The organism is Pyxidicoccus trucidator, assembly GCF_010894435.1.
Lineage (GTDB): Bacteria > Myxococcota > Myxococcia > Myxococcales > Myxococcaceae > Myxococcus > Myxococcus trucidator.
In genome coordinates, this window is record NZ_JAAIXZ010000007.1 from 22,851 (window position 1) to 80,521 (window position 57,671).

43 protein-coding genes (1 of these 43 only partly in view) are annotated in these 57,671 nt (G+C 71.0%); 18 read left to right on the forward strand and 25 right to left on the reverse strand.

All coding sequences use genetic code 11. The features are described 5' to 3' along the window. Positions 1–124 precede the first annotated feature (124 nt). Positions 125–427, reverse strand: a complete 303-nt coding sequence (locus G4D85_RS48885; RefSeq protein WP_205525633.1) for a hypothetical protein — start codon at positions 425–427, stop codon at positions 125–127. A 403-nt stretch (positions 428–830) separates the two neighbouring features. Here G4D85_RS48885 and G4D85_RS20625 point away from each other — a divergent pair, with 403 nt between their 5' ends. Then, positions 831–2,099, forward strand: a complete 1,269-nt coding sequence (locus G4D85_RS20625; RefSeq protein ID WP_205525634.1) for a hypothetical protein — start codon at positions 831–833, stop codon at positions 2,097–2,099. Positions 2,100–2,297: 198 nt separating this feature from the next. On the opposite strand, the gene G4D85_RS20630 is transcribed toward G4D85_RS20625, so the two are convergent. From G4D85_RS20630 to G4D85_RS20640, 3 genes are all read right to left on the reverse strand, one after another. Continuing rightward, positions 2,298–3,560 (reverse strand): hypothetical protein, encoded by a 1,263-nt coding sequence (locus G4D85_RS20630; protein ID WP_164014543.1) that lies wholly within the window; start codon positions 3,558–3,560, stop codon positions 2,298–2,300. A 101-nt stretch (positions 3,561–3,661) separates the two neighbouring features. Next, positions 3,662–4,639, reverse strand: a complete 978-nt coding sequence (locus G4D85_RS49520; RefSeq protein ID WP_240359401.1) for a VWA domain-containing protein — start codon at positions 4,637–4,639, stop codon at positions 3,662–3,664. After that, positions 4,639–5,661 (reverse strand): protein kinase family protein, encoded by a 1,023-nt coding sequence (locus G4D85_RS20640; RefSeq protein WP_164014545.1) that lies wholly within the window; start codon positions 5,659–5,661, stop codon positions 4,639–4,641. The genes G4D85_RS49520 and G4D85_RS20640 overlap by 1 nt, the downstream gene beginning before the upstream one ends. Positions 5,662–5,714: 53 nt before the next feature. Between G4D85_RS20640 and G4D85_RS20645 the strand changes: the two genes are divergently transcribed. Next, the gene (locus tag G4D85_RS20645) at positions 5,715–6,197 is read left to right on the forward strand and encodes a putative toxin-antitoxin system toxin component, PIN family (protein ID WP_164014547.1); all 483 of its coding nucleotides are present in this window, start codon (positions 5,715–5,717) and stop codon (positions 6,195–6,197) included. Here G4D85_RS20645 and G4D85_RS20650 read toward each other — a convergent pair. Then, a complete protein-coding gene (locus G4D85_RS20650) occupies positions 6,173–7,714 on the reverse strand; it encodes an NADase-type glycan-binding domain-containing protein (protein WP_164014549.1) in 1,542 nt (513 codons plus the stop codon). The two genes, G4D85_RS20645 and G4D85_RS20650, sit on opposite strands and share 25 nt — an antisense overlap. Beyond that, positions 7,711–8,706 (reverse strand): cytochrome c family protein, encoded by a 996-nt coding sequence (locus G4D85_RS20655; protein WP_240359402.1) that lies wholly within the window; start codon positions 8,704–8,706, stop codon positions 7,711–7,713. The genes G4D85_RS20650 and G4D85_RS20655 overlap by 4 nt, the downstream gene beginning before the upstream one ends. Before the next feature lie 76 nt (positions 8,707–8,782). Here G4D85_RS20655 and G4D85_RS20660 point away from each other — a divergent pair, with 76 nt between their 5' ends. Together G4D85_RS20660 and G4D85_RS20665 are read left to right on the forward strand one after the other, a co-directional pair. Further along, entirely contained in the window at positions 8,783–9,796 is a 1,014-nt protein-coding gene (locus G4D85_RS20660; protein ID WP_164014553.1) for a zinc-dependent alcohol dehydrogenase family protein, read from the forward strand. 138 nt (positions 9,797–9,934) lie between these two features. Next, positions 9,935–11,044 carry an AAA family ATPase gene (locus G4D85_RS20665; protein WP_338052902.1) on the forward strand — a complete coding sequence of 370 codons (1,110 nt, stop codon included), beginning with the start codon at positions 9,935–9,937 and terminating at the stop codon, positions 11,042–11,044. 27 nt (positions 11,045–11,071) lie between these two features. Here the strand turns inward: G4D85_RS20665 and G4D85_RS20670 are convergent, their stop codons facing one another. The 3 genes from G4D85_RS20670 to G4D85_RS49525 form a co-directional block, all read right to left on the reverse strand. Next, positions 11,072–13,297: an RIO1 family regulatory kinase/ATPase domain-containing protein gene (locus G4D85_RS20670; protein ID WP_164014555.1), complete on the reverse strand. Its 2,226-nt coding sequence runs from the start codon at positions 13,295–13,297 to the stop codon at positions 11,072–11,074. Positions 13,298–13,580: 283 nt separating this feature from the next. After that, the gene (locus tag G4D85_RS20675) at positions 13,581–14,150 is read right to left on the reverse strand and encodes a DUF4833 domain-containing protein (protein ID WP_240359404.1); all 570 of its coding nucleotides are present in this window, start codon (positions 14,148–14,150) and stop codon (positions 13,581–13,583) included. A 257-nt stretch (positions 14,151–14,407) separates the two neighbouring features. Then, entirely contained in the window at positions 14,408–14,836 is a 429-nt protein-coding gene (locus tag G4D85_RS49525; protein WP_240359405.1) for a hypothetical protein, read from the reverse strand. 22 nt (positions 14,837–14,858) lie between these two features. On the opposite strand from G4D85_RS49525, the gene G4D85_RS49530 reads away from it, so the two are divergent. Next, a complete protein-coding gene (locus G4D85_RS49530; RefSeq protein ID WP_240359406.1) occupies positions 14,859–15,134 on the forward strand; it encodes an EF-hand domain-containing protein in 276 nt (91 codons plus the stop codon). On the opposite strand, the gene G4D85_RS20685 is transcribed toward G4D85_RS49530, so the two are convergent. Continuing rightward, on the reverse strand, positions 15,131–16,291 hold the full coding sequence (locus tag G4D85_RS20685) for a hypothetical protein (protein WP_164014559.1): 1,161 nt from the start codon (positions 16,289–16,291) through the stop codon (positions 15,131–15,133). The two genes, G4D85_RS49530 and G4D85_RS20685, sit on opposite strands and share 4 nt — an antisense overlap. A gap of 213 nt (positions 16,292–16,504) precedes the next feature. Here G4D85_RS20685 and G4D85_RS20690 point away from each other — a divergent pair, with 213 nt between their 5' ends. The 4 genes from G4D85_RS20690 (at position 16,505) to G4D85_RS20705 (ending at position 23,050) form a co-directional block, all read left to right on the forward strand. Then, positions 16,505–19,288, forward strand: a complete 2,784-nt coding sequence (locus G4D85_RS20690; RefSeq protein ID WP_164014561.1) for a response regulator — start codon at positions 16,505–16,507, stop codon at positions 19,286–19,288. Between the two features lie 120 nt (positions 19,289–19,408). After that, positions 19,409–20,824, forward strand: coding sequence for a glutathione-disulfide reductase (gor, locus tag G4D85_RS20695; protein WP_164014563.1), 1,416 nt, complete (start codon positions 19,409–19,411; stop codon positions 20,822–20,824). A 133-nt stretch (positions 20,825–20,957) separates the two neighbouring features. Then, complete coding sequence (locus G4D85_RS20700; RefSeq protein WP_164014565.1) at positions 20,958–22,256, forward strand: DNA polymerase beta superfamily protein; 1,299 nt, start codon at positions 20,958–20,960, stop codon at positions 22,254–22,256. Next, a complete protein-coding gene (locus G4D85_RS20705; RefSeq protein ID WP_164014567.1) occupies positions 22,253–23,050 on the forward strand; it encodes a nucleotidyltransferase domain-containing protein in 798 nt (265 codons plus the stop codon). Before G4D85_RS20700 ends, G4D85_RS20705 begins: the two co-directional genes overlap by 4 nt. Positions 23,051–23,140: 90 nt before the next feature. Here the strand turns inward: G4D85_RS20705 and G4D85_RS20710 are convergent, their stop codons facing one another. Then, on the reverse strand, positions 23,141–24,454 hold the full coding sequence (locus G4D85_RS20710; protein WP_164014569.1) for a chitosanase: 1,314 nt from the start codon (positions 24,452–24,454) through the stop codon (positions 23,141–23,143). Positions 24,455–24,537: 83 nt separating this feature from the next. After that, entirely contained in the window at positions 24,538–25,458 is a 921-nt protein-coding gene (locus G4D85_RS20715) for a hypothetical protein (protein ID WP_164014571.1), read from the reverse strand. Positions 25,459–25,565: 107 nt separating this feature from the next. Here G4D85_RS20715 and G4D85_RS20720 point away from each other — a divergent pair, with 107 nt between their 5' ends. After that, positions 25,566–26,894 carry a hypothetical protein gene (locus tag G4D85_RS20720; protein WP_205525635.1) on the forward strand — a complete coding sequence of 443 codons (1,329 nt, stop codon included), beginning with the start codon at positions 25,566–25,568 and terminating at the stop codon, positions 26,892–26,894. 179 nt (positions 26,895–27,073) lie between these two features. Here the strand turns inward: G4D85_RS20720 and G4D85_RS49535 are convergent, their stop codons facing one another. After that, a complete protein-coding gene (locus tag G4D85_RS49535; RefSeq protein WP_240359407.1) occupies positions 27,074–30,388 on the reverse strand; it encodes a poly(A) polymerase in 3,315 nt (1,104 codons plus the stop codon). A gap of 127 nt (positions 30,389–30,515) precedes the next feature. Next, entirely contained in the window at positions 30,516–31,871 is a 1,356-nt protein-coding gene (locus G4D85_RS20730) for a BamA/TamA family outer membrane protein (RefSeq protein WP_240359408.1), read from the reverse strand. A 122-nt stretch (positions 31,872–31,993) separates the two neighbouring features. Between G4D85_RS20730 and G4D85_RS20735 the strand changes: the two genes are divergently transcribed. Both G4D85_RS20735 and coaA read left to right on the forward strand, forming a co-directional pair. Further along, positions 31,994–32,725: a M90 family metallopeptidase gene (locus G4D85_RS20735; RefSeq protein WP_164014577.1), complete on the forward strand. Its 732-nt coding sequence runs from the start codon at positions 31,994–31,996 to the stop codon at positions 32,723–32,725. A gap of 74 nt (positions 32,726–32,799) precedes the next feature. Continuing rightward, a complete protein-coding gene (gene coaA, locus G4D85_RS20740; RefSeq protein ID WP_164014579.1) occupies positions 32,800–33,753 on the forward strand; it encodes a type I pantothenate kinase in 954 nt (317 codons plus the stop codon). A 7-nt stretch (positions 33,754–33,760) separates the two neighbouring features. Here the strand turns inward: coaA and G4D85_RS20745 are convergent, their stop codons facing one another. Together G4D85_RS20745 and G4D85_RS20750 are read right to left on the reverse strand one after the other, a co-directional pair. Further along, on the reverse strand, positions 33,761–35,335 hold the full coding sequence (locus G4D85_RS20745; protein WP_164014581.1) for a DUF1570 domain-containing protein: 1,575 nt from the start codon (positions 35,333–35,335) through the stop codon (positions 33,761–33,763). A 136-nt stretch (positions 35,336–35,471) separates the two neighbouring features. After that, on the reverse strand, positions 35,472–35,942 hold the full coding sequence (locus tag G4D85_RS20750) for a GNAT family N-acetyltransferase (RefSeq protein WP_164014583.1): 471 nt from the start codon (positions 35,940–35,942) through the stop codon (positions 35,472–35,474). Between the two features lie 94 nt (positions 35,943–36,036). On the opposite strand from G4D85_RS20750, the gene G4D85_RS20755 reads away from it, so the two are divergent. Continuing rightward, positions 36,037–37,098, forward strand: a complete 1,062-nt coding sequence (locus G4D85_RS20755; RefSeq protein WP_164014585.1) for an AbrB family transcriptional regulator — start codon at positions 36,037–36,039, stop codon at positions 37,096–37,098. A 30-nt stretch (positions 37,099–37,128) separates the two neighbouring features. On the opposite strand, the gene G4D85_RS20760 is transcribed toward G4D85_RS20755, so the two are convergent. After that, a complete protein-coding gene (locus tag G4D85_RS20760) occupies positions 37,129–39,372 on the reverse strand; it encodes a M48 family metalloprotease (protein WP_164014587.1) in 2,244 nt (747 codons plus the stop codon). 142 nt (positions 39,373–39,514) lie between these two features. Here G4D85_RS20760 and G4D85_RS20765 point away from each other — a divergent pair, with 142 nt between their 5' ends. Further along, positions 39,515–40,378 (forward strand): NAD-dependent protein deacetylase, encoded by an 864-nt coding sequence (locus G4D85_RS20765; RefSeq protein WP_164014589.1) that lies wholly within the window; start codon positions 39,515–39,517, stop codon positions 40,376–40,378. A gap of 30 nt (positions 40,379–40,408) precedes the next feature. Here G4D85_RS20765 and G4D85_RS20770 read toward each other — a convergent pair whose 3' ends face one another. Beyond that, a complete protein-coding gene (locus tag G4D85_RS20770) occupies positions 40,409–41,794 on the reverse strand; it encodes an aldehyde dehydrogenase family protein (protein ID WP_164014591.1) in 1,386 nt (461 codons plus the stop codon). A gap of 408 nt (positions 41,795–42,202) precedes the next feature. On the opposite strand from G4D85_RS20770, the gene G4D85_RS20775 reads away from it, so the two are divergent. Beyond that, positions 42,203–43,840 carry a transglycosylase SLT domain-containing protein gene (locus G4D85_RS20775; protein WP_164014593.1) on the forward strand — a complete coding sequence of 546 codons (1,638 nt, stop codon included), beginning with the start codon at positions 42,203–42,205 and terminating at the stop codon, positions 43,838–43,840. A 111-nt stretch (positions 43,841–43,951) separates the two neighbouring features. Further along, positions 43,952–44,596, forward strand: a complete 645-nt coding sequence (locus G4D85_RS20780) for a glutathione S-transferase family protein (protein ID WP_164014595.1) — start codon at positions 43,952–43,954, stop codon at positions 44,594–44,596. A gap of 148 nt (positions 44,597–44,744) precedes the next feature. Here the strand turns inward: G4D85_RS20780 and G4D85_RS20785 are convergent, their stop codons facing one another. Continuing rightward, positions 44,745–45,866 (reverse strand): hypothetical protein, encoded by a 1,122-nt coding sequence (locus tag G4D85_RS20785; RefSeq protein ID WP_164014597.1) that lies wholly within the window; start codon positions 45,864–45,866, stop codon positions 44,745–44,747. Positions 45,867–45,980: 114 nt separating this feature from the next. Here G4D85_RS20785 and G4D85_RS20790 point away from each other — a divergent pair, with 114 nt between their 5' ends. Together G4D85_RS20790 and G4D85_RS20795 are read left to right on the forward strand one after the other, a co-directional pair. After that, on the forward strand, positions 45,981–46,976 hold the full coding sequence (locus G4D85_RS20790) for a class I SAM-dependent methyltransferase (protein ID WP_164014599.1): 996 nt from the start codon (positions 45,981–45,983) through the stop codon (positions 46,974–46,976). 219 nt (positions 46,977–47,195) lie between these two features. After that, the gene (locus tag G4D85_RS20795) at positions 47,196–50,186 is read left to right on the forward strand and encodes an ELWxxDGT repeat protein (protein WP_164014601.1); all 2,991 of its coding nucleotides are present in this window, start codon (positions 47,196–47,198) and stop codon (positions 50,184–50,186) included. Positions 50,187–50,230: 44 nt separating this feature from the next. Here G4D85_RS20795 and cysI read toward each other — a convergent pair whose 3' ends face one another. The 6 genes in view from cysI to G4D85_RS20825 are tightly spaced (at most 24 nt apart) and all read right to left on the reverse strand, a layout consistent with a single transcriptional unit that may run on beyond the window. Then, positions 50,231–51,928, reverse strand: a complete 1,698-nt coding sequence (gene cysI / locus G4D85_RS20800) for an assimilatory sulfite reductase (NADPH) hemoprotein subunit (protein ID WP_164014604.1) — start codon at positions 51,926–51,928, stop codon at positions 50,231–50,233. Positions 51,929–51,952: 24 nt separating this feature from the next. Further along, positions 51,953–53,812 carry an assimilatory sulfite reductase (NADPH) flavoprotein subunit gene (locus G4D85_RS20805; protein WP_205525636.1) on the reverse strand — a complete coding sequence of 620 codons (1,860 nt, stop codon included), beginning with the start codon at positions 53,810–53,812 and terminating at the stop codon, positions 51,953–51,955. After that, entirely contained in the window at positions 53,809–55,545 is a 1,737-nt protein-coding gene (locus G4D85_RS20810; protein ID WP_164014606.1) for a GTP-binding protein, read from the reverse strand. The genes G4D85_RS20805 and G4D85_RS20810 overlap by 4 nt, the downstream gene beginning before the upstream one ends. Continuing rightward, a complete protein-coding gene (cysD, locus tag G4D85_RS20815; protein ID WP_164014608.1) occupies positions 55,545–56,462 on the reverse strand; it encodes a sulfate adenylyltransferase subunit CysD in 918 nt (305 codons plus the stop codon). Before cysD ends, G4D85_RS20810 begins: the two co-directional genes overlap by 1 nt. Beyond that, positions 56,455–57,255: a uroporphyrinogen-III C-methyltransferase gene (gene cobA, locus G4D85_RS20820; RefSeq protein ID WP_164014610.1), complete on the reverse strand. Its 801-nt coding sequence runs from the start codon at positions 57,253–57,255 to the stop codon at positions 56,455–56,457. Before cobA ends, cysD begins: the two co-directional genes overlap by 8 nt. After that, positions 57,252–57,671: the 3' portion of a precorrin-2 dehydrogenase/sirohydrochlorin ferrochelatase family protein gene (locus tag G4D85_RS20825; RefSeq protein WP_164014612.1), read on the reverse strand. Its footprint extends 231 nt past the window's final position; the window shows 420 of its 651 coding nt (coding positions 232–651); its start codon lies off the right edge, out of view; its stop codon occupies positions 57,252–57,254. The genes cobA and G4D85_RS20825 overlap by 4 nt, the downstream gene beginning before the upstream one ends.

A 57,671-nucleotide genomic window follows, 5' to 3' on the forward strand; every position in this document is an offset into this window, starting at 1 on the left:
TCCGTGTTCGAGGCCGGCGACCGCTACGGCTCGCCCTTCTGGGTCAGCCGCTCCTGGACGAGGGTGGCGTTCCCGGCGGACGCCTCCGACCGCTGGAGAAAGCCGTGGGCATCGTGCTCTGCGTTCATGGACATCGAGCCCATCCCCATCGTGGCGGCGCGCGGATGGAGTACCATCTTTGTCGGCCGGACACTTTGCTCGGAGGCATCCACATCGTGGCATCAAGCTTCTCGCCCTGGCCCTTCAGCAGCCCCTCGCGCAGCCGCGTGGCGCAGCCCACCTCCCCGATGTGCTCACCGTTCAGGCGCGCCTGCACGTCCTTGCCTCCCACCTGGCCCTCGACGCCGTAGCTCCCGTCCTCCTGCCGGCGCAGGCGCACGTTCGCTTCGACTGTTTTGTTGACCCGCTTCGCGTAGCTCTTCTTCACGAGCACACCGGCGCTGTCCGCCTGCCCCGTGATGTTGGTGTCCTGGAACTGGCGCTGGGCTGGAGCCCCGGGCGCACCATCGTGGTGCTGACTTCGAGGATGCTCCCACCTATCTTGGAGCCAAAGCGCGCGGTGTACTGGAACCCGAAGGCTAGGTTGCCCACCCGCAACACCTGCCCACCGCTGTAGTAGGGCGGCACCGGTTGCTCCGGTGCCGCGGAGATGCGGCCGCGGCCCGCCTGGGTGGGCGGAGCAGTTTTGGGACAGGGAGAAGTGGGACTGGCTTCGCATGCCCATACCCGGCTCAGCGCCCAGAGTGGGTGAGGCCCCCGTCAGCGGAGAGCAGAACTGTGGCTGAGCGTTTCGTGCAAGGGATGGGTGGGCCGGCCCACAACGACAGCCCATGTACGCGAAGGTAGATTGGATCTCAATTTCCCGCGCGTGTTTAATCGCGGTCATGGCCCTGACCCGGTTGCTCTACCTTTCCACGTCAATCGCGCTGTTGGCGGTGACGCGCGCCGATGCATACGAAGTCGTGCCACACGCCGCTGCCCAAGGGCTCGGCTTCGAGCCTGTCCATGAAGCGATGACCCTGGCGAGCCTTGCCTGTGCGAACCAGGCACTGGCCGGTGCATTCACGACGGGGCGGTCGACTCTGGACTGCTCGGGGTTCTCGAAGAACTTGGGAGAGTTGGGAAATGCGTACCTCGCGTATAGAGGCAAGAAGACGCGCGACCTGCGCTCGCCCAGCGGAAGCAGCTACGACCTGGATGAAGTCAGAGAAATCATCGATGGCGTGCTCTGGCCGGATGACCCCACCCGGCTGCACAGCAGCCCCACGCGCGAAGGCCGCGCCCTGGTGAACCACTTCCACGTCTGTACGAAGCTACAGAACGAATATCTGTCCTGTGCCAACAGGTATTGCATGTCTCATTTCGGGAATCTGCAGTTCCTCCACGCCATGATCCCCGCCGCTCCGTGGTGCGAGAAAGATAAAGGTCGCTCCGATAGCCCCACTTGTGAGCTCGCGCAAAAGCCCGTGAAAGAGGGCATGGAGCAATGGGTGAAATGGCTCGTCCCATTGGCCAAAGGCGAGACACACGCCACAGACCCTCTCTTTCCCGGTGAGGACGGGTTCACTCAGCGGGTCTTTGACCAGCGTTACTGCAACCGCGAAAGCGGCTTCTGGTTGTGGAAGACGCTGCCCATGTACCCGAACTCGATGAAGATAGAGGAGTTGCTCTACACGAGCTGCGACGAGGTGGGCGCCGGCAAGTGTAGAGTGGTCCTTCCGGTCGCCGACAAGGAGCGCAGGACGCAGCGGCTCGCGATGGGTGCACTCTTGCACCTGATCCAGGACTCCTATGCGCAGGGGCACACGCGCCGTCGCCCCATCGACAAGCGACTCGCCGGCTCGGCCTTCGTCGCCTGCTCACCTGTCGAGGATTTCCACGACTACCGGGTGCAGGTTCAGGACAAGAAGGCGCTCGATGCGCACAAGAGCGCGGATAAGTACCCGGCATGGGATTCGAGTTGCAGCGCAGCGGACCGGCAGGTGGATGACCCGGTCACTGCCGGCGCAAACTTGATCGTCATGCTGCGGAACCCGAACCAGACGGGCCAGCATGTCTGGGATTACCTGCGCCTGCGCGTCCTCGGGCCGAAAGAGTAGCCCACCGTCTCGTGGGGCGGCTGCCCTCCTCGTTTTCTTCTGCACCAGCCCACCACCCTTCACGCTGGCGCAGGAGGACCCGGCGAAGGGCAACGTCGTCTGCTCGCCGCCGGAGGAGGGCGTGGTGGTCGTCTAGGGCCGAAGGTCGGGTCGAACACGTAGAGGCGGCCCCCTCTCCGTGTTCGAGGCCGGCGACCGCTACGGCTCGCCCTTCTGGGTCAGCCGCTCCTGGACGAGGGTGGCGTTCCCGGCGGACGCCTCCGACCGCTGGAGAAAGCCGTGGGCATCGTGCTCTGCGTTCATGGACATCGAGCCCACCTGCACCGTGGCGGCGCGCGCTCCCGCGCCAGCACGCGGGCGGACCACCACCTTTGTCGGCGCGGACGGGTTGGCCGGGGGCACCCACAGCATGGCCTCAAGCGAATCGCCCTGGCCCTTCAGCAGCCCCTCGCGCAGCCGTGCGGCGAGTCCCACCTCTCCGATGAGCTCACCGCTCAGGCTCGCCTTCACGTCCTTGCCGCCCACCTGGCCCTCGACGCCGTAGCTCCCGTCCTCCTGCCGGCGCAGGCGCACGTTCGCTTCGACTGTCTGGTTGACCCGCTTCGCGTAGCTCTTGCTCACGAGCACACCGGCGGTGTCCGCCTGCTCCGTGATGTTGGTGTCCAGGAACTGGAGCCGCCCGGGCGCCCCGGGGCTCACCATCGTGCTGCTGACCTCGAGGATGCTCCCGCCCGTCTTGGCGCCGAAGTGCGCGGTGTACTGGAACCCGAAGGGCTGGCTGCCTACCCGCAACACGTGCACGTCGCTGTAGTAGGGCGCTACCGGCTGCTCCGGTGCCGTGGAGGTGAGGCCCATGGCGACGGACTCGGTGACGTCGAGGAAGGTCCGCGTGTAGCCCAGCTCGTCGTGGAAGCAGGCCTTGGGCAGGACGGGGTCGGCGTGCACCATCACCTTGATTTCGCCCACCTTCGTGGCGTCGCCGGTGCCTCGCGTGAACTCTCCCACGAGGTACAGCGCGGGGCTGCCCGCGATGGACTTCACGTCCGTGGTGCGCACCTGCTGCAGGGTGACGTCCTCCAGGAGCGACTCGAAGAGGCTCCTCGCCGCGGCACCCGCGTCGATGGGCTGTGGGTAGAAGAGACAGGTGATGGGCACGGAGGTGCCAATAGGCAGGGTGAGGAGGGTGCTGCCATTGGGGTGCTTCATCAGCTCCGGCGCGCCGGCCGCCGACGCCGTGCCCCGGAAGAGGACTCCCTCCGCCTCCACGGCCTTGCGCGGCAGCGGCTGCGCGACTTCCCGGGCGAGTGCCTCACGGATGGTGCGCGGCTCGCTCTTCGCGGCGGGCGCGGGGGCGGTTTCACTCGTGGGCGCGGTGGTGGGGCCGGTCCGGGTCTCGGGGGCGGTTGCCGCACAGCCCGTGAACAGGATGGCGGAGAGGAGGGTCAGTCTTGGCAGAGGCATGCGGCACCTGTCGCGGAAAAGGCGTACGTCCTGACGACGTATACGCCCCGGGGGCCCGAAGCTGGCTGTGCCCGGGTCCACGGCAGGTCCGCGGGGCCGCCTCAAGGGATGCGACGGTGGCCCGAGTTGTCGTCGTTCGTCGGGAGGTGCTCGTCCTCCAGGGGGGGCCGGGGGACGCCATCCCGTCCCAGCGTCGCCGCGAAGGGTGTGAGCGCGCGGATGACGGCGCCCAGCCGCTGCCGCGTCAGGCCCTGGCCCTTCAGGTGACGGGCGAGCGCGTCCAGGTCCGGGAAGGCGCCCTCGCAGAGCCCCACCAGCCCCGCCGCCACCTCCACGGTGTCGCTGGGGTCCTCCATGCAGATGACGCGGTCGCCGAGCAGCTCCCGCCAGTCGCGCTCGCAGAGGCGCCGCCGCGCGAGGTCCGGGATGAGGAAGAACGGCTCATAGGTGCGCTGCAGCTCATCCACCACCTGCTTCACCGGCAGGTCCTGGTCGAGCGTGTCACCGATGAACTGCGCCACCTGCAGGCGAGAGACGTAGCCGTAGGGCCGCTCGTCGCCCGTCATGAAGAAGTAGCCCCGGCGCTGGCGCTTGCGCCAGCAGTCCAGGTCCGTGTGGCGGGCGGCGAAGTACATGCCCAGCTCGTAGGACTCCGAGCCCACCGGTCCGCCGCCCCCTTCCAGGTAGCTCCACGTCAGCCACTGGTCCATCTGCCGCTCGGAGGACTCGAACTGGCCCACCTGGAGCGGCGCGTGGTCGCTGTCGGCATCACCCACGGCCATGAAGAGCACCTGCGGGTCGGGGATGCCCGCGTCCAGCAGCGCCTTCATGAAGGCCGGCAGCCGCTGGCGCGCCAGCATGTCGGGGATGTCCCCCATGGAGCCGGTGACATCCAGCGAGAAGATGATGCCCAGAGACTGGGGATGCGCCTCGCTGTCGCGGCTCTCGCGCCACTTCACGCCTTGCGGCTCCATCAGCGGATGGCAGCGGCGCTGACGGAAGACCTCCTGGCGCGGCAGCTCCGCCCGCGCCCGCGTCATCGTCTCGTGGGCTTCGTAGCTGTAGCTCCCGTGTCCCATCAGCGCCACCCCGGCATGGTGAAGTGAATGAACTTCGGCTCTCCAAAGGACTCGCGCGCCGCGAGGCTCACCCGCTCCTTGAGCTGCCACGCGTCGTAGGCCACCTCGCGGTGGTCCACGTCACACTGCTGCCTCAGCAGGTCGGCCAGCGCGGGCGGCACGCCTCCGGGCACGGCGCCGGACGCGGGGTCTCCTCCCAGCACCCAGGCGATGGAGCGCGCGGCCATCACCAGGTCCGTGGTGGGGTTGGGCGCGTCGCCGTTCCAGAGGGCCTCGGGGTAGAAGTCCCGGTGCCGCGCGCTGGTGCAGGGCAGGGGCTGGCGCGAGGCGAAGCGCATGGCGCTGGACCAGCCCACCAGCATGAGTCCGTGGTCTCTCGGGTGCACCAGCAGGTGCGGTGGCAGCACGGCGCCATGCACGTAGCCGCTGCGGTGCACGAAGCCCAGCACCTCCAGCAGGCGCTTCCACATCCACACCGCCGCGCGCGGGTCTACTCCGCTGGAGTAGACGTCGCGCACGTCGGTGAGCGAGTGCTGGAAGCCACTGCTCCAGCGGTACACCGCCGCCGCGCGGGGCGTGCCCTCCGGGTCCTTCACGGGCCCCCGGGCCACGGGCTGCGGCAGGAGTCGCGTGAAGTGCTCGGCACCCTGCGCGTCGCCGCGGTGCAGCTCTTCGAGCAGCTCGTACTCGCGCGCGACGAGGTCCGCGTCCGACAGGGCCCGGACGACCTTGAGCACCACCATTTCAGTGATACGCGCGTCGCGCCGTGCGAGGAACACGTCGCTGCTGTCGCCCCGGCCCAGCCGCCCGAGCAGCACGTAGCGCGTGCCCGCGACGGTGACGCGGGGACGGTCCGGCGCGAAGGGCGGGTCGTCCGCGGGGCGCGCGGGCCTGGGCCACACCGCGGAGCCCGACGCCGACACCATGGCGCCGCAGTACTCGCAGTCGAGGATGCCATTGGGCGCGGACGGTGGCGGGAGCTTCGCCCCGCAGCCAGGACACTTCAGGAGCTGTAATTCCATCCCACCCTCATGGTCTCCCGGGCGAGCATAGCGTACGCCTTCCGGAATCCCCCATGCCTCCAGCCGCCCCCGAGTCTCCGTCCCCGTCGCTGCCCGTGGTGCTCGACACCAACGTGGTGCTGGACCTCTTCGCCTTCGAGGGCGCGCACGTGCGGCCCCTCGCCAAGGCCCTGTACGCAGGGACGCTCACGGCCTGGGCAGACGCGGACACGCTGGCGGAGCTGGGGTACGTGCTCGCCTCTCGCAACTTCCGGCCGGGCTGGGACGCGGCGGCGCGACAGACCGCGCAGGAGCGCTATCGCGCCCTCGTGCGCGTGGTGCCGGCGGGGGAGGGGTTGCCCACGCCGGAGCTGCCCCGCTGCCGGGACAGGGACGACCAGATGTTCCTCCGCCTGGCCGCCCGGGCCGGCGCCGCGTGGCTGGTGAGCAAGGACAAGCGGGTGCTGTCCATGGCGGACCGCGCCGGACTGCCCTTCATCATCCTCACCGTCCGGCAGGCGGTGGAGCGGATTCAGGCGTTGGTGGCGGGCCGGTAGCGCACCACGCGCACCGAGTTGTGTCCGACGAGGAAGGAGGTGATGGAGGCCACGCGCGCCTTGCCTCCCGACTCGCTCCACTCGAGCACGTGGATGCGCAGGGGCTCGCTGTACTGGCGTTCCTCTTCCATCTCTTCCAACTGGGTGTGGACGAGCACCGCGCCGGCCTTGTCGCCCGCGTAGCTGACGAGCGTCTGGCGGAAGGTGAGAAAGACCTCCCGGTTCCCCGAGTCCTCCGTCATCCCGCGGAGGAACGCGGTGGGACGCGCCAGGGGGCCCATGGCGAACTCTCCTCCTTCCAACTGGTGCTTGAGCTTCTGGGTCTTCAGGCCGATGGTGCTCTCGTCGAAGCCCAGGCACCCCTCCTCACAGGTGAAGCCGTGGCCGTCCACCGGGGCAGGCGCCGTCTTCCGGTCCTCCTCGCACTGGCGCACGCAGGCGGCCAGGGCTCGGGCTTCCGTCTTCCGGGTCTTCTCGAGGTTGGCGCGCATCTGCGCCTGGTTGGCGTCGGCCTCGAAGAAGGAGGCCTCGGCCAGGTGCAGCAGTCCGGCGACGCGCACCACTCCGTCGTCATCCATGGCGGAGAGCGACGCCCTCGCCGCGGCCTTCTGGGGGCGGAGCTGGGCGGGCTTCACCCGCGTCCACTTCGCACGGGCCTCCGAGGCCTGGCCCTTGTGCTCCAGGTCCGCCCGGTCGAACAGGGCGGCCACCGCTCGCGCCTTGACGAGCGCCTCACGGTAGCTCGCGTTGTCGGGGACGTCCTGGAGGAAGCCGACGGCCCGGGTCACCTTGGGGTTGGCTTCCGGGTCCCAATCGCGCTCATGCGTCAGCAGCGTCTCCGCCTTGTAGCGCGGCGCCCACTCCAGCTTCGCCTGGGTGTCGTTGCGCGCGGCGGCCTGCTTCCGCTCGTAGGCGAAGGCACGCACCTGCTCGTAGGCGGCGGCTTCCGCCTCGGGCTTGTAGGGGTCCTCGCCCTCCACGTAGACGCGCAAATCACTGAGGCAGGTGTCGTCGTACGCGGTGCCCGGGAAGGTGGAGACGAGCGTGAGGCGGACGCCGTCCACCTTCGCGGGCACCGGCAGGCGCACCTCCTGCCAGCCCTGGACGTCCTTCAGTTCCGTCTCCAGCGCGGTGCCCGTCACCTGCGGGCCCGTCTCGCCCTGGACCAGCGGCTCCAGCTTCACCTTGCGCGGGCGCGCGTTGGCGCGGAAGAGCTTGTCGGACTTCTGGAAGCCGTTGCGCACGAAGACGCGGAAGGACTTCGCCCTGGTCAGCGCGGGGCCCCACCACTCCAGCGCCTCGCCCTCGCCGCGCCCCTTCGCGCCCTCCACCCACGCGGTGGCCGGGTCGTCGTCGGCCACGTACAGCGGCAGGTAGTTCTGCGCGTGCTTGTTCCAGCCGTTCTCCAGGAAGGAGGACGACGTCACCCTGCGCGGGTGCAGCCGTTTCGCTCCGCCCGCATCGGGTTCGAGCATCACCGGCGGCGCTGCGGCGAGGATGAGGGCGAGGAGAATCATGGCGTGTGCTCCTTCGACGGCGGGCGGGGTTGCAGCGGCGCGGCCCACAGCACCAGCCGCGACAGCCCCGCGGGATAGAGCCCCGAGTCCTCCTGCTCCCGGGACACGAGGTGATAGACGATGCGGGCGTAGCGGGCGCTCGCGGGCACGGGCACCCGGCGCGGCTTGCCGGGCAACAGGCGCGTGTCCTCCACCGCGCCCAGGTGCGGCAGCGGCTCGCCCGGCCAGGCGCGCATCTCCAGCCGGCGGCCGAAGGTGGCCACCGTGCGGGGGGACTCGAACAGGGGCTCGTTCGAGACTTCCACGCTGGCCCAGCGCATGACGTCACCCGTGGGCCAGGCGTGGCCCACGTCGCGCGTGGAGACGACGAGTGCGCCCCGCGCCTGCTCCACCACGAGCGAGGCCTTGAGCGACTCGGTGCGCCGCGTGCCCCCGAGGCCGTGGTCTCCGCGGGGCATGTGGCAGCTCACACAGTCACGGGTGTCTCCGGACTGCTCGCGCCAGCGCTTCCACTCGCCCACCGTGTCCTGCTGCCACTGGGTGGAGGACAGGCGCACCCGCTGGCCGCCTCCGTCCAGCACCGGGAAGCCGAACTGGTGGCAGCCCGCGCAGGGCATTCCGGGTGTGGCCCTGGCCTCACCGAGTGCCGCGTGGCAGCCCGCGCAGGTGACTCCGCGCTCCTCGGCGGGGCTGTCGGGCGGGAGGGGACCTCGCTCCAGGTTGCGCGCGAGCGGCGCGTGGCACTGGACGCACCAGGCGGGACGGTCCTCGGTGATGGCGACCTGGAAGACGTCGTCGGTGCGCGCGCTCGCGTGGCCGCTGTGGCGCCAGGACTCCACCTGGGCGGAGTGGCACTCCTCGCAGCGCTGGAGGTTCCAGTCGGGCAGCCCGTGCGGCGCGGGGCCCGGCTCCATCCTCGCGGTGCCCAGCGGGAAGCGCGGGTCGGGCGCGGTGGCCAGCAGCGAGCAGGTGAGGAGCAGGAGGGCGTGCACTGTTGGCGACAGAGTGTAGGCGCACGGACGGTGAAAGGGCGACCCTACCCCCTCGGGGCGCGCTAGAAGGGCGCCCATGAAGGCCTACGAGATTCGAGACGGATTCGGGCTGGACAAGCTGGTGTCCTGCGAGCGGCCAGACCCCACGCCGGGTCCCTTCCAGGTGCGGGTGCGGGTGAAGGCCACGAGCCTCAACCAGCGCGACCTGATGATGGTGGAGGGACGCTACAACCCCCGGCAGAAGCTGCCGCTCGTTCCCAACTCGGACGGAGCGGGTGTGGTGGACGCGGTGGGGCCGGGCGTCACCCGCGTGAAGCCCGGCGACCGGGTGATGGGCCTCTTCTCGCAGGCGTGGCTCGCCGGAGAGCCGAGCCGGGCCGCGCAGACGAGCACGCTCGGCGGGCCGCTGGATGGCGCGCTCGCGGATACGATGGTGCTCCACGAGGACGGCGTGGTGCCCACGCCCGCGCACCTGTCCGACGAGGAGGCCGCGACGCTGCCGTGCGCGGCCCTCACGGCGTGGAGCGCGCTCGTCACCTACGGGGCGCTCAAGGCGGGGGACACGGTGCTGGTGCAGGGCACTGGCGGTGTCTCCATCTTCGGCTTGCAGATAGCCCGGATGCTGGGGGCGCGCGTCATCCTCACGTCCAGCCGCGACGACAAGCTGGAGAAGGCCCGCGCGCTGGGAGCGCACGAGGTCATCAACTACGTGACGACGCCGGACTGGGACAAGGCGGCGCGCGCGCTGACGGGCGGCGTGGGGGTGGACCACGTCGTGGAGGTGGGTGGGGCGGGGACGTTCGAGAAGTCACTGCGCGCGGTGCGCGTCGGCGGCACGGTGTCCGTCATCGGCGTGCTCAGCGGCGGCGCGGGGAACATGCCGCTCACGCCCATCCTGATGCAGAACCTGCGGGTGCAGGGCATCCTGGTGGGGCACCGTCAGGGGTTCGAGGCGATGAACCGCGCGCTGACGCTGCATGGCGTCCGCCCCGTGGTGGACCGCGTGTTCCCCTTCGCCGAGGCGCGCGCCGCCTTCGAGTACCTCAAGAGCGGTGCGCACTTCGGGAAGGTGGTCATCCGGGTGGGGTGATGAGATTCCGGACTGCCTCTGTGTACCGGGGCAGGCGGGCGTGCAGGTCGCGGAGGACGCGCAACGGGAAGGTGTTACCCTCGCGATATGCCTCGCTGGTTCAACACCTCGGGTCCGTGTGTTGCGGCCGACCACTACATGCTGCCGGCTTTGCGCCGTCTCCCTGAGGTCTACCCGCTTATCGACCAGAGGAACTACTTCGTCTTGCATGCGCCAAGGCAGGTAGGCAAGACGACGGCACTTCGGTCTCTGGCTCAGCAGCTCACCGCGTCAGGCAGGTATGCCGCCCTTCACTTCTCGTGCGAAGCGGGTGAGGTGGCTGGCGATGATGTTGCCGAGGCTCAGCGAGCCCTCCTGGCCCATATCCGTCGCAGTGCTGAACTCTATCTTCCCACGGAGCTGCACCCGCCACCTTTCCCGGCGGAGGCCGATACGGTGCTTCTGGGGGCTGCTCTGTCCAGTTGGGCTCGCGTATGCCCCCGGCCCCTGGTGCTCTTCTTCGATGAAATCGACGCCCTGCGCGGACAGGGGCTGCTCACCGTGCTGCGTCAGCTCCGTGCGGGTTTCCACGACAGACCCGGTGGCTTTCCTTCCTCCGTCGTCCTGTGCGGCCTGCGTGACGTGCGGGACTACAAGATCGCCTCGGGGGACAGGGAGCACCTGGGCACGTCCAGTCCCTTCAACATCAAGGTGGAGTCGCTCACCCTGCGCAACTTCACGCGCGATGAGGTGGCAGAGCTTTACCAGCAGCACACGGACGACACCGGCCAGCCCTTCCTCCAGGAGGCGGTGGACCGCGCCTTCTACTGGACTCAGGGCCAGCCCTGGCTGGTGAATGCCCTGGCCCGGCAGATGGTGGAACAGCTCGTGCCGGACCGGACGCAGGGCCTGACCTCGGCGCATGTGGACGCGGCGAAGGAGATTCTCCTCAAGCGTCAAGACACGCATCTGGACAGTCTCGCGGAGCGCCTGCGCGAGCCTCGCGTGCGGCGCATGCTCGCGGGCCTCGCGCTGGGCGACGTGCCTCAGGACGACCTTCGTTTCGTCCAGGAGCTGGGACTCGTGCGAATGGGCTCCACTGGAGGAAGGGCTGGCGCAGCTCGACAGATATCTGGCGGGGCTGGGGCTCGACACCGGCTGGCTGGTCATCTTCGACCGGCGCGGCGGGCAGCCCCCATTGCCGAGCGCACCCTTGCGACCCGCGCGCGAACGCCCGCGGGCCGCGAGGTCTCCGTCGTGCGTGCCTGAGCCCCTCTCGCGAGAGGCTCGACCCGCTCAGGAGCCCGTCTCGTGAGGCCCCGGGTCTGACGACGAGGCTGGACGGCCGACGAAGGACACCTGGGGAGCGGAGGCGCCGCGCGGAGCACGGGGCCCCCCACGGTTCGGCCCCTGCCGAGGCTGGCGGGGACCGTTGCCCGAGCCCCCCGAGCGCGGCTCGCGGAGGCTGTTGGTCGCGGGCCCCGAGGGCGGCGTGGTCGCCGAAGGACGCGTCTCCACCACCGGCTGCTGACGGCCCGGACCTCCACGCCGCTCACCGCGAGGCGTGTTCCCTCCACGTGGCTCGCCCCTTGGCGTGTACCCGTTGCCTCGCTGCTCGTCGCGTGGGGGCGTGCCCTCGCCGTCACGCGGCTCGCTCGTGGCGGCGAAGCCAGCTCGCGGGTCGTTCCGGGGCGGGCGGCCATTGCCTCCGGACCGCTCGTTCCGGGGAGGACGGCCATTGCCGCCCGAGCGCGGGTCGTTCCGGGCAGGACGTCCACCCTCCGCGCGCGGCTCGTTCGAAGGAGAGGACACGGCGGGAGCGGCACCGCTTCGCGGCTCGTTCCACACGGGGCTCTCGCCGCCTCCCGTGCGCGATTCGCTGAAGCGCGCATTCGCGCTGCCCTGCCCGCGCGGCTCGTTGAAGCGCGCGTTCGGGTTGTTTCCGCCTCGCGGCTCGTTGGAGCGCATACCCTGGGGGCTTCTGCCGCGCGACTCGTTGAAAGGCCCGCCTGGGTTGCTTCCACCGCTCTGCTCACTGAAGCGAGCGGCCGGGTTGCTGCCCGCTCGTTGCTCGTTGAGGCGCGCTCCCGGGTTGCTGCCCGCTCGTTGCTCGTTGATGCGGGCACCCGGATTGCCCTGCCCGCGATGTTCCTTGAAAGGCGCACCCGGGTTGTTGCCGCCGCGCTGCTCGTTGACGCTCACGCCCGGGGCGTTGCCGCCACGCTGCTCACTGAAGCGCGCACCCGGGTTGTTTCCTCCGCGCGGCTCGTTGCTCCGGGCACCCTGAGGATTCCCTCCACGAGGCTCGTTGCTCCGGGCACCCTGAGGGTTCCCGCCCCGCGACTCGTTGGGGCGCGCACCCGGGTTGCCTGCCGCTCGCGGCTCGTTCGGACCGGGACGCGCGTTGCCGCCGCCCCGTGGCCCACCGGCGACGGACTGTCCCCCGCTCGCCGCGCGCTGCCCGTTCTGCGGCGGACGCGGCCCACTGCCACCCGCTCCGGGCGGACGGTTGCCACCCGCGCGTGGCGGCGGCCTGCCACCTCCCGAGCGATTCCGTCCCCCTCGCGGAGGCGCCGACGCCGCCGGCTTGCCACGCTCGCCGCCGCCCTGCTTCAGCACCAGGGCCTCCAGCTCGCGCAGCTCGGCTTCGGCTGCTTCCTCGGGCGTCATGTTGGTCTGCGCTACCGGCACCAGCTCCGCCGGCGCCATGCGCTCCGGCACGAAGCCCTGGCGGCCGTCGCGCGGCCCCTTGGCGCCACCCTTGCGCGGCGCCTCGCGGAAGTTGCCCCGGGGCGTGAAGTCCGGGGTCAGCTCGCGGCGCACGTAGGCATTCCAGATTTCGCTCGTCTCTCCCTCGGCGTCGTACAGCCACGGCGCGATGCCCGCGAGGAAGTTGCGGACGTTGTCCAGGTCCCGCCGGAAGTAGAACTCCGCCTGGTTGTTGCGCGCCGCCGCCACCGTCTGCGGGAAGTCGATGATGATGGCGCCCTGCCAGCTCATCAGGATGTTGTACGGCGACAGGTCGCCGTGGATGAGGTCGGCGCAGAGCATGTTCACCACCTGGGACCGCAGGTCCAGGTAGAGCGCGTGCGCTTCCTCCGGCGTCGCTGGCGGGGCTTCCACCAGCCGAGGGGCGGGATGGCCCTCGGGGTCCAGCACCAGCTCCATCAGCAGGATGCCCTCGTAGAACAGCACCGGCGTGGGCACGCGCACACCCTGGGCGTGCAGCTTGTAGAGCGAGTCCGACTCGGCGCTCTTCCACGCGTCTTCCGCGGCGGCCTGCCCGAAGCGGCTGCCACTCGCCATGGCCCGACGTGTGCGCGAGTTACGAACCTCGCGCCCCTCTCGGTACCCTACGTTGTTGCGGAAGTTGCGCTCGTGGCGCTCCTTGTACAGCTTGGCCGCCACCACCTGGCCGGCGTGCTGTACCAGCCACACCTCCGCCTCCTTGCCGGTCTTCAGCTGGCCGATGACGGCCTCGATGATGCCGTCGGCGAGGAGAGTCTCTAGTGAGTCATTCATTCAGACGCGGAAGTCCTGGTGGGGTCCGGGCAGGGGTGTTGGCTGCTGGGTGCGCGCGGGCGGCCCTGTTCGCTACGCGCAGCGGCATGTGAACATCTCGCGAGCCCCTCTTGCTACCGCCTTACGACGACAAGCAGCCGTGAGGACCGGCACTCGGCCTGCTAGCAGTTTGTAGGCCAGGGTTCCAGGCTAGCCAGGGCTTCGTACCTGTGCAGGTGGGTCATTCGGGACCAGGGTAGGCAAGGAGGCGTCCGAATGGCTAATCGCCCGCCGGACGGCCCGCCTACTTCTTGATGACCTCCCGGAGCGAGCGGCCATCCTGCCCGGTGCCGCTGAGCAGCACGTAGTCCACGCCCGAGGGCCAGGCCGTCTTCACGAAGATGCGGTCAATCTGGGCCACCTTGCCGTCCAGCAGGGTGAACGCCCGGGCGGCGCAGCGGCCGTTCTCCCGGAAGACGTCCAGGTCGATGGTGCGCTCGGGCCAGGCCCGCAGCCGGATGTGGACGCGCCAGCCCGACGGGGTGGCCTCCACCTGCTGCACGTCGCCCAGGCCATAGGCGGGCCCCTCGCGGCCGAGGAGCGGCTCGGTGGCCTTGTCCCCCTTCTCCAGCATCCGCCAGTAGGCGTGCACCGGCTTGTCCCCCTGGGGGCGGCAGTCGCCGTCCACCCGGATGCCGTAGTGGACCTGGTTCTTGTTGGTGCTCCGAGCGATGAAGAAGGCGGAGTCCGCGGCCCGGGCCTGCGGGGCCTTCACCCCCGGGGCCGCCTGGACCGCCGGCCCGGCGAGCACCGGGGGGCTGCTCAGCAGCAGCGCCAGTCCGAGGCCGGCCCACCTCCAGTCCTGCTGTCGCACGCGTCGTCCCCCTTCCCGGCTGATTTGAGGCGACGCTGGGCCGGGTGCCAGGGGCGTCGCGCGATTCGCGGGGCGGAGTGCATGAAACGCGTCAGCACCCGGGCCCCAGCCGATGACATTCTCACCGTTGCCGCGCGTACCGCCAGGTTCGTGCGAGCCTCCGGGCAGGGGGACTCCAGGGCGTCCCTTCGTGTCACGGCCTCGTGTCGGCCGGTGCGCGCCCGGTCTCGACGCGGCGCTTCCCGAGGCCTCTGCGCTCAGGCGCCTGTTGCTGTCCCGCACCGGGTCGGCGCTACGATGGCCGCGCCCACGGAGGGGCTCATCATGGCGACGAAGTCACGCAAGACGGCTGCTGCGAAGAAGTCACCCCGGCGAACCTCCACCGCGAAGAAGGCGGTCTCGAAGAAGCCCGCGGCCCGGAAGGCCGGCGCGAAGAAGTCCGCGCCGAAGCGGGGCGCGGCGAAGAAGGCGGCGGTGAAGAAGGCGGCGGTGAAGAAGGCTGGCGCCCGGAAGGCGGCCACGAAGAGGGCGGGGGCCGCGAAGCCGGCCGCTCGGAAGGCCGGTGCCCGGAAGGCCGCGGCGAAGCCCGCCGCGAGGAAGGCGGCCCCGAAGCCCGCCACGCGGACGGCTCCGCCCGCGCCCCGCGCCGAGCCGACGCCTCCGCCCGCGAGCGAGCGGCCGGCCACGGGCTCCCCATTCGTGGAGCAGGTGGAAACCTCGTCCGCCGGCATCCAGCCGCTGGCGCCCGAGCACGCGGCGGTGGATGAGCTGACCAGCTCCGGCAACGAGCTGCTCGACATCTTCCAGCGCTATGACCGCAACCGCACCGGCTCCATCGAGCGCTCCGAGTTCGCCCGGCTGCTGGAGGCGCTCGGGCAGAACGTCACCGACGAGGAGCTGGAGATTGCCGTCGACACGGTGGACACCGAGCGCACCGGGAAGATTTCCTGGAAGGCCTTCAAGGCCTGGTGGACCAGCCGCTAGAAGCGCATGAACACCCCGGGGCCGGCGGCGACCGCTTCGTTGCGTCTGCCGGCCGGCACCACCACCGGCACGGGCACCGGCTGGAAGGCGCTGTCCGCCCGGGCGTCCCGCTGCGTGGGCCCGTCCGGCGCGAGCGCGGAGAGGAGCACGGTGATGGCGAACGTCCCCGCCACCGTGCCGAGCACCGTCTTGGCCACCGTGACGTCGCTCACGTCCAGCCGCGAGCCGACGAGGAGCGCCGCCAGCCCCATGCCCAACGGGAACAGGGTGACGTCCCGCAGCGACGCGGGGTGGATTTCCAGGGGGATTGCCAGGAGCCCGCCCACGAGCATCCCCGCCGCGGGGGCAATCAGCAGCGGCGTGAAGCGGAAGCTGTCACCGGACTGGCGCGCGCCGATGTACTCGACGAGCCCGGTGGTGATGAACGCGTAGAAGGACGTCATGCCCACCAGCCCCGTGTCGCCGGAGCTGACGTCATCGCCGCCCGCGGTGAGCAGCAGCACGCTGGCCACCCCCACCTGGGACGTCGTCAGGGCGAGCAGGGCCCGCTGCCGGCTGTCCAGGTCCCACCCGTTGGCGGCGCTCACCCCGGCGGTGAAGCCCAGCGTCGCGGCGCCCGCGGCGAGCAGGGACTCGTTGCGCTTCACGGGCACGAAGTACTGGTAGAGGGTGCTCGCCGTGCCCAGCGAGAGCGCGCCCAGCATGGCCCCCATGTACGCGTTGTCGCTCCGGCCGTTCGGGTCGTCGTAGCTGGCGCCGAGCATGGCTCCGAGGACCATGCCTCCCACGGCCTCGGAGAGGACCAGCGTGGGCCCACCCGAGTCGGCGGAGAGCCGGCTGTAGCGCATGGAGCGCTCCCGGTCTGCCTCCTTCGTCCGGAGCGGCGGCCCGGGCTGGCGCGGCGTGGTCGCGGGCGCTACCGGGCGCGCGGAGGTTTCCGGGCGCGCGGTGGGCGCGGGCCCCTCCGGCTGCTCCGTTCCGGAGGCTTCCGGGGCGGTGAAGGTGGGGGGCGTGGCCCACTCGGGTTCGTCCGGAGACGCGGGCAGGGAGGTGAGGGGCGGTGGCGGGAGCGGGTCCTGCGGGGAGTCGACGGCTGCCGGCTGCTGGGCGCTCGCGAGGGTGGCGGCGAGGCCCAGCACGAGGGCGATGGGGCGCATGGGGAAGCTCCTGTTCCGACCCATTGTCCTTGAGTACAACCCGAATGGGAAAATCCTCCCGGCGGCGGGGGGCGCACACCCGCCGTGACGCGAGGTGACGTGGGCCACTGCCGCCCCGCGCGGTGTCTGGCATGATGCAGGTTCGAGGCTCGGCCCGCGTCGCGCGTGGTGGAGGGAGGTCGAGCTGACCTACACTGGCTGGTAGGGGGAAGGGTGTCCGACCTGGCGTCCAGCGCACATACCGCCGTGTTCGAGCATGCACGTGACGCCGTGCTCGTGCTCGATTCGGCGCAGCGCATCCTGGAGCTCAACCGCGCCGCGGAGCGGTTCTTCGGCCCTCGCACCGGGTTGGTGGGCAGCGCGGTATCGCAGCTCCTCCCCGGGTGGCGTCCGCCCGAGTCGCGCGCGTCCGTGGAGACTCCGCACGAGACGGAGCTGGCCGGCCAGCGCCCCGGGGGAGGAGGGCAGGCGTACTACCTGCGCGTGCTGACGCTGACGCTGCCGGGGCAGGACGGCGGGAGCACGGGGTGGATGCTCCAGCTCCAGGACATGACGTCCCGCCTGGAGGCGGAGGCGTCCATCCGCCAGCAGAAGGAGTTCTTCGAGGCGGTGGTGCGCAACAGCCCGGTGGCCATCGTCACCATCACCCGCCAGTTCCGCGTGCTGTCGTGGAACCCCGAGGCGGAGCGGCTGTTCGGATTCACCCCCCAGGAGGCGCTCGGGCGGCACATCTTCGAGCTGGTGGCCACCGACCAGTCCGTGCTCCCCGAGGCGGAGCGGGCCAGCCGCGAGGTGGTGGCCCGGGGCCGCGTCCACTCCGTCACCCGGCGCGTGCGCAAGGACGGCACCGTGGTGGACGTGGAGCTGCTGGCGCTGCCGGTGTCCGTGGGCGGGCGGCAGCTGGGCTACATCGCCATCTACCACGACATCACCGACCTCCAGAAAGCGCGACAGGCGTCCGAGGCCGCCAACCAGGCCAAGAGCGGCTTCCTGGCCACGATGAGCCATGAAATCCGCACGCCGATGAACGCCATCATCGGCATGACGGGGCTGTTGCTGGACACCGCGCTGTCCGAGGAGCAGCGGGACTTCGTCTCCACCATCCGCCAGAGCAGCGAGGCGCTGCTCACCCTGCTCAACGACGTGCTGGACTTCTCCAAGATTGAAGCCGGGCGGTTCGAGGCCGAGCTGCATCCCTTCGACCTGCGCCAGTGCGTGGAGTCGGTGCTGGACCTGCTGGCGGTGCGCGCCAGCGAGAAGGGGCTGGACCTGGGCTGCGAAGTCGCTCCCTCCGTGCCGCAGATGCTGGTGGGGGATGCCTCGCGCCTGCGTCAGGTGCTGCTCAACCTGGTGGGCAACGCCCTCAAGTTCACCGAGCAGGGCGGCGCCGTGGTGCTGGTGGACGGCGCGCGGAGCGACACGGCGGCGGACGCACCCTGGGAGCTGACCGTCTCCGTGCAGGACACCGGGCCGGGCATCCCCGAGGACATGCGGGCGGGGCTGTTCCAGCCCTTCAACCAGCTGGACGCGTCGGTGTCCCGGCGCTTCGGCGGCACCGGGCTGGGACTGGCCATCTCCAAGCGGCTGGTGGAGGCCATGGGCGGCCGCATCTGGGTGGAGAGCGAGCAGGGCACCGGCACCATCTTCCGCTTCTCCCTCTACGCGCAGGCCGCGGCGCAGCAGCCCGCCATCACCCTGCTCCCGGAGCAGCCGCTGCTGCAGGGCCGGCGCGTGCTCATCGTGGACGACAACGCCATCAACCGGCGGCTGCTGGGACGGCAGCTCCAGTCGTGGGGCATCGACTTCGTGGAGACGTCCTCGGGCGCGGAGGCGCTGGCGCGGCTCCAGGCCGGCGCGCGCTTCGACGTGGCCCTCATCGACCACCTGATGCCGGGGCTGGACGGGCCGGCGCTGGCGGCGCGCATCCGCCAGTGGGGCGACATGCAGGCGCTGCCGCTGCTGCTGCTCACGTCGCCCGGCCGGCGGGGCGTCACTCCGGAGGGGTTGTTCTCCGGTGTACTGTCCCGCCCGGTGAAGGCATCGCAGCTTCATGACGCGCTGATGTCGTGCTTCTCTCACGACGTGACGAAGCACGCGCATGCCGCCCGGGTGGAGCGCTCGCCGCGCCAGAACCCCTTCTCCGGAGAGCGGCCGGGAGACCGGCTGCCCCTGGACATCCTGCTCGTGGAGGACAACCCCACGAACCAGAAGCTGGCGCTGCTGGTGCTCGACAAGCTGGGCTACCGCGCGCAGGTGGCCGTCAACGGGCGCGAGGCCCTCAAGTCGCTGTCGCTGCAGCGCTTCGACGTGGTGTTCATGGACCTGCAGATGCCGGAGATGGACGGGCTGGAGGCCACGCGCCGCATCCGCGCGGAGCTGCCGCCCCACGTCCAGCCGTGGATCATCGCCATGACGGCGAACGCCATGGACTCCGACAGAGACCAGTGCTTCGCGGTGGGCATGGACGACTTCCTGGGCAAGCCCATCCGCGTGGAGGCGCTGGCCGCCTCGCTGCTGCGCTGCCAGCCCCGCCGCTCCGAGGCGCTCCTGGGACGGCGGCCGGCCGCGCCCGTCCCTCCGGCGCCCTCCTTCCTGGACGAGCTGCCCGAGGCGGCGCGCATCCCTGGCCTGGAGCCCTCCGCGCTCTCGCGCCTGTGGCGGGAGCTGGGGACGCAGTCGGGGCAGATCATCCCCGAGCTCATCGAGACGGCCATGCAGAGCATGCCGGCCCTGCTGGACGACGCCTTCACCGCGCTGGAGCGGGGGCGGGTGGATGATTTGGGACGGGCCGCCCACACGCTCAAGTCCAACGCGGCGTGGTTCGGCGCCAGCGCGCTGGAGTCCCAGTGCCGCGACATCGAGCTGCGCGCGGACGCGGGGAACCTGGACGGCATGGCGGAGCGGCTGGAGCGCTGCAAGGCGGAGCTGGACGGGGCGCGGCGGCTGCTGGCGCATCTGCGCGAGCGCATCATGGCCCTGGCGCAGTCCCGGAGCTGAGCGGTCCACTGTCGGCTGGTCGCGGGTTCGGGGGCCCGGCCCCACACTTCCTGTACGCAGCGCGCCTCCCAGGGGCTATCTCTGGGGGCGCTGTCCGGCGCGCACGGAGGAGCGAGGACCATGGCCCGTTACGACTTCGACCTGTTCACCATCGGCGGCGGCTCTGGAGGCGTGGCGGCCAGCCGCAGGGCGGGCTCCCACGGGGCGCGCGTGGCCCTCTGTGAGGACCGCGATCTGGGCGGCACCTGCGTGCACCGGGGCTGCGTGCCCAAGAAGCTGCTGGTGTACGGCTCCCACTTCCATGAGGACTTCCAGGACGCGGCCGGCTACGGGTGGACGGTGCCGGAGCCGACCTTCGACTGGGCGCGGCTGCGCGAGGCCAAGGACAAGGAATTGGCCCGGCTGGGCGGCGTGTATGCGCGGCTCCTGCGCGACTCGGGGGTGACGGTGGTGGAGGGGCGCGGGCGGCTGGTGGACGCGCACACCGTGGAGGTGGCGGGCAAGCAGTACACGGCCGAGCGAATCCTGGTGGCCACCGGCTCGCGGCCGTACCTGCCTCCGGACGTGACGGGCATCGAGCATGCCTTCACCTCGGACGATGCGCTGTCCTTCCCCTCGCTGCCGAAGCGGCTGGCGATTGTGGGGGGCGGGTACATCGGTGTGGAGCTGGCGGGTGTCTTCCACGGGCTGGGCTCGAAGGTGACGGTCATCATCCGCGGCCCCACGGTGCTGGGCGGATTCGACGGGGACGTGCGCGCCTTCCTCACGGAGGAGATGCGCAAGAAGGGCATCGAGCTGCAGGTGGACACCTTCATCCGGGACATCGAGAAGCGCGGGGACGGGGTGAGCCTGCTGACGAAGGCGGGGGAGACGGTGGAGGCGGACGCGGTGCTCTACGCCACCGGTCGGGTGCCCAACTCGGGCGGGGTGGGGCTGGAGGAGGTGGGCGTGAAGCTGGACGGCCGGGGCGCGGTGATGGTGGACGAGTGGTCCCGCACCTCGGTGGAGAACATCTTCGCGGTGGGCGACGTCACGGACCGCCTCAACCTCACCCCGGTGGCCATCGCCGAGGGACGCGCGCTGGCGGAGACGCTGTTCAACAAGAACCCGATGAAGATGGACCACGCCAACGTGCCGTCCGCCGTCTTCAGCCAGCCCCCGGTGGCCTGCGTGGGCCTGTCCGAGCTGGAGGCGCGCGAGCTCCATGGGCAGGTGGACGTCTACGTCGCCAGCTTCAAGCCGATGAAGCACACGCTCAGCGGGCGCAACGAGCGGACGATGATGAAGCTGGTGGTGGAGCGCGCCTCCAACAAGGTGCTGGGCTGCCACATGGTGGGGGCCGACGCGCCGGAAATCATCCAGGGGCTGGCGGTGGCGGTGAAATGCGGCGCCACGAAGGCGCAGTTCGACGCCACCGTGGGCATCCACCCCACCGCGGCCGAGGAGTTCGTCACCATGCGCGACAAGCGGCCGGACCCGGAGGCGGTGCTGGCCGCGGACCGAGGGCATGATGCCGGGGTGACGGGGACGCACTGAGCCACGGCCTTCCGGTGCCGGCCCCCGGGGTGTTCATACCGTGCACGGGACGGGGCTAGCATGCGGCCGGGCCGTCAGGTCCACGCGGGCCCCGCCGTCCGAGATGACCCCGCACCGCACCGGGAGGTGAACCATGAGTGATTCTCCGACGGACTCTTCTCCGCGCCCAGGCTCCTCGCGCATCCGGGGCCTGGAGCAGGTGGACCGGCTGTCGGTGCCCCTGCCGCACGGCACCGAGGTGACGACGCGCGTGGAGCGCATGGCCTCGGGCGGGCGCCGCATTCCCCAGGGCGTGGTGGGCCGCGTGGTCCGCGCGCATGACGGCGGCTTCGACGTGCAGATTGTCGGCGTGGGCGAGGTCTGGTTCGCCCGCGAGGAGCTGGTGCCCCGCCGCATGGGGCAGGTGAACTTCGCCCGTCGCCGCGAGGCGGCATGGAGCGCGCTGACGCCCTGCGTGGTGCTGGAGACGCGCGTGGGCAGCCATGCGTGGGGCCTGGCCAACGAGAACTCGGACGTGGACGTGCGCGGCGTGTTCGCCCTGCCGCTGCCGTGGACCTTCGGCCTCGTGGAGGCGCCGATGGACCTGGTCAGCGCCGACGGCAGCACCACCTATTGGGAGGTACGCAAGACGGTGGAGCAGGCGCTGCGCGCCGACCCGAACACGCTGGAGACGCTGTTCGTCCCCGGCGCGAAGGCCACGGACGTGCTCGGTGAGTGGCTGCTGGCCGAGCGCGGCATCTTCGTGTCCAAGGCCATCTTCGGCAGCTTCGGCCGCTATGCCATGAGCCAGCTCGACAAGCTCACCCGCAGCCAGCGGCTGGCCGAGCACCGGGACTTGCTCCTGGAGTGGCTCTGCGAGGAGCCCACTCCAGACCTGGACGAGGTGGCGAAGCGGCTGGCCGCCGTGTCCCCGCGTGGCGCGCCTTCCCAGCAGGACGCGCTGCTGGCGGCGAAGACGTACGTCAAGCAGCTCTACCGCTCGCTGTGGGACCAGGGGCTGCTGACGGCCAACGACTTCGCGGCGCTCACCGCGTACGCGCGGGGCGGCGGGCAGCGGCCTCCGTCCGCGCGCGAGCTGCGGCCGAAGAACGCCTACAACCTGCTGCGGCTGGTGGCCACGGCCACCGGGTGGCTGCGGCAAGGGGCGCCCACCTTCGAGTCTTCGGGCGCGCTGAAGGCACGGCTGCTGGACATCAAGGCGGGCCGGGTGCCGCTGGAGGATGTGCTGCGGGACGCGGAGGCCATGGCGCCGGAGCTGGAGGCGGCGCACCGCGACAGCAAGCTGCCGGACCACCCGGACTACGAGCGGGCGGACCGGCTGCTGCGGCGCGTGGGAGACGAGGTGGCGCGGCGCTGGGTGCTGAAGGAGCCCGGCCCGCTGGGACGCGACGCGCCGGAGGCCCCGGCCATGGAGTGGAGGGAGTCGGAATGAAGGGCACGCTGAAGGAACATGAGCGCGTGGTGGCGGACCGGGTGCTCGACGAGGAGTCGGCGAAGCGCGAGCACCTCGTCATCGCCCTGTCCGGCGCGCACGCGTATGGCTTTCCCTCGCCTGACAGTGATTTGGACCTCAAGTCCATCCACGTGGTGCCCACCGCGGTGCTGCTGGGGCTCCAGCCGAAGCACATCACCGCCGAGCGGCTCCAGGTGGTGGACGGAGTGGAGGTGGACTACTCGTCCAATGAGCTGCAGCCGGTGCTCCAGGGCATCCTGCAGGGCAACGGCAACTACATCGAGCGCGTGCTGGGTGCCATCTGCGTGCGCGCCTCACCGGAGCTGGAGGGGCTGAAGCCACACGTGCGTGCGGTGCTGTCCCGCCGCGTGCACCGGCACTACCGGGGCTTTGCCTACGGCCAGCTCCGCGAGTGGGAGAAGAGCGGCTTCAAGTCCGCCAAGAAGCTGCTCTACGTCCTGCGCACCACGCTGACCGGAACGCACGCGCTGCGCACCGGCGCGGTGGAGACGGACGTCACCGAGCTGCTGGACCTGTATGGCTTCTCGGAGGCGCACGCGCTGGTGGAGCAGAAGCGGCGCGGGGAGAAGAGCGAGCTGCCGGACGAGCTGAGCAAGAAGTGGCGCGAGGAGGTGGCGCGCTCCTTCGAGGTGCTCGATGCGGCGCTCCCCGAGTCCGTGCTCCCCGAGGACCCGCCCGGGGAGGCCGTGGACGCGCTGGAGGCGTGGATGCTGGACCTGCGACGTCGGCGGTTCGACGCGCCCGCTCAGTAGCGGGCCTGCCGCGCGTGGCGATGTCTGTCATTCAGACGGGGCGCACCGACTCGCGGTGCGCCCCGGGACGACCGCCAGCCCTGGCGGCGGTTACTGGCAGGAGTACGTGTACGTGCCCGGCGTGCTCCAGGTCCCATCCGGGTTGATGGCGCGCACCGTGTAGCCGCTGAACGGGTACGACGAGCCCCAGCAGTCGCTCGCGCGGACATCGTTCCGGAAGGCAGTGCCCAAATCCCAGTTGCCGCGCCGACGCAGCTTCTCGTAGGCGGCGACGCGGTCCACGGCCTCAATCCACGTCGAGTCCGCGGCGAGCACGTCGCGGCGCTTCTCCAGGAACTTCTGGAGCCAGGCGCTCTCGGTGATGCCGTTGTAGCCGATGACGGGCGCCACCTGTCCCGAGTTGCCGAGCGCGGTGTTGGCGGACCGGATGAGGCTCCGGGCGCCGGACTCACCGTGGTTGATGAAGGCGTCGTACAGCGCGGCCTTCGACAGCGCCTGCGTGAGGCCCCACTTGCCGGCCTCGGTCATCGCTGGCGTGTAGTAGAGCTTGTCGTTGACCTGGTCCTGGCAGCTCTTGAAGTCCGCCCGGGTGGTGGTGTTGTTGTAGCTGGTCGCCCAGTCCGCCCGCCAGTTGCCGACGGAGTCGAGCTCGGCCGTCGAGGCCTGGGACTGTCCCGTCGAGAGGAAGCGGTTGTTGATGGTGGTGAGGCCCGCCATGTATTTCGCCATCAGGTTGCCGTTGGCCGCGCTCCGCAGCGCGTTGTAGCACTGGATGACCTGGATGGCGTCGCCCGTTCCCGTGCAGAAGCCCGCGCGCCCGTTCGTGTATCCGCGCCCGTCCTGGATGTTCTCCGAGTACGCGTAGTTGATGGACGGCGTGTCGTTCTCCCAGATGCTCGTCAGGTCCTCCGCCACCTTCTTCTGGTTGGCGCTCAGCCCCGGGCCCGGATTCGTGCCGCCACAGCTCGGGTCGGTGATTGTCACGTTGCTCGCCGTGAAGGACACGTTGGACGTCGTCGAGTAATAGAACGTGTACGACGCATTCACGGCGACCGTCAGCGCCGAGGTCCGCGAGTAGGTGCACGTCGTGCCGCTCTGGGTATGCGTCCAGCCCGGCTCGTCGTAATCACAGACGATGCCGCTCGGGACGCCAAAGGAGACGGTGGGGCTCGTCATCGCCGCCGTGCCGGTGTTCTTGAAGACAATCGTGCCCCACCAGTCCGCGCCCACGTAGGTGTTCGTGGTGATGGCGTACGAGCAGGCGGCCAGCGACTGTTCCGCGACGGGGAGCGCTTCCTCCGTGCCCTCCAGGTCCGGCGCGCAGCCCGCCAGGGCCACGGTGATTCCCAGCAGCGCCCCCCGCCAGCTCCAGACCCGACGCCTCTCCTGTCGACGCACTCCCATGTCCTGGTTCCTTTCGCGGCGCGGGCGGTGAATGGCAGATGCAGCCGCGCCAGCGCCGGAATACCAGAAAGAATTGAGTGGCGTCAGGATGGAGCGTTTTCGAGCCCGGAGAGCTTTCGATTGCGGACCTTCAGCCAGGCCTGCTGCCGGAAGAGGTACGCGGAGCAGGCGCGGCGCCAGGTCCACACCTCGGGCAGTTCCCACCAGCGGGCGGGCGGCTGGATGCCGTGGTCGCGCAGGTTTCCGATGCCGCGGTAGCCGACGCCGTCGAGGCCGTAGGCGCTGTTGGACTCCAGCATGAGCACCTTGTCCGTGGGCGCGTGGTGGTCCACGACGAGGAAGGTGTGCCCGGAGCGCCACTGGTTGCGCCAGCCCTGCACCAGCGTCCACGGGTGGGGCGGCACGTCCGGAGAGGGCGCGGGAATGCCCATTCCGCTCTCCACGGCGGCCGTCACGGGCGCGAAGTAGTCCTCCGTGGACGAAATCATCATCTGACGGTGGCGGCGCGAATCCCACTCGAAGGCGGTGCCGTGCGCGTCGGCGAAGGCCTTCACCGTCAGCGCCTCGACGAAGGTGCAGCAGTTGTTCACCGCGGGCGGCGCGATGGGCAGACGGACGCCCGGGAGCACCCACGGGTAGCGTGCCTGGTCGAGCTCGTAGCGGAAGTCCTGGAACGCGGGCAGCAGGCTCGTCAGCCGCTCCTCGTCCACCGCGAGCGGCTCGACGCTGAAGGACAGGCGCTCCACGGCAGGGGGCTTCTCCAAATCCAACAGCCGGGCGTACTGCTGGGTGCGCCAGCGTACACATATCCAGGTGTCGAGCGCGCCCAGCGTCGGCACCTCGAGTCGCGCGTAGTCGGTGTCCGGCGTCGGAGCGTTCCGTCGCTCCTCCAGGACGTGGTAGTCGCCCGGCTCGACGTAGCCCTCGAACTGCGTGCTCGTGTCTGGCAAGACGAAGCCGCGCAGCCGGATGGGCAGCCGCGCGACGCGATAGGTTTCCGCCATGGACGTCCTCCGTGAGGAAGTGTGTCGTGCATCATCGCACGTCCGCCCGACACGGTTGCTGGCCAGGGAGGGCGCGGGCGGCCTACAACTCCGGGGACGCCATGCTCATGCGCTTCCGAATGCTGTCCGCCCTCGTCCTGACCTCCGCGCTGCTGGCCTGCGCCACCCGTGGCGCGGCGCCCACGCCCCAGCCCCCGACTGCTTCGCCCATGAAGACACCTTCTCCTCTCGACCCGGCCGCCGAGCAGTACGTGAAGCTCGTCCTCGCGGTGGGCCAGCATGACGGCAACTACGTGGATGCGTACTACGGGCCAGAGGCCTGGGCCGCGGAGGCCAAGGCCGCCCAGGTCCCCCTGCCGGAGATTGGCGAGCAGGCCGCCGCGCTGGTGAAGACGGTGGAGGCGGTGCCGGTGCCCGCGGAGCCGCTCCTGGCCATGCGCCGCCGCTTCCTGCTCACGCAGCTGTCTGCCCTGGCCGCGCGGGTGCGGATGCTGTCGGGCGAGAAGTTGAAGTTCGACGAGGAGAGCCAGGCCCTCTACGACGCGCGCGCGCCGCACCACACGGCGGCCCAGTTCGAGGAGGTGCTGGCGGGACTCGACCGGCTGGTGCCCGGCCCCGGCCCCCTGGCCGAGCGCCTGGAGCGCTACCGGCAGGGTTTCGTCATTCCCAAGGACAAGCTGGACGTCGTCTGCCGCGCCGCCATCGACGAGTCCCGGCGCCGCACGCTGAAGCACGTGACGCTGCCCGCGCATGAGACCTTCACGCTGGAGTTCGTCACCGGCAAGCCGTGGGGCGGCTACAACTGGTTCAAGGGCAATGCGACGAGCCTCATCCAGATCAACACCGACCTGCCCCTCTTCATCTGGCGCGCCATCGACCTGGCGGCGCACGAGGGCTACCCCGGCCACCACGTCTACAACGCGCTGCTCGAGCAGCACCTGGTGCGCGAGCGGGGCTGGGTGGAGTTCACGGTGTACCCGCTCTTCTCGCCCATGTCGCTCATCGCCGAGGGCAGCGCCAACTACGGCATCGAGGTGGCCTTCCCCGACGCGGGCGCCTACGCGCGCGACGTGCTCTTCCCCCTCGCGGGGTTGGACCCGAAGCTCGCCGACGACTACGTGCGCGTGGAGGAGCTGTCCGGGAAGCTGTCCTACGCGAGCAACGAGGCCGCGCGCGGCTACCTGGATGGCACGCTCAGCCGCGAGGCGGCTCGCGACTGGCTCGTGAAGTACGGGCTGATGTCCCCCGAGCGCGCGACGCAGCGCCTGGCCTTCATCGACACCTATCGCGCGTATGTCATCAACTACAACCTGGGCCGAGACCTCGTGGCCGGGTACATGGAGAAGCAGGTGGGCTCGGGCGCGACTCCCGAGCGACACTGGGAGGTGTTCCGGGAGCTGCTGTCCTCACCGGCCCTGCCAGCGGACCTGCGCTGAGCCTGTGCTTCCCGTGGCAGGGGGCTCGCTCAGTGGGCGAGCGCCGCGAGAAGCCGCCCACCCCTTCCGACTGGCGGTCCAGCCACATGCCGAGGATGTCGTAGTCGCCCGCGTTCCGCTCCATCCAGGTTGCGGCCCTTCAACACGGGCCCGGAGGAGCGGTTGCAGGGCGTTTGCGCTCAGGGCGTCAGCTCCACGTCGAGCGTGGTTCCCTCGGGGCGGTGGCTCCATTCCCGGAAGGCCGCGCGGAACTCCTCCAGCGTCTGGGAGAGCGCTCCGCGCGGGGCGGACCGGGCGTCCACGCCGATGATGAAGGGGCCTGCTGGAGAGGATGGAGGCAGGGGGCGGGCGAAGACGCGGCGGTCTCCCTCCAGTCGGTACACCAGCGCGGTGAGATGCCCGAGCACCCAGCCCGCGGCAGCCTCGTGTGCCTCTGCGGACGGGGCTTCGAGGGTGAGCACCAGCCGGCCAGGCAGCTCGCGGGACAGGTCCACCGGCTCGAACATCGCTTCCCAGGACTCCGCCGTGCCCTGGGCTCGCGCCTCGTCGACCCGGCGCCGGGCCAGGGTCAGCTCGTCCCGGAGCACGCGGTACGTGGAGCGCGAGATGTTGCGCGCGGTGTTCCGCACCGGGGCGGCGGGCGCGATGACGGGCATGAGGTCCCGCTTTCCGTCGGGCCGGTAGCGCGCCGTCTCGGACGTGAGCGTCACCGGCTGGGGCCAGGGCCAGCTGGCGAAGGTCTCGAAGAAGTGGGCGAGCAGCGCCACGTCGGAGTCCGTGTGCTCCCGGGGCGCCCGCGTACAGGCCCAGGCCGCCAGCACCGACCAGGACAGGCCGCCCAGGTAACCCAGCGCGTGCGAGTAGATGCCGCGTGCCTTCGCCCACGCCTTCACCGTCCGCAGCAGCGTGCGGAAGCGCTCGGGGTCGGCGCCTGCTCGCGTTACCTCGTCGAGCAGGCGCTGCGTGTCCGCGAGCCCCAGGACGGAGCGGTGGCCAGCGTTGTCCAGCGCGTCGCCGTGCAGCACCAGCAGCTCTTCGGGAGGGCAGGGGGCGACGCCTTCCGGAGGGCTCGCGTAGGAGATGTCGAAGCTCACTCCGCCGAGGGACAGCTTCACCAGGGGAATGGCGGCATCGGCCACGTAGCGGGCGGATGCTCCGGGCTCACGGGGCAGTTCCTGGAGGAGGGCGTGCGCGAAGTCCTCGCGCGACAGGAGCGAGGGACCGATGGCCACCGCGTCGACGTCGCTGCCCGGTCCATCCGTCCCGAGGAGGTACGAGCCGTACGGGTACAGCTCCGTTCCAACGCGTGCACAGAGTGCCGTGAGCTGCTCCACCGCCGTGGTGCGAAGGGCTCGGGCGTCGGGAGCGTCCGTGGCGGAGTGTCGGGACAGCACTTCGCGGAGGCGGGCGTCCTCTTGCACGAACTGGGCGTCGTCCGCGTGGCCGCGTTTCCGAGGGGAGCGGGCGTCCGCGGAGGGCGTGGTCGTGCTGCCCTTGCGTGCGCGGTCGTCTCCGGCAGGGCTGTTCTTGTCGAGCCGGTGCGTGTCCTCGGGCTGAGGCGGTGTGCCGAGCCCGGTCGGCGGGCTGCTCCCTCCTGGGGCGCGACCGCTCCCTCCGCCCCTGCCTCCGAGCGGAACCCGCCGGAGGACTTCGAACGGGGTGTCGCCCTGTCTCCGGATGATGCAGACCTCACGGGCTTCGAAGGTGAGCGGGCGCCAGTGCTTCTCCCAGCCGGCGAGCGTGCGCGCGATTTCGGCGGCTCCCGAGCGGGGAAGCTGTCCGACGGAGAGGTGCGGCGTGAAGCCGCGTGCGGCCTTGCGCCCCGGGTCGGTGCACTCGGGCAGCGCCTCTTCCAGCGCCGCATGCAGGGCTTGGAGCGCTCCGTGCGGCCGGTCCTCCGGCTTCAGCCACGCCGTGACGTTGGCGCGGTGCTCGAAGTGGTGGAACCCGGCGAGCGTCACCTCGAAGGGCTTCACGTTTCGCAGCGCCGCCGCGAGCACGGCCTCTGCCTCGTCGAAGTACTCCTCCGGCAGGAAGGGGTAGAGCAGGGTGACGTGCGGCATCCAGCGCGTGAACTTGGAGTCGTGCTTCCGGCGCAGCGCCTGGATGGGCTCCCACACGGCGTCGGGAGGGATGAGCACCACCGCCGTGTGGTGGACCAGCGGGGCCGTGCGCGTCCGGGCGTGAGCGGGTGCTGGCACCGCTCTGGGTCGTGGGGCTTCGCCGCGTCGCAGGACACAGCGAAGACCGAAGTGGTCCGACAGGTAGAGCGCATCCCCGGTCGGTGCCGGCGGTCCTTCCAGCGGGGACTCTCCGAGGAGCTCCACCGTCTCCGGTGCGAGCCGCCCCGAGGGCGAACACACCATCACCCTGTCCAATCGCTGACTCAGGCCCGAGGTGGTCGTGAAGGCCGCCAGCGCATTGCGCGAGGGGTCGTACGTCTCCCCGCGCTCCGTGGGCCGCAGCGCGGGCCAGGCGTCCACGAACCCCGCATGGGTGAAGGTGTCGGCTTCGGGCTCGCCGTCGCCGAAGTTGAAGTCACCTGCCAGCACCACGTCGGGAGCCGTGGCTCCGGCCTGCGCGCCGAGCGAGCGGGTCCACTCGACGAGTGCCTGGACCTGGGTGGCTCGTGCACTCCTGCCCGAGGCCGCGCGGTTGCTCATCAGGTGGTGGGTGGCCACCCACAGCGAGCCGCCGCTCAGCGCGAGCTCGCCCGCGATGACCCGCTTGTCGCGGGTGAAGGCGCGCTGGCACAGCGAGGAGAAGGGGAGGCGGGACAGGATCACCTGTCCATAGGGCGTCACCGTGACGGCGTCCGGGCCTTCGGAGAGCCAGTACTGCTCACGCACCCACGGCTCCGCGAGCAGCGCCTGGAGGAAGGATGCGGTGACTTCCTGCAGGGCGATGACGTCCGCGCGGGTGTCCCGCAGCAGGGCGAGCACCGCGGGCGTCCTGCGCTCCGTGGCGAGCAGCTCTCCGTCGTACAAATCGAAGAGGACGTTGAGCGTGATGACGGTGAGGTGCTCGGGCGAGGGGAGGGGCTCGGTGGCCACCGGCCGGCTCGGAGCCTTCGCCCAGGCGCCGGTGCTCGTATCGAAGCGCCAGGCCGGCAGGGGTGTGAAGCTCGCGGCCACGGGCTGCTCACTGGAGGCCGACGCCACCGGAGCGGACCTGGGCGCTACGACCACCGGCGCGGGGGCTGGGTCCACCCCGGAGGGAACCGCCACCGGCGCGGGCTTCGCCGGTGGCGGGGTGAGGGAGTCCAGCAGGTCGAGGCGCTGCCGGCGGTCCCACACCACGTGTCGGCCGCGCTTGAAGTACCAGACGCGGTGCCAGGGGATTTCGCCATCCGGGACGAACGCCTCGAAGGGCATCTCCTCCAGCGCTTCGAGGTGCGCGTCGTAGCCGATGATGAACTCGCGAGCGTCCAGCCGCGGGTCCCAGCGGATGCGGTGGTACACCTCGCGGCTGGTCGTGAATCGTTCCTGGGACATGACGGCCGCTCGCGAGAAGAGAGAAGAAGCGTATACCCGCCCGTGGCATGCACCGGGGCCGGCACGCGAGCCTCCTGACGCCGGGCCGACATCCCGGCTGACAGGCCCCCCGCGCCGGGCTGCTCGCTCAGGAAGGATTCACTCCCGCCACCAGATAGAAGCGGAACTCGCCCGAGTTCACGCCGTACGCCACGTCCACGCCCACCAGGGGCAGCACGACGTTGCGCAGGTACAGGCGCAGCCCGCCGCCCACGCCCTGCGCCAGCGTGGCCTCCTTCAGCCCGCCCTCCGTGCCCGGCAGGTAGCCGCGCACCACGCGCCCATTCACGTCCCGGAGCTGGCCGTCCTCCGGGATGTCGCGCCACAGCATCAACCCCGTGTCCGAGAACGCCACCCCCCGGAAGGACAGCGAGCGCACCGTGAAGAGGGGGAAGTGGTACTCGGCGGTGAAGGACAGCCGCGTGTCGCCCCGGAACTGACGGTGCAGGAAGCCGCGCAGCGAGTTGCCGCCCATCACCAGTTCCTGGTGGAACGGAAGGTCCATTCCAACGACGGCCTCGCCCCTCAGCACCAGGTTGTGCTGCTCCAGCAGCCGCAGGCCATGCCGGTAGAGCAGCCCGAAGCGCCGGTAGCGAAACTCGCTCCACACGCCCGGGCTGGAGACCTCGTACGAGCCCTCGATGTTGAGGCCCTCCATCACCGCGTGCAGGTTCTGCCGCGTGTCCACGCCCACCATCAGCCGCAGCGACGTGTCCCGCTGCGACGGGCCCGTGGAGAAGGCCTCGGTGGTGACCTCCTCCTCGTCGCTCGGCGGCTTCGCGTCGATGAGCATCAGCCGGTACTTCGCGGCCGCGCGCACGCGCTCGAAGATCATCACCCCGAACTCTCCGGCAATGGACGCCGAGTTCATGCGCGTGCGGCGCACCACCTCCGGGTCCTCCTGGCCCGCGCCGGCACGGTATTCGTCCACGCGGTCGCTGCGAAGCTGCCCCTCCAGGCTCAGCTTCAGCTGCGGCTGGCCGAAGAGGTTCGGGTCCAGGTAGCCGACGAACAGACCGCTCTCCGCCGTGCTCACCTGCGCCGCCGTCGCGAACTTCTTGCTGCGGCCCCACAGGTTGTTCTCCGCGTACAGCAGCCCGCCGCCGACGTTGGCCGAGGACAGCGCGAAGGTGGGTGCCACCACCCAGGACGCCTTGTCCTCCACCTCCAGGATGAGCCGCACCCGGTCCGGCCCCGTGGGCTCGGTGCTCACCCGCACCTCCTGGAACAGGCCCGTGGCCACCAGGCGCCGCTCCACGCGGGTCAGCTCCTCGGGGGTGACGCCGTCGCCCGCGCCGATGCGCGAGTACGCCTGCACCGTCTCCGGACGGGTCTTCTCCGGGCCGCGCACGACGACTTCGTCCACCACCTGCACCGGCCCCTCGTCCCGCGCGTCCACGCGTGGCGCCAGCAGCCCCAACACCAGCGCCGCGCACCACCTCATCACTTGTCCACTCATTGCTCGTGCCACGTTCGTGTCGTCTTCCAGGGGCCGCCGGCCTGTGCCCACGGGCCAACCCTACCCCCAGACGCCGCCCCGCCGGACATCTGCTATGCCCCTGTTTCATGATTTCACTCATCCGTCAGCTCCGCCGCCGGCGCCTGCTGGGCCGTCCCTTCCCGGCGGACTGGCTGGGCCACCTCGACGCGCGGGTACCCTTCTTCCGCGCGCTGTCGCCCGCCCTGCGGGAGACCTTCCTCGACAAGCTCAAGGTCTTCGCCTGGGAGAAGGAGTTCATCGGGGCCGGCGGGCTCACGATGACGGACGAGATTCGTGTCGTCGTCTCCGCCACGGCCGTGCAGCTCGTGGTGCACCTGGACCTGTCCTATTACGACCGGCTCCGGGAGGTCATCGTCTATCCCGAGGCCTTCAAGCTGCCGGACCGCACCGGCGTGGTGCTGGGCGAGGCGAAGCACTGGGGCTCCGTCATCCTCTCCTGGCAGGCGGTGCTGGCGGGGCTGCGCAACCCGGCCGACGGCCATGACACCGCCGCCCACGAGTTCGCCCACGTGCTGGACCGCGCGGACGGCGCCTTTGACGGCACACCCAGGTTGCGGATGTACTCGCATTACCAGACCTGGGCCTCGGTGATGAGCGAGCACTTCCAGAAGCTCCAGGAAGGCCGCCGCCCGGAGCGTCAGGTGCTGGACGACTACGGCGGGCTCAACGAGGCGGAGTTCTTCGCAGTGGCCACCGAGTCCTTCTTCGAGAAGCCCCGGCAGATGCAGGAGAAGACGCCGGAGCTATACGAGGAACTGAAGCGCTTCTACGGTTGGGACCCGGCCACGGGCACCTGAAGTCCCGCGTGTTCCGCCGGGCTGTGGTACGCGGTGGGAGGCGGTGGTGAACATTCTCCTGGAGGAGCCTCATCATGTCCGCACCTGGCAGCACGGCTGCTTCCATGTTCATCGACCTGGAGCGCGAGGCGTGGCGGGCGCTGCGTGCCTCCACCCCGCTGCCCCTGACGGCGGCCGACATCGACGGGCTGCGCGGCCTGGGCGAGCAGCTCGACGTGGAGGAGGTGGCGGACGTCTACCTGCCGCTCTCCCGGCTGCTCAACCTCCAGGTGGCCGCGGCGCAGCGGCTGTGGGCGGAGCAGCAGGCGTTCCTCGGGGGCTCGGCGCGCAAGGTGCCGTTCATCATCGCCATCGCCGGGAGCGTGGCGGTGGGCAAGAGCACGACGGCCCGCATCCTCCAGGCGCTGCTGGCACGCTGGCCGGACCACCCGCGCGTGGAGTTGGTGACGACGGACGGCTTCCTCTTCCCCAATCGCGTCCTCACCGAGCGCGGGCACATGAAGCGCAAGGGCTTCCCGGAGAGCTATGACCGGCGCGCGCTGGTGCGCTTCCTCGCGGAGCTGAAGGCGGGGCGCGCCGAGGTGTCCGCGCCGGTGTACTCGCACCTCGTCTACGACGTGGTGCCTGACGAGGCGAAGGTCATCCGCCAGCCGGACATCCTCATCCTGGAGGGGCTCAACGTCCTCCAGTCCGGCCCGGTGGAAGGGAAGCGGATGCCGGGCACGTTCCTGTCCGACTTCTTCGACTTCTCCATCTACGTGGACGCGCACGAGCAGGACATCCGCCACTGGTACGTGGGCCGCTTCCTCCAGCTCCAGCAGACGGCATTCCGCGACGAGCGCAGCTACTTCCGCCGCTTCTCCGAGCTCACCCAGGAGCAGGCCGTGGCCATGGCCGAGTCCGTCTGGGCCGAAATCAACGGGCCGAACCTCGCGCAGAACATCGCGCCCACCCGCTCGCGCGCGCGGCTCATCCTCACCAAGGGCCCGGACCACAAGGTGAAGCGGGTGCGGCTGCGCAAGCAGTAGCGGCGCGTCACCGCCCCGGTGCGGCCGGCGTGCAGAGCGTCCCCCGGGTGAGCGCCTCCAGTCGCTCGCGGATGCGCTTCTCCAGCTCAGGGTTGGCGTCCTCCTGGAGCAGCTCCAGGGCACGCTGCTCCGTCTGGAGCGCCTCTTCGCAAGCCCCGCCGCCCGCGAGCACCATGGCGTAGGTGTCCAGGGCGTAGGTGCTCCACGGCGCCATCGCGACGGACCACTGCGCCAGCGGGAGCGCCTCCGCGAGGCGCCCCTGCGTCACGTACAGCCATGCCAGCCCCGTCGCCGCCGCCGCGCTTCGGGGCTCCAGCTCCAGGGCCTTCTTGTACGCCGCCTCCTGCTCGGCGCTCGCTGCTGTGTCCGGGGTCAGCGCCGAGGCCAGTAGCAGCCAGGCTTCGCCGTCCTCGGGATGGGCCTCCACCGCCGCGCGGGCGAGGGCGGGGCGCTCGGCCTCGGGCGCCGCGCGCAGCTTCGTGGAGAGGGCGCGCAGGCCCGTGGGATTCAGCCGGAGCGACTCCTCCAGCTCGTCCTGTGACAGCTTGCGACGGTTCTGGATGAAGGGCTCGCGGTAGGCCAGTTGTGCCCCCAGCTCCGCGAGCCTCGCGCGGATGGCGTGGACCTCGGCGTGGTCGATGACCTCCTCGACGAAGCCCGTGGCCACCGGCGGCACCTGCACCGTGTGCTCCGGGTACTTGCGGTTCCTCACGTACTCCAGCAGCGCGGCGTCCAGCGCGGGGGACTCCAGCCCGGGAAGCGCCTGCTTCTGCGCCACGTCGGGCGCGACGCCCTTCGCGAGCAGGGCCTGGTACTCGGCGAACTCGCGGGGGCGGGTGGTGTAGAGCCAGTGCACCAGGAGCCAGCTCCCGGCGTAGTTGAACGCGACCAGCCGCTCCTCCTCGCGCTGCGCCAGCGACGGCTCCCACGCGTGCACGCGCTGCATCGTCCAGCCCTCCGCGTTGCTGTCCACCACCCGGTCCAGCAGCTCGCCCATCTCGACAATGGCCCCCAGGTGCGGCGCGCCCACCACCGCCGTCTTCCCGTCCGCCGACACGCGCAGCGTCTCCAGGTACTCGGCGAGTCCCTCCGACAGCCACCGGGGCTGGCGGAGCAGGGCGTAGGCGCTCAGGAAGTGGGTCAGCTCGTGGTTCAGCCGCGAGGACGAGGCCGGCGACAGTCCCGAGAAGCGCTGCTCCCAGGTGGAGGGCAGGCCGGGCAGGACGATGAGAGCCTCGGTGTCGGAACGGTAGAAGAAGGCCCGCACCCGGCGGGGATAGAGGCCTTCGAACTCGTCCGGGTCCTGGAGGACGTAGACGTTGACCTTCGGCATCGGCCGGCCCAGCACGTGCGGCCACATGGCGGCGAGGATGGCGACGCGCGTGTGCTCCAACGCGCTCATCGCCTTGCGCGCGTCCTCGGGCGGCAGGTCCGTCTCCAGCGTGTAGTGGTCGCTGTCCAGCCGCACCCAGGCACGCCCACCTTCACCCGGGCAGCGCGTGAAGCGGGGACCCACCACACAGGCCACCTGGGACGAAGCGAGGAGCGCGAGCAACGCTCCCATCGCGAGACCTTGGCGCACGTCGGGCTCTCTCTTCTCCGCCAGGGCTCGGCCCCGGTCCGTGGGAGGTGGAAGCGCGAGCCTGACGTGAGTGCCGGGGCTCCGACAAGCGCGGCGGAGGGCCCACCGGGCTTCACTTCCCGCCGCACTCGCGAGGTCAGCGGCGCGCGGCCTGGCGGACCATCTCGATGTGGGGGATGCCGTCCTCGTCGTACACGTCCCCCTCCGCGTGGAACCCGAAGTCCTCGTAGAAGCGCTGGAGGTAGTGCTGGGCGGAGATACGGATGTCCGCCGCCGGGAAGTGCGCGTCGAGTCGGGCGAGGCCCCGCTCCACCAATTCGCGCCCCAGCCCCCGCCTTCTCGCCCTGGGCGACGTCACCACGCGGCCGAGGCTGCTCGCGCCGGGGAACTTCAAGCCGGGGGGCAGGATGCGCAGGTAGCCCGCCAGGTACGGCGCCCCGTCCGCGTCCTCGTACGCGAGCAGGTGGAGCGACTCCGCGTCCAGCCCGTCCACGTCCTGGTAGATGGAGCGCTGCTCCACCACGAACACCTCCTGCCGCAGGGCGAGCAGTGCGTACAGCTCGTCCAGCGTCAGCTCCGGGAAGCTCTTCCACATCCAGCGCGGCATGGTGGCCGCGTGTAGCACGGCTGATGGCTCGGGGCCTCGCCGCACGACACGGCCCGGGCGCGGGCCGTCCGCTGCTGGTAGCTTCGCGGGCCTCATGACGAAGGACTCCCGGGGCCCGTCACGCGGGCGCGTGGCGGCCGTCACCGTGGCCTCGCTGCTCGGCGCCGCGCTGGCCGAGGCCACCCACCTGCCCGCCGGAGCCCTGCTGGGCGCGATGCTGGTGTCGATTGCAGGCTCGCTCGCGCTGTCGGTGCACGTGCCCCTGCCACGCCCCGGGCTGCTGATGGCGCAGGCGGTGCTGGGCGGGGCGATGTGCTCCTCCTTCCGTCCGGAGGCCTGGGCCGCGCTCGCGGAGCACTGGCCCGTCGCGCTGTCCGCCGTGGTGGGCGTGGTGGCCGTGGCCCAGGGCGTGGCGCTGGTGTGCGCGCGGCTGGGCCACCTGGATGCCCGCACCGCCACCCTGGGGCTGATGCCGGGCGGGGCCTCGGCGATGATTGCGCTCAGCGAGGAGCTGGGCACCGACTCGCGACTGGTGACGCTCTTCCAGTACGTGCGCCTGTCCGTCGTCATCCTCGTCGCCGTGCTGGTGGGGCGGTGGGTCGGGGACTCGCCGGACGTGCAGCTGGCCCGCGCCGCCGACCTTCCCGGCACTCCCCCGGCGCTGGTGGCCTGGGCGACGACGGCGCTCGTCGCCCTCGCGGGAGGCTGGCTGGGCGCGAGGCTGAAGCTACCTGCCGGCGTCTTCCTGGGGCCCGTGCTGCTGGGCATCCCCCTCACCGCCCTGGGCGTGCCGGTGGGCGCGTGGCCTCCTGGCGTGCTGCCGCTGGCGCTGTGGGCGCTCGGCGTGCGCGTGGGCAGCCAGTTCGACTCCTCCGCCGTGCACGAGCTGCGGCGGGCCGCGCTCGTCGCCCTCCTCGCCGCGCTGGCCATGGTGGGCGGTTGCCTGCTCATGGCCTGGGGCTGGTCCGCCGTGAGTGGGGTGGACCTGCTCACCACCTACTTCGCCACCTCGCCGGGCGGCGCCGACTCGCTGCTGGCCATCGCCCTGGGCACCCGCGCCACGCTGTCCCTCGTGCTCGCGGTGCAGGTGGGACGCATGCTGCTCGTCTTCCTCGTGGCGCCCACCTTCCTGCGGCGCCTGTCCGAGCGCCGGTAGACGCGCCCGGGTGTCGACGCTGCCCATGGCTCACGCGGCCTGCTGGGTGGGAAGCCCCTGGAGCATTTCGTTGAGCGCGTCCACCTGCTGCTCGTGGCCCGGACGCGCCTGGACGATGCCGAGGGCGCGCTGGAGCAGGGCGCGCGCGGCCACCGGGTCCTGGTGCTGCACGTGTACCTTCGACAGCTCCGTGAGCGCGGGCACGAGGAAGGGGTCCTGTGTTCCCGCCGCATCCTCCAGGCGCGCCACGGACTCCTGGAGCAGGGCGTACGCGTCCGGGTGGTTGCGCTCGCCCAGTGCCAGCGCGCCGTGGTGCAGGGCGATGGCTTCCGCCAGCCGGTCCTGCTCCTCCTCCGTCGAGGCCACGGGCTCCGGCGCGGCGATGCCCTGCTCCTGGAGCGCGATGTCCACGTGGGTCAGCACCTCGCCGCCCAGCTCCTCGGCCAGCTTCACCGGGTCGGCGAACAGCGTCAGCGCCGGGGCCTCGTCCAGCATGCGCCGCCCGGGGATGCCGGCCACGCGCTGGACGCGCTCCGACGGGGGCGGGTGCGAGTCGTAGGCATCCACCGGACGGGCGAACAGCTCCTCGCGGACCAGGGCGCCCAGCGAGGGCGGCGTGCCGCGCGCCGCCACGTCGATGGTGCGGTACAGGTCCTTCGTGGGGCGGCCCGCCTCTCGCAGACCCACCGCCACGCCCACCCCGCGGTGGAAGGCATCCCCGTTCTCAATCGTCTTCGTCAGCGCCCGGCCGAAGGTGTCCCCGCCGTAGGCCAGCGCGGAGAGGCGGTCGGCCAGCAGCTCGCGGCGGCGGCCATGGCCCGCGGTCACCTGGAGGTAGACGAAGAAGTAGACGCGCAGGAACCAGAACACGGGGTTGACGAAGGCCCAGCTCAGCTCCTGGATGCTTTGCATCGTCCGCACCACCTGCGTCTGGATGCGTCCGATGATGGGCGTCAGGCGCGTCTCCCCGTGGGCGAAGTGGCCGTACTCGTGGGCGAGGATGGACTTCAGCTCGGACACGGTGAGGCCTCGCAGGGCCGCCAGGCCCAGGTGGAGGATGCGCTCACCCCGCCCGAGCAGCACCTGGATGCGTCCACCCGCCTCGCGCACGCCGATGCTGGTGCCCGCGAACAACATCACCCGGTCCACCTTGCGCGCCCCGGCCACCTCCGCCACCTCCGCCAGCGCCCGGAACAGCTCGGGAGCCTCGTCCGGGGCGAGCCTCCGGCCTTCGTCGGGCTCTGCCGTGCTGAAGAAGAGGCCTCGCAGGATGGCGATGAAGCCGCCGAAGCCGACGAGGGCCACGATGATGAGCAGCTTGATGGAGACGAACCGGAGCTGGAACATCGCGTAGATGAGCCCACCCGCCACGGCGACCGTCAGCGTCAGCATCATCGGAATGGACACGTAGAACAGCAGCGACGCGAACCAGAGCACCGCGCTGTAGAGCCGGTCCACGCGCCGCTCGGACGGCGTCTGCTCCGCGCGCATCAGGTGGACGTGCTCGGCTCGCAGCTGCCCGAGCTGCACCGACGACAGCACGCGGCCGGCCACCCACGTTCCCAGGAGCCCCAGGCCGAGGAACAGCCCCAGGCCCAGCGGTATCCCCCACGCGAGCCGCGTCCAGCGCAGCTGGGAGATTTCCGCTTCGACCAGGCGCAGATGCTCCTCGTTCCCGCCAAGCTCCCGGGCCCGCCGTACCTCCGCCTCGGCTTCGTCCAGCTCCCCCAGGCTGGCCAAGGCCGAGGCGAGGAGGATGCGCGCCTCGCTCGAGCCGGGCACCACCTCGGTGATACGACGCGCGTGTTCGCGCATGCGCTCGAAGTCGGACCGATTCAGGGCGAGCAGCGCGGAGTAGAAGTTCGCCGTTGGTAGCCGCTCGTCGAGCTGGAGTGCCTCCCGGAGCAGGGGTTCGGCTTCGGCGCGCCGGTTGAGCTGGTAGTAGGTGGCTCCGAGCAGGGACAGCGCATCCGCGCGGCGCATCCCATCGAGGCCCAGCTCCAGCGCGCGCAGCAGGGCCCGCTCCGTATCGCCGAGCTTCTGCTGCCCCACGTAGAGCTGGCCCGCCAGGTGGAACGTCCGGGGGTTCTCGGGTGCCTGCGCGAGCAGGTGCTCCACGTCGGCCACGGCGTCGTCCAGTCGCCTCTCCTCCACCGCCTGGAAGGCCCGGTCGTGGATGGCCTGCAGCCCGGCGCTGTAGGGAAAGCGCTCCGGTGCCTCCGCTCCCGGCGCCAGCTGCGAGACGAGGAGCGCGACAACGACGAATGCGTACATGGAGCCCCCTGCGAACCGTCCCGGTTCTACCACGCGAGGGGTGGCTCCCTCTCCCGGCGGCCCCGTGGGGCAAGGACCTGTGTTGGCTGGGGGAAGCGAGCGTCCGGCGGCGGCGGGCCCGCATCATTATATGTAGGCCGCGATGACCTCTCCGCTCGATGCCCTGCCTGCCCCGGATGCGACCGAGGGTGTGGACACCCTGCTCCGGCTGCTGAGGGGCCGCCGCACGGTGGTGCTCACCGGCGCCGGCTGCAGCACCGAGTCCGGCATCCCCGACTACCGGGGGCCGGGGACGCGGGCCCGGGCGCGCAACCCCATCCAGCACCGCGAGTTCCTCACCCGGCCGGAGACGCGGGCGCGCTACTGGGCGCGGAGTCTGCTCGGCTGGCCGCGCTTCTCGTCGGCCCGGCCGAACGCCGCGCACCATGCGCTGGCGGCGCTGGAGCGCAACGGGCACGTGCCGGGCCTCATCACCCAGAACGTGGACCGCCTGCACCACGCGGCGGGCAGCTCACGGGTCATCGAGCTGCACGGAGCGCTGGCGCGGGTGCGCTGTCTGGACTGTGGCGCTCAGGAGGAGCGGGCCGCCCTGCAGGAGCGGCTGCTGGCCCTCAACCCCGACTTCACGCACCACGTGCTGGAGCTGCGGCCGGACGGTGACGCGGAGCTGTCCTCGGAGCTGCTGTCGTCCTTCCAGGTCCCCGCGTGCCTGCGCTGTGGCGGGACGCTGAAGCCGGACGTGGTGTTCTTCGGCGACAACGTGCCGTTGCCCACGGTGGAGGCCGCGTTTTCGATGGTGGAGGAGGGCGACGCGCTGCTGGTGGTGGGCTCGTCGCTGGCCATCTTCTCCGGCTACCGCTTCCTGGTGCGCGCCTCCGAGCGCCGCATGCCCATCGCCATCCTCAACATCGGCGAGTGCCGGGGTGTGGAGCTGGCGGACGTGCGCGTGGAGGCGCGAGCCGGAGACGTGCTGCCCCGGCTCGCGGAGGCACTGGAGCAGGGCTGACGTGGCCCGCCGCCCGGTGTCGCGCCGTGCTCAGAAGCGCAGGCGGTAGTGCAGGGACTTCGGGCGCGTCAGCGAGTCGAAGCCGAGCGCGCTCAGCGTCACGCCGCGCCCGGAGTCCTTCACGCCGCTCCACGGCAGCGCGGGGTCCAGCGAGTCGCAGCGGTTCATGTAGACGGTGCCGGCCTCCAGCCGCCGCGCCAGGCGGTCGGCGCGCTCGCGGTCGGACGTCCACACGCTGGCGGTGAGGCCCAGGCTGGACGCGTTCATCCGCGCCAGCGCCTCCTCGTCCGAGCTGACGGAGGCAATGGGCAGCAGCGGCCCGAAGGACTCCTCGCGCATCACCCGGGCGTCGGCGCTCACGTCCCGGAGCAGCGTCGGCTCGAAGAAGCGTCCCTTCCCATTCACCTGCGTCGGACGGCCTCCGCACACGAGCTTCGCGCCCTGGCTGGTGGCGTCCTGGACGAAGGCGTGCAGCTCGGCCGGGTGCCACGGCTGGGCGATGGGGCCGAGCGTCGTCTTGTCCGACTCCGGGTCCCCGAGCACGTACGCGCGCACCAGCGGCTCGACGGCATCCACGAAGCGAGCGTAGAGCGACTGGTGCACGTACACGCGCTCCACCGCGCAGCAGCTCTGCCCCGCGTTGTACATGGCGCCGTCGACGATGTTCTCCACCGTCTTGTCGAAGTCGCAGTCCGGCGCGACGTAGGCCGGGTCATTGCCGCCCAGCTCCAGGCCGATGTGGAGGAAGCGCTCCCTCGCCGCCGCCTGCATCTTGTGCCCGCCCAGTACCGAGCCGGTGAAGAGCACGTGGTCCACCCGCGTGTCCCCGACGAGCTTCTCCGTCGCCGCGTAGTCCAGGAAGATGGCCTGCACCGTGCCCTCGGGCGCGCCCGCTTCCGCGAAGGCGCGGGCGAAGTGCTCGCCACACAGCGGCGTGCGCGGCGAGTGCTTCACCACCACGGCGTTGCCCGCCAGCACCGCCGGCGCCACCGCGTTCACCGCCGTGAGCAGCGGGTAGTTCCACGCGGGCAGGTCCAGCACCACGCCGAGCGGCTCCTTCGCAATCCGCCGCTCGAAGCCGTCCTTCGGCGGGAGGACGATGTCCGCGAGCGACTCGGCTGCAATCGACGCCATGTGGCGCAGCCGTCCCGCCATGCCGCCGACCTCGCCGCGTGCCTGTGAGAGCGGCTTGCCCATCTGCCGGGTGATGTCGCGGGCGATGGCGTCCGCGCGCTTCTCCATCGCCTCGCAGGCGCGCAGCACGAGCGTCACACGCTCCTCCACGCTCATCGCGCGGAGCGCGCGCGAGGCGCTCCGGGCGAACTCCAGCACGGCGTCCAGTTGGGCAGGGGAGGTGGGTTCCACCGAGGCGGCGACGTCGCCAGTGAAGGGGTTGTCGACGATGTGTGTGCTCATGGGGCCCAGGAAAGCCGACAGACGCGGGGCGCGTCACGGCCGGGAGAGGGGGAGCGCGGCGGCGGCGGCCAAAGAGCGCGCTTTACGACAGAGGGCGTCTGGCAATTGTTATCGGCCCACCTCCCGCCGGGCCGGGCAGGAGGTCCCCCGTCGCCGTGCCGCCTGGAGGGCAGCCGTGCAGCCCGGACGCTCGTGGAGGGGGTCCGGGACACCCAGGTGCTCGCCTCCTGGGCCCGTCGCCCATGCGCCGATGACGCCTCGCATCAATCAGTTCCATGGAAGTTTTCCATTTATCTGGACAATGGGAGGTGAAAGTGGGGGCCCAGGCAACTTTGGCGCCCTGGATGCGAGAATCGTGGTGATCCGGAACTCTCAGCCCACAATCACCCCGGTGAAGAAGGATTTCCCGTGACGACCATCCACAATGTCTCCCGAGGCGATCGTCTCAGCTCGATTGCCGCCCGGTACAACACCACCGTGGAGAAGTTGGCCCAGGCCAACAACATCGCGGACCCGAACAAGATTCGAACGGGCCAGAAGCTCGTCATCCCCGACGGCTTCGATCAGCCGACCACCGCCAAGACGCCCACCACCACGGGCGGCGACAAGTTCGCCACCCCGTCGTCGAAGGCTGCTTCGGGCCCGGTGCGCGACGACGATGGCCGCACCTTCCCGACCTCGCGCGACGGCACGCCGATGTACAAGCAGGGCGATGACCAGTGGGGCTCGCGCCGCCTGGGCACCGGCTCGAGCGTGGGCGCCGCGGGCTGCGCCATGACGGCCACCGCGATGGCCGTCAGCAAGATCACCGGGCAGACCATCAACCCCGGCGAGATGGACGCCTACCTCGACAAGAACGGTGGCTACTCCGGCAACGCGCTCAACTGGGGCACGGCGGCGAAGATGGGCGGGCTGAGCGCCGCCAAGTCGCCGTGGAACCTGGACACCATCAACAAGCAGATCGACGCGGGCCGCCCGGTCGTCGTGGGCGTGGACTACCGCGCGGGCAGCAACGGTGGCGCCAACGGCACCGACCACTGGATCACCATCACCGGCCGCGGCAGCGAGAACGGCAAGCCCGTCTACTACGCGAACGACCCGGCCACCGGGAAGGAGATCACCCTCCGCCCCGATGGCAACCGGCTGTCGGGCGGTCCGTCGGGCTACAAGACCACGGGTGAGCTGGTGACGTTCTCCGGCGGCAACCCGAAGCCGGGTGGCCGTCCGCCGAGCGATGGTGGCACCACGGATGGCACCACCACGAAGCCCCCGCCGGACAGCAAGCCGAAGCCTGGCGCCGTGAAGGGCATGGCGCTGCCGGGCGGCGACCTGGAGAAGGGCGCTCGCGGCGCCGAGGTGGAGCAGCTCCAGAAGGCGCTGGTGAAGGGCGGCTACATGACCGAGGCCGAGATGAAGACCGGCCCGGGCATCTTCGGCCCGCGCACCGAGCAGGCCCTGAAGGAGTTCCAGGCCGACAACGGCGTGAAGAACACCGGCTACTACGGCCCGCTGACCCGCGCGGCCTTCGACAAGCTGGGCGCGAAGGTGGGCGGTGGCGGAGCCAAGGTGGACGGCGGTGACAACAAGCCGGGCACCACGGACGGGACGACCAAGCCCAGCACGGTGAAGGGCAACAACGACCTGAGCGGCTTCTCGTCCAACAAGTACGACAACCTCATCAACGAGATGTCGCAGAAGTACAAGGTGCCCGCGCGCCTCATCAAGGCGGTCATCCAGCAGGAGTCCGCGTTCAACCCCAACGCCACCTCGGGCGTGGGCGCCAAGGGCCTGATGCAGCTCATGCCGGCCACCGCGAAGGAGCTGGGCGTCACGGACCGCACGGACCCGCGCCAGAGCATCGAGGGCGGCACCAAGTACCTGGCCCAGCAGCTCAAGACGTTCAAGGGCGACGTCACGCTGGCGCTCGCCGCGTACAACGCCGGCGCGGGCAACGTGAACAAGTACGGCGGCGTGCCTCCGTTCAAGGAGACGCAGAACTACGTGAAGAAGATCACCGGTTGGTACAACGGCACGGGTCCGGCGTAGTCCTGACGCTGCTTCGAAGTTTCGCGGCCCGGTCACCTCGTGGTGGCCGGGCCGTGGTCGTTCTGGGGACTGGGCCTCTCACGAAGCCGTTCACCGAGGAGACACCGAGGCATGATCACCATCAGCGCTTTCAAGTGGGTGCCGCCGTTCGCTCAGGGCGTGGTGCGCGACCTCCGGGTGCGGTGGGCGCTCGAGGAGGCCGGCCTCCCCTATGAAGCGAGGCTCATCGACGCCGAGGTCCAGGCGTCCTCCGAGTACCGTGCGCTCCAGCCCTTCGGGCAGGTGCCGGTGTTCGAGGAGGACGGGCTTGCCCTCTTCGAGTCGGGGGCCATCGTGCTCCACATCGCGTCCCGGAGCGAGGTGCTCCTCCCCTCCGACGAGGCCAGCCGGGCGCGTGCGGTGACGTGGCTGTTCGCGGCACTCAACTCGGTCGAGAACCGGGTCCAGCAACTCGCCGAACTCGACCTGTTCTACCCCGACCAGGAGTGGGCAAAGCTCCGCCGACCGGGTCTGGAGAAGGCCGTCAGGCGTCGGCTGTCGGAGCTCGTCGCGTGGCTCGGGGACCGCGAGTACCTGGAGGACCGCTTCACCGTTGGCGACCTGATGATGACGACGGTGCTCCGCATCCTCCGTCACACCGACCTGCTCGACGCCGAGCCCACGCTGAAGGCCTACAAGGAGCGGTGTGAGGCGCGGCCGGCGTTCCAGCGGGCGCTGGCCGCGCAGATGGAGCCGTTCCAGCGGCGCGGGACCTGAGCCGGGGCGGGGAGGCCGGCGGAAGGAACGTTCATTCCGGGGGGGCCAGGAGCGGGAGGCCGGCGGAAGGAACGTTCGTTCCGGGGGGGGTGAGCCCGGGCGGGGAAGCTGGCGGAATGGAACGTCCATTCCGCGGCGCGCGCTCCGGTCAGGGGGTAGGCCAGAATGCGGGCGCGTAGACCTCCGGCACGGAGGCGATTCGCTCCGGCTTCGCGGGGTTCCACACGTGCGCTGCGGCATAGCCGCCGTAGGCGGTGACGAGCAGCAGCCCGCGCTGGACCTGGAAGCCGAGGTACGCGTCCGACTCGGCCACGTCCTTCAGCGCCACGCGCTTGCCACCCTGGGACCAGAGCAGCGGCTGACCCATGACCATCTGGCGGCCCTCGTCGCGAGCGCGGTAGTAGAGCGTCCCCTCCGAGGCGGGCAGCTCCATCCACCAGCCCTCGCCCGCGCCATCCGTGGCGGTGGCGTCCAGCTCCTTCGCCACCTCCGCCGGGACCTTCCTCCCCTGGGGGCTGCCCGGGAGCGACGCGCTCCAGGAGGCAGTGAGCGTCTTCTCCACGTCGAGCGCGGTGAGCCCGGGAGCACTGGCCGCCTCGAAGCGACTCGGCTTCGCCTCGACGCGCTTCCAGGCGCCGTCCTCCAGCCGGTAGGCCAGCGCGAGCCCCGGGACGCCAGCACCCCGCGCCACGGTGTAGCGCTCGCCCTCGAAGGTGATGACGCCCTTCTTCGGTGCCCGCGCGTTGTAGGCGAGGGTGATGAGGGCCACCGGACGCGACTGGGCGTCGAAGCCGAGCCGCGAGACATAGGGCAGGTCCGGGCCAGCGGGGCCGGTGCCTCCGGGCAGCGACTTCAAGTCCAGCGGTTGGCCCGACTTCGCGCCCAGGTCCACCCGCCAGGCGCGCGCCACCTCGCCCTCGCCCGAGGGCCAGGTGAAGACGAGGCCCTGCTTCCCATCCGGGCTCCACGTCACCATGGACCTGTCGCAGGCCGCGTCGAAGGAGAACACCGTGGCGGGCTCGCCCGGGAGCGGGTGGCGCACCCACTGGCACTTCTCACTGTCGCCAGGAGACTTGAGGTAGCCGAGCACCGCCTGCGTGGCGTCGGCGGCTGGCGCGGGGGTGGGCCTGGGGGCGGGCGTGTCGCGAGCCGCGACAGGGCGGGGCGCGGCGGGAGGGGGAGGCGTGGACTCGGGCGAGCCCTGTCCGGACTGGCAGCCAGCGAGGGCAAGAGCGGCGAGCAGCGCAGGGGCGCGGCGAAGCGGATTCATGCGAGACCTCGGCAGGCCCCGGCGACGTGACGGCCCGGGGCGGAAGGGGGGCACACTATCCATCCCCGGACTCCTGGGCAGCCCCTACGTGACGGAGGGTAGGCTGGCGCGGCAATGTCGAGCCCCGACGAGCCCTCCGCGCCCCCGCGCCGCTACCACGACGAGCCGCTCATCCTCATCGTCCGTCACCTGCGAGACGCGCTCGGTGCTGGCCGCGCGCGCATCGAGGTGCCCGACCCGGACCTGGGACGTGGGCACTACCCGGGTGAGCGCGTGGGGCCCGGGGGCGGCCTCGTCCACCGCCCCCTGCGGAGCTGGTGTGACCTGGCCGAGGGCCTCTCGTGCCGGCTGCTCACCCCGCGCGCGGTGGATGGCACCCACGTGGCGCTCACCTTCGAGCGGCTCGGTGCGGAGGCGGCCTGGCATGCGGGCGGGGGCGCGTCGGAAGAAGCGCCTCCGCCGCAGGAGCGCTATGGCGCCGCCTCCGAGTTCGCCCGGGTGCGCAAGCTGGAGGACGCGGGCTTCCTGCTGCCCTGGCTGGAGGCGCTCGGGCGCATCCACCTGCCCCCGGGGGCGAGGGTGCTGGACCTGGGCGTGAATCGCGGTGACGAATTGGCCGCCTTCGCGTGGCTGGAAGGCGCCCCGGACGTCACCTTCGTCGGCGTGGACCATGGCGCCAGCGCGCTCGCCGAGGCGCGGGCCCGCTTCCCCGACGCGCGGCACAGTTTCGTGCTCGCGGACCTCAATGCCCTGCCTGCCGGGCTGGGGCGCTTCAGCCTCGTGCTGTCGGTGGGCACGCTGCAGAGCCCCGGCGTGGACGACCATGCGCTGCTGCGCCGGCTCGTGCAGGAGCACCTGGAGCCACGGGCCTCGCTGGTGCTCGGCTTCCCCAACTCGCGTTTCCGGGATGGGGAAGTGGTCTACGGCGCGCGCGTGCGCAACCTTCGCGAGCCGGACCTGTCACTGCTGGTGAAGGACCTGTCCTTCTACCGTCGCTACCTGCACCAGCACGGCTTCCGCACCTTCCTCGGGGGCAAGTATGACCTGCTGCTCACAGCCGTGCGGGGCGGTGCCAGTCCTTCCAGGACGGACTCCGAGCCCCTGGATTGAATGTCGGGGGGAAACCCTCGCGCCCTCCTATCGGGAGGGTTGATGCCCACCTCATCACTCCCAGATTTCAGCGCTTCAAGGCGTTGCAATTCTTCGTGGGCCTGAGGGGGCGTGATGGTTCGATGGGGTGGGTGGTTGCTATTGGCGGCGGGTGTCTGTCTTTTGCCCGCCTCGGGCCGGGCGTCGACTGGAGCCGCGCCCTCCGCGAACTGGGACCCCGTGCCGGTCTGTCCGACGCCGCGCTGTGCGCCTGCCCTGCCGGTCAAGGACATCGCCTTCGGCCGGAGGTCGGGCCTTCCCGCCTCGTTCGTCGACCTGGGGGGCACGCTGTCCTTCAGCGCGATGAACCGCCCCTACGGCCGCGAGCTGTGGCGGAGCGACGGGACGGCCGCCGGCACTGCCCTGGTCAAGGACATCAATCCCGGCCCCGAGGATGGGCTGCAGGACTTCGATGACGAGACGGGAGTCGCCAACGAGCGGGTGGCGGTGAGGGAGGGAGTGCTCTTCTTCCAGGCCGACGATGGAGTGCATGGCCGTGAGCTGTGGCGGAGCGACGGGACGGAGGCGGGCACGGTGCTCGTCAAGGACATCCAACCGGGTCCGGACGGCTCGTTCCTCTCGGGGCTGCTGCTCGTGGACGGCGTCCTCTACTTCTCCGCGTTCGACGAGCTGCACGGCCGCGAGCTGTGGCGGAGCGATGGGACGGAGGCCGGCACCTGGCGGGTGGCCGACATCTTCCCGGGGCCCTCGGACTCGCGACCCGACTCGCTGAACGTCATGGGCGGCACGCTCTTCTTCGAGGCCGACGACGGTGTCCACGGCAGTGAGCTGTGGCGGAGCGACGGGACGAAGGCGGGCACGGTGCTCGTCAAGGACATCGCTCCCGGAGAAGAGGGCGGCGGCCCGTTCCACCTGACCGTGCTGGGCGGCACGTTGTTCTTCACCGCCTTCGACACGCTGCACGGCCGCGAGCTGTGGAAGAGCGACGGGACGGAGGCGGGCACGGTGCTCGTCGAGGACCTCAATCCCGGTCCCGAGTGGTCGAGCCCCAACGGCCTCATCGCCGTGGGCGGGCGCGTCTTCCTGTTCGCGCGTACTCCGGAGAACGGCGAGGAGCCGTGGGTCAGCGATGGGACGGAAGCAGGGACCTTCCTCGTCAAGGACATCTACCCCGGGCCCGAGGACTCGTTCCCCGACTTCGACATCCCCCGCTTTCGCGTGGGCCTGGGCGGCGTCCTGATGTTCGACGCGGAGGACGGAGTACGTGGCATCGAGCTGTGGCGGAGCGACGGGACGGAGGCGGGGACGGTGCTCGTCAAGGACATCCTCCCCGGCCCCGGGAACTCGACGCCGGCGTGGCTGGCGGAGGTGGCGGGAGTGCTGGTGTTCTCCGCTGACGACGAGCGGGGCCGTGACGAGCTGTGGCGGAGCGATGGGACGGAGGCCGGTACGTACCGGCTCCGCGCGGCGACCGGCGGGCCTCGCCACAGGGGACCTCGGGCCTTCACTGTCCTGGGCGCGTCCGTCTTCTTCCTGGCCTTCGATGAGAACATGGGAGGCGAGCTGTGGTCCCTGCCGTTGGCCTCGCTGCGTGAGTGCAGGACCTCTACGGCAGCGCCCACGGGCCGCCTGGGCGGTGGCCAGGAGACGCGCCTCCTCGCGGACGCCAAGCCGCAGGCGCGGGGGACCGGCATGCTCGGCTTCTGGGCGTGGTTCCTGGGCCTCCCCGTGCTCGTGGTGGGCACCGCGTGGGCGTGGCGGCGCCGGGGGCGACCGGCATGGCGGCTGCTGACACTGCTGCTGCTCGTCCTCCCCGGCATGCTGGTGGGTTGCACGTCCGCTGACGTCAGCGCCGGGGAGGCTCGGAGCGAGGCCCTGGAGGACGAGCCGGAGACGCTGGAGAACACCGCCTTCATGTCGACCTGCAAGGGGGCCTTCCAGGTCAGGGACATTGCCGCCTGCATCGAGGACTCCATGCCTCGGGAGCTGGTGGACCTGAAGGGGACGCTGTTCTTCGCCGCGGACGACGGGAGCTCCGGCAACGAGCTGTGGCGGAGCAATGGCACCCGGGGTGGCACCCGGCGCGTGGACGACATCGCCCCCGGGGCCGCCAGCGGGTCTCCGCTCGGGCTGACCCCGGTGGGCGACCTGCTCTACTTCTCCGCGGACGACGGGGTCCACGGGCGCGAGCTATGGAAGAGCGATGACACCGCTGCCGGGACGCGGATGGTGGAGGACATCATCCCCGGCCCCGAGGGCTCGGACCCGGGCGAGCTGACGGTGGTGGACGGCAAGCTCTTCTTCCTTACCCGGACGCCGGACTTCCGCACCGAGCTGTGGAAGAGCGATGGCACGCGGGGCGGGACGACCCGGGTGAAGGGGGACGGCTTCCCGTCGCAGCTCGTGGCACTGGGGCGGCTGCTCCTCTTCGCGGCGTATGACCCGGCGACCGGCTTCGAGCTGTGGCGGAGCAACGGGACCCAGGCCGGGACGTACCTGCTCGCGGACCTGGTGCCAGGGCCCGGCAGCGGGAACCCCATCTTCATGACGCGGGTGGGCAGCAAGGTGTACTTCGCCGCCAACGCCGGAGGGGAGAACCGGGAGCTGTTCGTCAGCGACGGGACGCCCGGGGGGACGCGGCTGGTGAAGGACATCGTCCCCGGCTCCCAGGGCTCCTATCCAGAGGGCTTCGTCGGGTTGGGCAACACGGTCTTCTTCACCGCCTATGGACCGGACTTCAATCCCCGGCTCTACAAGAGCGATGGGACGGCGGAGGGGACGGTGCAGGTGGGGAGCGTCGCCCCGCGGTCCTTCTCGCTGGTGGCCGCGGGCAGACAGGTCTTCTTCACCAACCTCCTGGACGGAGATGACATCGAGCTGTGGCGGACCGACGGCACCGACGCGGGGACGCGGAGGGTCAAGGACATCGTCCCCGGCCCCGATGGCTCGGAGCCTCAGGACCTGACGGCGGTGGGAGACTGGTTGTTCTTCACCGCCTTCGATGCGAGCTCGGGCCGCGAGCTGTGGCGGAGCGACGGCACGGAGGCGGGCACGGTGCGCCTCACGGAGCTCGCACCGGGCTTCCTGTCCCCATACGTGAATGGGGTCACTGTCTCGGGCTCGCGGGTGTTCTTCGCCGCGGATGACACCGTGACAGGGGAGGAGCTGTGGGCCCTGCCGCTGGCCTGCCTCCCGCCGTCACGGAGATGAGGGTGACGCTCAGGACCTGATGAGCGGGCGGCGCTCGCCCCCGCTCACGCAGCCTGGGGTGGAGTCACCTTCGCTGGCGCCGCCGGGACGTGGCCGGCGCGCGTCACGTAGTCACCGAAGCCCTCGCCCGGCGTCCGCTCGCGGGCGTAGGCGGCGAACAGCGGCTCCAGCGCGCCGAGGATGCCCTCCTCGTCGATGTTCTCCCGGTAGAGCCGGTTCATTCGCTGGCCCCGCGCGTCGCCGCCCAGGTGGAGGTTGTAGCGGCCCGGGGCCTTGCCCACGAGTCCCACCTCCGCCAGGTACGGCCGCGCGCAGCCGTTCGGGCAGCCGGTGATGCGCAGCAGGAGGTTGGCATCCAGCAGCCCGTGCGCCACCAGCCGCGCCTCCACCTTGCCCACGAACTCCGGCAGGTAGCGCTCCGCCTCCGCCATGGCCAGGCCGCACGTGGGCAGCGCCACGCAGGCCAGCGCGTTCTTGCGCAGGGGACTGGCGCTCCGGAAGCCGTCCAGCGCGTACCGGGCCACCAGCGCGTCGATGGCGTCCTTCGCCTCGGAGCCCACGTTCGCGATGACGAGGTTCTGGTTCGCCGTGAGCCGGAAGTCGCCCTGGTGGAAGCGCGCGATTTCCCGCAGGCCCGTGAGGTGCTGCGCCCCGGGGCGGTCCGCCACGCGGCCGCTGTCCAGGTGCAGCGTCAGGTGCCACTTCCCGTCGTGCCCCTCCGTCCAGCCGAAGCGGTCCCCGTTGTGCTCGAAGGCGAACGGGCGCGCCGGCTGCAACGCGAAGCCGAGCCGCCGCTCCAGCTCCGCCGTGAACCAGGGCACCCCGCGCTCCTCCAGCACGTACTTCAGCCGCGCGTGCTTGCGGCTCGTCCTGTCTCCGAAGTCGCGATGAATCTTCACCACCTCAGCCGCCACGGCGAGCGTGTGCTCCGGAGGAATGAAGCCCACCACGTCCGCCAGCCGGGGATACGTCGCCGCGTCACCGTGCGTGGCGCCCATGCCGCCGCCCACCGAGACGTTGAAGCCCACCAGTTCGCCGCCCTCGAGGATGGCGATGAACCCCAGGTCCTGCGCGAAGACGTCCACGTCGTTCAGCGGCGGCACCGCCACCGCCGTCTTGAACTTCCGGGGCAGGTACGTGGCGCCGTAGATGGGCTCCTCCTCGCCGCCGGCCACCTTCTCCTCGTCCAGCCAGACCTCGAAGTAGGCGCGCGTCTTCGGCAGCAGGTGCTCGGAGATGCGCACCGCCCACTGGTACACCGTCTCGTGGACGCGCGAGTCCACCGGGTTGGGATTGCACAGCACGTTGCGGTTGACGTCTCCGCACGCCGCCAGCGTGTCCATCAACGCCGCGTTGATGCGGGCGATGGTCGGCTTGAGGTCGTCCTTGATGACGCCGTGGAGCTGGAACGCCTGTCGCGTGGTGATGCGCAGCGTGTTGTTGGCGAACTCCGTGGCCAGCGCATCCATGGCCAGCCACTGCGCCGGGGTGCACACGCCGCCGGGCAGGCGCGTGCGGAGCATGAAGCTGTAGGCCGGCTCCAGCTTCTGCTGCCGGCGCTCCTCGCGGATGTCCCGGTCGTCCTGCTGGTAGCTGCCGTGGAACTTGATGAGGCTGGTGTCCGGCGTGGCGATGCTGCCCGTCACCGGGTCCACCAGGCTCTCCGCCAGCGTGCCTCTCAGCAGGCGGCTCTGCGTCTTGATGTGCTCCACCTCGGTCAGAGGCTTGGGCTGGTTGCTCATGTCGTGACTCACGAAGAAAGAGGTTCAGTAGACGTCGCGCAGGTAGCGCCGCTGCTCGCGCAAGCCCTGGAGCCAGGCCTCCGCGTCCTCGCGACTCTTCCCGCCGTGCGTGGAGACCACGTCCACCAACGCCGCGTGGACGTCCGGGGCCATGCGCTGGGCATCGCCGCAGACGTAGAGGGCCGCGCCGCCGTCCAGCCACTCGTAGACTTCGCGCCCGGCCTCGCGCAGGCGGTGCTGCACGTAGACCTTCTCCGCGCGGTCTCTCGAGAAGGCCAGGGACAGCTTGTGCAGCGTCTTCTTCTTCAGCGCCTCCTGCCACTCCACCTGGTAGAGGAACTGCGTGCGGAAGTGCTGCTCTCCGAAGAAGAGCCAGTTGCGGCCGCGCGCGCCCACCTCGGCACGCTCCTGCACGAAGGCCCGGAAGGGCGCCACGCCCGTGCCGGGGCCAATCATCAGCACGTCCTTGTCGCCGTCCTCCGGCAGGCGGAAGCGCTCGTTGGGCTCGATGAAGACGCGGACCTTGTCCGTCCCCGCCACGCGCGTGGACAGGTGCGTCGACGCCGCGCCGAAGTGCCGCGTGCCGAACGCCGTGTAGTCCACCACCGACACCGTCAAATGCGCCTCCGCGCCCACGCGCTTCTGGCTGGACGCAAGCGAGTACAGCCGGGGCGCCAGCTTCCGCAGCGCGGCCACCAGCTCCTCCGCGCCCCATTGCGCCCGGTGCGTGCGCAGCAGGTCGATGACCTGGTGGCTCGCCAGCAGCGCGCGGAAGCCCTCCGCGCCCTCCGGCTTGAGCAGCCTTCGCAGCTCGTCGCTGCCCGCCAGCGCCGCGTGGCGCTCCAGGAAGGGACGGTTGAGCTTCGTCAGCTCCAGCTCCTCGCCCAGCCACTTCGCCAGCGGCAGGGTGCGCCCGTCCCGCGTCACCGCCGCGCCGCCGTCCAGCTTCAGCTCGGACAGGAACGCGTCCACCAACTCGGGCGGGTTGTGCGGCCACACGCCCAGCGCGTCGCCCGGCGCGTACTCCAGGCCGGAGCCCTCCAGCGACACCTCCACGTGCCGCACGTCCTTGAGCGCGCCACGGGCGGTGATGCGTTGGTTGACCAGCACCTCGGCGGGGAAGGGCGCCTCCTTGCTGAACGTCGGCGCGGCGGCCGGCTCGCGCAGCTGGACGACGGTGGCACCGGGCGTGGCCTGGGGCTCCAGCGCCTCGCGCGCCCTGGCGAAGGCCTGGTCCAGCCAGCCATTGGCCACGGGCTCGAAGTCCACGTCGCAGTCGGCGCGCTCCATCAGCCGGGTGGCGCCCAGCTCCACCAGGCGCGCGTCCAGCACGCGGCCCACCTCGCAGTACTTCGGATAGCTGGAGTCACCCAGCCCCAGCACCGCGAAGCGCAGCCCCTCCAGCTTCGGGGCTCGCTTGCCCAGCACGTGCTCGCAGAAGCCGCGCGAGTCGTCCGGCGGGTCTCCGTCCCCCTGTGTGCTGATGACCACGCAGAGGAGGCGCTCCTTCGCCAGCTCCCGCACGGGGTAGTCGCTGGCGCGGAACAGGCGCGTCGGAATCCCCGCGGACTCCACCTGCCGCTTGAGCCGCTCGGCCAGCAGCCTGCTGTTCCCGGTCTGCGTGCCGTAGACGATGGTGAACGGCGACGCCGGAGCGGCTGCGGGCGGCGCGGACACGGGCGCCGCCACGGACACGGGGGCGGACACCCCCGTGCCGGAGCGCGCCGCGAGCCCGGCCGTATAGCCGCTCAGCCAGTGCAGGGACGCCGCGTCCAGTCCCTCCACCAGCTTGAGCAGCTGCGCGCCCTTGTCGTCACCCAGCAGCGCGCTGACGAAGGGCGGAGCGATGGGGCGCGAGGCCCCTCCAGTCGACGACGGGCTCACTTCAGGCTCTCCCCGAGCGCGAGCACGCGCTCCACCTGCTGCTTCACGTCCTCGGACGCCTCCAGCTCCAGCCAGGCCACGCCCGCGTCGCGAGCCTCCGCGCGCAGGGCCCGCCGTGCCTGGGGCGCATCGGTGTGCACCAGGGCCACCAGCCCCGCGCTGGCCAGCGCCAACGCCACCTCCACGTCACCCCCGACGGCGGAGACGTGCCGGCCCAGGTCGAACAGGCCGCGCTCCAGCGCGAAGGCGCGGGACGCGGACTCCGGCGTGGCGGGCAGCAGGACGATGGCGCCGGGCTGCCCCAGCCGCGCGCGCCGCTCGGCCTGCGAGACGAGGGACGACTCCAGCGCCCCCTGCGTGCCCGTCTCGGCCGGCCCCAGCACCATGCCCGCGCCCACCGTGTCGTGCGTGAGGGCGTCGATGATGATGAAGGCGCCGGTGCGCCGGTTGTCGCGGTACGGGTCGGCCAGCAGCGGCCGGCGGCACACCAGCCGCACCTTGCCGATGTCGTTGAGCGCCAGCGACTCGGCCGGCACCTCGCCCAGGTCCTCCAGCTCCTTGCGCCAGAGGATGCGCTCCACCTGCGCTGGCGCGGTGCGGGTGGCCTGCTTCACCAGGTAGCGGCGCGAGCAGTCCAGCGGCTGCTCACCGAACCACACCAGCATCGCGTCGAGCTGGTGCAGCGCCAGCGGCGGCTCGTCCACGTGGGCCAGCAGGTCTCCCCGGCTTGCGTCCACCTCGTCCGCCAGCCGCAGGGTGATGGAGGCCGGGGCCGAGGCCTCCTCCAGCGGCCCGTCGAAGGTGTCGATGCCCGCCACGCGCGTGCGGCGCCCGGAGGGGAGCACCTGCACCTCGTCCCCCACGCGCACGGTGCCGGAGGCCACCTGCCCGGCCAGCCCGCGGTAGTCCTGGTGCGGCCGGAGCACGTACTGGACGGGGAAGCGGAAGGCCGCGTTGTCCAGCCGGCGCTGGTGGGGCCGGGACTCCAGCCACTCCAGCAGCGTGCCGCCCTCGTGCCACGGTGTGCGCGCGCTGGGCCGGGTGATGTTGTCACCCCGGCTGGCGCTGACGGGGAACAGGCGCACGCCCTCGAAGCCGAGCGTGTGCGCGAAGTCCACCAGCTCCTGTCCGATGCGCTCGAAGATGGCCCGGTCGAAGCCCACCAGGTCCATCTTGTTCACCGCCACGGCCAGGTAGGGGATGCCTAGCAGCGAGGCGATGTACGCGTGGCGGCGCGTCTGCGGCAGCACGCCCAGCCGCGCGTCCACCAGGATGACCCCCGCGTCCGCCGTGGAGGCGCCCGTGGCCATGTTGCGCGTGTATTGGATGTGCCCCGGCGTGTCCGCGATGATGATTTTGCGCTTCGGCGTGGACAGGTAGCGGTACGCCACGTCGATGGTGATGCCCTGCTCGCGCTCGGCGCGCAGGCCGTCGGTGAAGAGGGAGAAGTCCAGCTCCTCTTCCTCGGCGCCGGCCGCGGCCCGCAGGCCCTGGGCCAGGACTTCCGGCGGAAGCTCCGTCCGGGCGGCGGCCCGCTTCACGCTGGCGCGGCGCACGGCGGAGATCTGGTCCTCGAAGAGGCCGTCGCACTCGTAGAGGAGCCGGCCGATGAGCGTGGACTTCCCGTCGTCCACGGAGCCCACCACCACCAGGCGCAGCAGCTCGCGGCTGGAGTGCTCGTCGAGGAGCCGCTGCACGTCGGGCTGGGGAGGCGTCTGCAGTGCGGTGTCCATTAGAAGTAGCCCTCGCGCTTCTTGAGCTCCATGGAGCCCTCTTCGTCGTGGTCGATGAGGCGGCCCTGCCGCTCGGACTGGCGGGCGTTGACCATTTCGTGGATGACGGCCTCCACCGTGGTGGCCGAGGAGTCGATGGCGCCGCTCAGCGGGTAGCAGCCCAGCGTGCGGAACCGCACCCGGCGGGGCACGGGCTTCTCACCCGGGCGCAGCCGCATGCGCTCGTCGTCCACCATCAGCAGCGTGCCGTTGCGGTCGATGACCGGCCGCTCGGCGGCGAAGTAGAGCGGCACCACGGGAATCCGCTCGCGCAGCACGTAGTGCCACACGTCCAGCTCCGTCCAGTTGGACAGCGGGAAGACACGCATGCTCTCCCCCGAGTCCACGCGGCCGTTGTAGAGGTTCCACAGCTCCGGCCGCTGCCGGCGCGGGTCCCACTGGCCGTGCTTGTCGCGGAAGGAGAAGACACGCTCCTTCGCGCGGGACTTCTCCTCGTCGCGGCGCGCGCCGCCGAAGGCCGCGTCGAAGCCGTGCTGCGCAAGCGCCTCCAGCAGCGCCTGCGTCTTCATGGCGTGGGTGTACTTCTGGCTGCCGTGGTCGAAGGGGTTGATGCCCTCGGCGAGCGCGCGGCGATTCTGGTGGACGATGAGGTTGAGCCCATGCCGCGCCATGAAGGCGTCGCGAAAGGCATACATGTCCCGGAACTTCCAGGTGGTGTCCACGTGGAGGAGCGGGAAGGGCAGGGGCGCCGGGTGGAAGGCCTTGCGCGCCAGGTGCAGCAGCACCTGTGAGTCCTTGCCGATGCTGTAGAGCATCACCGGATTGGCGAACTCCGCCACCGTCTCGCGGAGGATGTGGATGCTCTCCGCTTCCAGCTCCGTCAGGTGCGACGTCCTCGCGAGCGTGTTCTCACTCATGTCCTGCCTCCGCCACCCCGGGCACCGGGTGCCCGGCCATCGTCGAACCCCGCGCCGCCAGAGACGGCAGCCGCGAGCGCATTGACACCACCTCGCCCACCACCAGCAGCGCCGGAGAGCCCACGGACTCCCGCCGCGCCTCGAGGGCGATGTTCCCCAGCGTGGCCTCCACCACCCGCTGGTGCTCCCACGTGCCTGCCTCCACCACGGCGGCCGGCGTCGAGGCGGCGCGGCCCGCCGTCACCAGGGCCCGCACCGTCTCCTCCAGCCGGTCTCCCGCCATGAAGAGCACCAGCGTCTGGGCCCTCGCCAGGAAGTCCCAGTCCGGCGCGCGGCCCACGCGGTGCGCGGTGGCGAACGTCACCTCACCGGACAAGTCACGGTGCGTGACGGGGATGGCCGCCGAGGCCGGCACGGCGATGCCCGCGGACAGGCCCGGGACCACCTCGTACGGGACGCCCGCCTCCTCCAGCGCGAGCGCTTCTTCCGCGCCACGGCCGAAGACGAACGGGTCTCCGCCCTTGAGCCGCACCACGCTGCGGCCCAGCTTCGCCTGGGCGATGAGGACGGTGTGGATGTCCTCCTGGCGCACGGACTCGCCGCCGCCCTCCTTGCCCACGTAGATGAGGCGCGCGTGGGGCCTCGCATGCTCCAGCACCGCGGGGTGGATGAGCCGGTCGTGCACCACCGTGTTGGCCTCCCGCAGCAACCGCGCGGCACGCAGCGTGAGCAGCTCCGGATCCCCCGGGCCTGCTCCCACCAGGTACACGCGCCCCTTCACCTGCTCTCTCATGTCGTCTCTCCCGAGGACTTCAAGGTCTTGAGCTCCGCGCGAAGCCGGGCCCACGCGGCCTTCCGCTCGCCCCGCTCCAGCAGCGCGCCGATGTCTCCCTCCACCAGCCCCTTCAGGAGGCGCTGGCGCTCCACGCCCGCTGGCAGGTGCCGGCGCAGCCACCCGCTCAGCCGCGCCAGCCACACGTGGTGCGGTGCCACCCGCGCCGTCAGCTCGCGCCGCAGCAGCCGCGCCACGGCGGGCGCATGTCCCGCGGTGGAGATGGCGACGGTGATGGGCCCGCGACGGCCCACCGAGGGCAGCGTGAAGTCGCACAGGTCCGGCACGTCCGCCGTGTTCACCCAGATGCCCTGGGCGCGGGCTTCTTCCGCCACGCGAGGGCCCACGCGCGCGTCGTCCGCCGCCGCCAGCACCAG

What these genes read in the sequence shown, in the direction of transcription:
- G4D85_RS20640 (WP_164014545.1), bottom strand. Translation starts at nt 5,661, where the DNA reads ATGGAATTACAGCTCCTGAAGTGTCCTGGCTGCGGGGCGAAGCTCCCG.
- G4D85_RS49535 (WP_240359407.1), bottom strand. Translation starts at nt 30,388, where the DNA reads ATGTCCCAGGAACGATTCACGACCAGCCGCGAGGTGTACCACCGCATC.
- G4D85_RS20715 (WP_164014571.1), bottom strand. Translation starts at nt 25,458, where the DNA reads ATGGCGGAAACCTATCGCGTCGCGCGGCTGCCCATCCGGCTGCGCGGC.
- G4D85_RS20700 (WP_164014565.1), top strand. Translation starts at nt 20,958, where the DNA reads ATGAGTGATTCTCCGACGGACTCTTCTCCGCGCCCAGGCTCCTCGCGC.
- G4D85_RS20810 (WP_164014606.1), bottom strand. Translation starts at nt 55,545, where the DNA reads ATGGACACCGCACTGCAGACGCCTCCCCAGCCCGACGTGCAGCGGCTC.
- gor (WP_164014563.1), top strand. Translation starts at nt 19,409, where the DNA reads ATGGCCCGTTACGACTTCGACCTGTTCACCATCGGCGGCGGCTCTGGA.
- G4D85_RS49520 (WP_240359401.1), bottom strand. Translation starts at nt 4,639, where the DNA reads ATGGGACACGGGAGCTACAGCTACGAAGCCCACGAGACGATGACGCGG.
- G4D85_RS20760 (WP_164014587.1), bottom strand. Translation starts at nt 39,372, where the DNA reads ATGTACGCATTCGTCGTTGTCGCGCTCCTCGTCTCGCAGCTGGCGCCG.
- G4D85_RS20780 (WP_164014595.1), top strand. Translation starts at nt 43,952, where the DNA reads ATGATCACCATCAGCGCTTTCAAGTGGGTGCCGCCGTTCGCTCAGGGC.
- G4D85_RS20710 (WP_164014569.1), bottom strand. Translation starts at nt 24,454, where the DNA reads ATGGGAGTGCGTCGACAGGAGAGGCGTCGGGTCTGGAGCTGGCGGGGG.
- G4D85_RS20720 (WP_205525635.1), top strand. Translation starts at nt 25,566, where the DNA reads ATGCGCTTCCGAATGCTGTCCGCCCTCGTCCTGACCTCCGCGCTGCTG.
- G4D85_RS20660 (WP_164014553.1), top strand. Translation starts at nt 8,783, where the DNA reads ATGAAGGCCTACGAGATTCGAGACGGATTCGGGCTGGACAAGCTGGTG.
- coaA (WP_164014579.1), top strand. Translation starts at nt 32,800, where the DNA reads ATGTCCGCACCTGGCAGCACGGCTGCTTCCATGTTCATCGACCTGGAG.
- G4D85_RS20665 (WP_338052902.1), top strand. Translation starts at nt 9,935, where the DNA reads ATGCTGCCGGCTTTGCGCCGTCTCCCTGAGGTCTACCCGCTTATCGAC.
- G4D85_RS20785 (WP_164014597.1), bottom strand. Translation starts at nt 45,866, where the DNA reads ATGAATCCGCTTCGCCGCGCCCCTGCGCTGCTCGCCGCTCTTGCCCTC.
- G4D85_RS20750 (WP_164014583.1), bottom strand. Translation starts at nt 35,942, where the DNA reads ATGCCGCGCTGGATGTGGAAGAGCTTCCCGGAGCTGACGCTGGACGAG.
- G4D85_RS20630 (WP_164014543.1), bottom strand. Translation starts at nt 3,560, where the DNA reads ATGCCTCTGCCAAGACTGACCCTCCTCTCCGCCATCCTGTTCACGGGC.
- G4D85_RS20730 (WP_240359408.1), bottom strand. Translation starts at nt 31,871, where the DNA reads ATGAGGTGGTGCGCGGCGCTGGTGTTGGGGCTGCTGGCGCCACGCGTG.
- G4D85_RS20705 (WP_164014567.1), top strand. Translation starts at nt 22,253, where the DNA reads ATGAAGGGCACGCTGAAGGAACATGAGCGCGTGGTGGCGGACCGGGTG.
- G4D85_RS20625 (WP_205525634.1), top strand. Translation starts at nt 831, where the DNA reads ATGTACGCGAAGGTAGATTGGATCTCAATTTCCCGCGCGTGTTTAATC.
- G4D85_RS20650 (WP_164014549.1), bottom strand. Translation starts at nt 7,714, where the DNA reads ATGATTCTCCTCGCCCTCATCCTCGCCGCAGCGCCGCCGGTGATGCTC.
- cysD (WP_164014608.1), bottom strand. Translation starts at nt 56,462, where the DNA reads ATGAGTGAGAACACGCTCGCGAGGACGTCGCACCTGACGGAGCTGGAA.
- G4D85_RS20645 (WP_164014547.1), top strand. Translation starts at nt 5,715, where the DNA reads ATGCCTCCAGCCGCCCCCGAGTCTCCGTCCCCGTCGCTGCCCGTGGTG.
- G4D85_RS20790 (WP_164014599.1), top strand. Translation starts at nt 45,981, where the DNA reads ATGTCGAGCCCCGACGAGCCCTCCGCGCCCCCGCGCCGCTACCACGAC.
- G4D85_RS20685 (WP_164014559.1), bottom strand. Translation starts at nt 16,291, where the DNA reads ATGCGCCCCATCGCCCTCGTGCTGGGCCTCGCCGCCACCCTCGCGAGC.
- G4D85_RS20755 (WP_164014585.1), top strand. Translation starts at nt 36,037, where the DNA reads ATGACGAAGGACTCCCGGGGCCCGTCACGCGGGCGCGTGGCGGCCGTC.
- G4D85_RS20670 (WP_164014555.1), bottom strand. Translation starts at nt 13,297, where the DNA reads ATGAATGACTCACTAGAGACTCTCCTCGCCGACGGCATCATCGAGGCC.
- cysI (WP_164014604.1), bottom strand. Translation starts at nt 51,928, where the DNA reads ATGAGCAACCAGCCCAAGCCTCTGACCGAGGTGGAGCACATCAAGACG.
- G4D85_RS20770 (WP_164014591.1), bottom strand. Translation starts at nt 41,794, where the DNA reads ATGAGCACACACATCGTCGACAACCCCTTCACTGGCGACGTCGCCGCC.
- cobA (WP_164014610.1), bottom strand. Translation starts at nt 57,255, where the DNA reads ATGAGAGAGCAGGTGAAGGGGCGCGTGTACCTGGTGGGAGCAGGCCCG.
- G4D85_RS20765 (WP_164014589.1), top strand. Translation starts at nt 39,515, where the DNA reads ATGACCTCTCCGCTCGATGCCCTGCCTGCCCCGGATGCGACCGAGGGT.
- G4D85_RS20735 (WP_164014577.1), top strand. Translation starts at nt 31,994, where the DNA reads ATGATTTCACTCATCCGTCAGCTCCGCCGCCGGCGCCTGCTGGGCCGT.